This window comes from Paenibacillus sp. 2TAB26 (assembly GCF_052115145.1).
Classification (GTDB): Bacteria; Bacillota; Bacilli; order Paenibacillales; family Paenibacillaceae; genus Pristimantibacillus.
Window position 1 is genome coordinate 288,357 of record NZ_JBFRGC010000003.1, and the last position, 57,671, is coordinate 346,027.

General features: G+C 45.6%; 37 protein-coding genes and 1 riboswitch (2 of these 38 cut by a window edge). Of the genes, 35 read left to right on the forward strand and 2 right to left on the reverse strand.

What is annotated here, in order from left to right; all coding sequences use genetic code 11:
* Window positions 1-1,426, forward strand: partial view of a glycoside hydrolase family 95 protein gene (locus tag AB4Z50_RS04275; RefSeq protein ID WP_441876085.1) — the 3' portion only. It extends 884 nt beyond the left edge of the window; 1,426 of the gene's 2,310 nt are visible here — the last part of the coding sequence; its start codon lies beyond the left edge, outside the window; it ends in the stop codon at window positions 1,424-1,426.
* Window positions 1,427-1,513: 87 nt separating this feature from the next.
* Here the strand turns inward: AB4Z50_RS04275 and pdxR are convergent, their stop codons facing one another.
* Entirely contained in the window at window positions 1,514-2,887 is a 1,374-nt protein-coding gene (gene pdxR / locus AB4Z50_RS04280) for a MocR-like pyridoxine biosynthesis transcription factor PdxR (protein ID WP_441876088.1), read from the reverse strand.
* Between the two features lie 116 nt (window positions 2,888-3,003).
* Between pdxR and AB4Z50_RS04285 the strand changes: the two genes are divergently transcribed.
* From AB4Z50_RS04285 to AB4Z50_RS04300, 4 genes are all read left to right on the forward strand, one after another.
* A complete protein-coding gene (locus tag AB4Z50_RS04285) occupies window positions 3,004-3,948 on the forward strand; it encodes a DMT family transporter (RefSeq protein ID WP_441876091.1) in 945 nt (314 codons plus the stop codon).
* A gap of 103 nt (window positions 3,949-4,051) precedes the next feature.
* A complete protein-coding gene (locus tag AB4Z50_RS04290) occupies window positions 4,052-5,332 on the forward strand; it encodes a DUF445 domain-containing protein (protein WP_441876094.1) in 1,281 nt (426 codons plus the stop codon).
* Window positions 5,333-6,667, forward strand: coding sequence for a DUF445 domain-containing protein (locus tag AB4Z50_RS04295; RefSeq protein ID WP_441876097.1), 1,335 nt, complete (start codon window positions 5,333-5,335; stop codon window positions 6,665-6,667).
* A 241-nt stretch (window positions 6,668-6,908) separates the two neighbouring features.
* On the forward strand, window positions 6,909-8,558 hold the full coding sequence (locus AB4Z50_RS04300; protein WP_441876099.1) for a response regulator transcription factor: 1,650 nt from the start codon (window positions 6,909-6,911) through the stop codon (window positions 8,556-8,558).
* A gap of 114 nt (window positions 8,559-8,672) precedes the next feature.
* Here AB4Z50_RS04300 and AB4Z50_RS04305 read toward each other — a convergent pair whose 3' ends face one another.
* Window positions 8,673-11,408 (reverse strand): alpha-mannosidase, encoded by a 2,736-nt coding sequence (locus tag AB4Z50_RS04305; protein WP_441876102.1) that lies wholly within the window; start codon window positions 11,406-11,408, stop codon window positions 8,673-8,675.
* Window positions 11,409-11,661: 253 nt separating this feature from the next.
* Between AB4Z50_RS04305 and AB4Z50_RS04310 the strand changes: the two genes are divergently transcribed.
* The 30 genes from AB4Z50_RS04310 to AB4Z50_RS04455 all read left to right on the forward strand — a co-directional run.
* Entirely contained in the window at window positions 11,662-13,467 is a 1,806-nt protein-coding gene (locus tag AB4Z50_RS04310) for a cache domain-containing sensor histidine kinase (RefSeq protein WP_441876105.1), read from the forward strand.
* Between the two features lie 27 nt (window positions 13,468-13,494).
* Window positions 13,495-14,859 carry an ABC transporter substrate-binding protein gene (locus AB4Z50_RS04315; RefSeq protein WP_441876108.1) on the forward strand — a complete coding sequence of 455 codons (1,365 nt, stop codon included), beginning with the start codon at window positions 13,495-13,497 and terminating at the stop codon, window positions 14,857-14,859.
* Between the two features lie 25 nt (window positions 14,860-14,884).
* Window positions 14,885-15,463: a signal peptidase I gene (lepB, locus tag AB4Z50_RS04320; protein ID WP_441876111.1), complete on the forward strand. Its 579-nt coding sequence runs from the start codon at window positions 14,885-14,887 to the stop codon at window positions 15,461-15,463.
* Between the two features lie 1,186 nt (window positions 15,464-16,649).
* Window positions 16,650-17,576: an ABC transporter permease gene (locus tag AB4Z50_RS04325; RefSeq protein WP_076269604.1), complete on the forward strand. Its 927-nt coding sequence runs from the start codon at window positions 16,650-16,652 to the stop codon at window positions 17,574-17,576.
* Window positions 17,577-17,610: 34 nt separating this feature from the next.
* A complete protein-coding gene (locus AB4Z50_RS04330; protein ID WP_441876114.1) occupies window positions 17,611-18,495 on the forward strand; it encodes a carbohydrate ABC transporter permease in 885 nt (294 codons plus the stop codon).
* 56 nt (window positions 18,496-18,551) lie between these two features.
* Window positions 18,552-20,108, forward strand: a complete 1,557-nt coding sequence (locus AB4Z50_RS04335; RefSeq protein WP_076269438.1) for an extracellular solute-binding protein — start codon at window positions 18,552-18,554, stop codon at window positions 20,106-20,108.
* A gap of 272 nt (window positions 20,109-20,380) precedes the next feature.
* Window positions 20,381-22,552: a carbohydrate-binding protein gene (locus tag AB4Z50_RS04340; protein ID WP_441876118.1), complete on the forward strand. Its 2,172-nt coding sequence runs from the start codon at window positions 20,381-20,383 to the stop codon at window positions 22,550-22,552.
* A 95-nt stretch (window positions 22,553-22,647) separates the two neighbouring features.
* Entirely contained in the window at window positions 22,648-23,310 is a 663-nt protein-coding gene (locus tag AB4Z50_RS04345; protein ID WP_441876121.1) for an HAD family hydrolase, read from the forward strand.
* Window positions 23,311-23,502: 192 nt separating this feature from the next.
* Complete coding sequence (locus AB4Z50_RS04350; protein WP_441876124.1) at window positions 23,503-24,726, forward strand: enolase C-terminal domain-like protein; 1,224 nt, start codon at window positions 23,503-23,505, stop codon at window positions 24,724-24,726.
* Window positions 24,727-24,757: 31 nt separating this feature from the next.
* Window positions 24,758-25,594, forward strand: a complete 837-nt coding sequence (locus AB4Z50_RS04355; protein ID WP_441876127.1) for an NAD-dependent epimerase/dehydratase family protein — start codon at window positions 24,758-24,760, stop codon at window positions 25,592-25,594.
* Window positions 25,595-25,869: 275 nt separating this feature from the next.
* Complete coding sequence (locus AB4Z50_RS04360) at window positions 25,870-27,000, forward strand: ABC transporter ATP-binding protein (RefSeq protein ID WP_441876130.1); 1,131 nt, start codon at window positions 25,870-25,872, stop codon at window positions 26,998-27,000.
* The gene (locus tag AB4Z50_RS04365; protein WP_441876133.1) at window positions 26,997-29,948 is read left to right on the forward strand and encodes an extracellular solute-binding protein; all 2,952 of its coding nucleotides are present in this window, start codon (window positions 26,997-26,999) and stop codon (window positions 29,946-29,948) included. The genes AB4Z50_RS04360 and AB4Z50_RS04365 overlap by 4 nt, the downstream gene beginning before the upstream one ends.
* On the forward strand, window positions 29,945-30,916 hold the full coding sequence (locus AB4Z50_RS04370) for a carbohydrate ABC transporter permease (RefSeq protein ID WP_076269448.1): 972 nt from the start codon (window positions 29,945-29,947) through the stop codon (window positions 30,914-30,916). Before AB4Z50_RS04365 ends, AB4Z50_RS04370 begins: the two co-directional genes overlap by 4 nt.
* A gap of 4 nt (window positions 30,917-30,920) precedes the next feature.
* Window positions 30,921-31,778, forward strand: a complete 858-nt coding sequence (locus AB4Z50_RS04375) for a carbohydrate ABC transporter permease (protein WP_054027383.1) — start codon at window positions 30,921-30,923, stop codon at window positions 31,776-31,778.
* A 27-nt stretch (window positions 31,779-31,805) separates the two neighbouring features.
* Window positions 31,806-33,821: a YIP1 family protein gene (locus tag AB4Z50_RS04380; RefSeq protein WP_441876137.1), complete on the forward strand. Its 2,016-nt coding sequence runs from the start codon at window positions 31,806-31,808 to the stop codon at window positions 33,819-33,821.
* Window positions 33,814-36,042 carry a DUF5696 domain-containing protein gene (locus AB4Z50_RS04385; protein WP_441876140.1) on the forward strand — a complete coding sequence of 743 codons (2,229 nt, stop codon included), beginning with the start codon at window positions 33,814-33,816 and terminating at the stop codon, window positions 36,040-36,042. The genes AB4Z50_RS04380 and AB4Z50_RS04385 overlap by 8 nt, the downstream gene beginning before the upstream one ends.
* The gene (locus AB4Z50_RS04390; RefSeq protein ID WP_076269451.1) at window positions 36,042-36,935 is read left to right on the forward strand and encodes a carbohydrate ABC transporter permease; all 894 of its coding nucleotides are present in this window, start codon (window positions 36,042-36,044) and stop codon (window positions 36,933-36,935) included. The genes AB4Z50_RS04385 and AB4Z50_RS04390 overlap by 1 nt, the downstream gene beginning before the upstream one ends.
* A complete protein-coding gene (locus tag AB4Z50_RS04395) occupies window positions 36,932-37,915 on the forward strand; it encodes a carbohydrate ABC transporter permease (protein WP_076269452.1) in 984 nt (327 codons plus the stop codon). Before AB4Z50_RS04390 ends, AB4Z50_RS04395 begins: the two co-directional genes overlap by 4 nt.
* Window positions 37,916-38,215: 300 nt before the next feature.
* Window positions 38,216-39,583, forward strand: coding sequence for an ABC transporter substrate-binding protein (locus AB4Z50_RS04400; protein WP_441876145.1), 1,368 nt, complete (start codon window positions 38,216-38,218; stop codon window positions 39,581-39,583).
* 259 nt (window positions 39,584-39,842) lie between these two features.
* Window positions 39,843-41,828 carry a methyl-accepting chemotaxis protein gene (locus AB4Z50_RS04405; protein WP_441876148.1) on the forward strand — a complete coding sequence of 662 codons (1,986 nt, stop codon included), beginning with the start codon at window positions 39,843-39,845 and terminating at the stop codon, window positions 41,826-41,828.
* A 147-nt stretch (window positions 41,829-41,975) separates the two neighbouring features.
* Window positions 41,976-42,177, forward strand: a riboswitch (cobalamin riboswitch).
* Between the two features lie 170 nt (window positions 42,178-42,347).
* Window positions 42,348-46,070, forward strand: a complete 3,723-nt coding sequence (locus tag AB4Z50_RS04410; RefSeq protein WP_441876151.1) for a DUF4430 domain-containing protein — start codon at window positions 42,348-42,350, stop codon at window positions 46,068-46,070.
* Between the two features lie 76 nt (window positions 46,071-46,146).
* Window positions 46,147-47,667, forward strand: a complete 1,521-nt coding sequence (locus tag AB4Z50_RS04415) for an S-layer homology domain-containing protein (RefSeq protein WP_441876154.1) — start codon at window positions 46,147-46,149, stop codon at window positions 47,665-47,667.
* Window positions 47,668-47,887: 220 nt separating this feature from the next.
* Entirely contained in the window at window positions 47,888-50,017 is a 2,130-nt protein-coding gene (locus AB4Z50_RS04420; protein WP_441876157.1) for a right-handed parallel beta-helix repeat-containing protein, read from the forward strand.
* 186 nt (window positions 50,018-50,203) lie between these two features.
* Complete coding sequence (locus AB4Z50_RS04425) at window positions 50,204-51,982, forward strand: glycerophosphoryl diester phosphodiesterase membrane domain-containing protein (protein WP_441876160.1); 1,779 nt, start codon at window positions 50,204-50,206, stop codon at window positions 51,980-51,982.
* A gap of 33 nt (window positions 51,983-52,015) precedes the next feature.
* Window positions 52,016-52,741 carry a uracil-DNA glycosylase family protein gene (locus tag AB4Z50_RS04430; RefSeq protein ID WP_441876163.1) on the forward strand — a complete coding sequence of 242 codons (726 nt, stop codon included), beginning with the start codon at window positions 52,016-52,018 and terminating at the stop codon, window positions 52,739-52,741.
* A 38-nt stretch (window positions 52,742-52,779) separates the two neighbouring features.
* Window positions 52,780-53,568: an SGNH/GDSL hydrolase family protein gene (locus AB4Z50_RS04435; protein WP_441876166.1), complete on the forward strand. Its 789-nt coding sequence runs from the start codon at window positions 52,780-52,782 to the stop codon at window positions 53,566-53,568.
* Complete coding sequence (locus AB4Z50_RS04440; RefSeq protein ID WP_441876169.1) at window positions 53,565-54,476, forward strand: ABC transporter ATP-binding protein; 912 nt, start codon at window positions 53,565-53,567, stop codon at window positions 54,474-54,476. The genes AB4Z50_RS04435 and AB4Z50_RS04440 overlap by 4 nt, the downstream gene beginning before the upstream one ends.
* The gene (locus AB4Z50_RS04445; protein ID WP_339208052.1) at window positions 54,469-55,440 is read left to right on the forward strand and encodes an ABC transporter permease; all 972 of its coding nucleotides are present in this window, start codon (window positions 54,469-54,471) and stop codon (window positions 55,438-55,440) included. The genes AB4Z50_RS04440 and AB4Z50_RS04445 overlap by 8 nt, the downstream gene beginning before the upstream one ends.
* A gap of 42 nt (window positions 55,441-55,482) precedes the next feature.
* Entirely contained in the window at window positions 55,483-55,866 is a 384-nt protein-coding gene (locus AB4Z50_RS04450) for a hypothetical protein (RefSeq protein WP_430063071.1), read from the forward strand.
* A gap of 1,136 nt (window positions 55,867-57,002) precedes the next feature.
* Window positions 57,003-57,671, forward strand: the 5' end (the start) of a protein-coding gene (locus tag AB4Z50_RS04455) for an outer membrane protein assembly factor BamB family protein (RefSeq protein ID WP_441876174.1). 1,821 nt of this gene lie beyond the right edge of the window; only the first 669 of its 2,490 coding nucleotides appear in the window; its start codon is at window positions 57,003-57,005; the stop codon falls past the right edge of the window.

Below are 57,671 nucleotides of genomic sequence, written 5' to 3' on the forward strand. Positions count from 1 at the left end.
TGCCGATGTACCTACAAATGAGCGCTTAAAGCTGGTTCAAGAAGGCAACGCCGATGCAGGATTAATGGCCTTATATTATCAGTTTGGCCGCTATTTGCTCATTTCAAGCAGTCGTCCGGGCTCGCTTCCTGCCAATTTGCAAGGCATCTGGAATGAGAAGATGCTGCCGCCATGGGACAGCAAATATACGATTAATATTAATACACAAATGAATTATTGGCCGGCAGAAGCGGGCAATTTAGCAGAATGCCATGAGCCATTATTTGATCTCATCGAGCGGATGCGTGAACCTGGCAGAATAACCGCAAGAGCAATGTACGATTGTGGAGGTTTTGTCGCTCATCATAATACCGATATTTGGGGCGATACCGCTCCGCAGGACATTTATTTGCCAGCCTCGTATTGGACGCTTGGCGCGGCTTGGCTTTGCCTGCATATGTGGGAGCATTATGAGTATGGCCTTAATGATGCTTTTCTTGAGCAAATATATCCAACCTTGAAGGAGTCGGCACAATTCTTTGTGGATTTCTTGACGGAAACAGAGGATGGCCTGCTCGTATTGAATCCTTCTGTATCTCCTGAGAATACCTATTTATTGCCAAATGGACAATCCGGTACGTTATGCATCGGTGCATCGATGGATAGTCAAATTTTATATGAATTGTTTACGGCTTGCGCAGAAGCGGCGAAGAAGCTTGGCATCGACTCATCGGAGCAGGAACTTTGGCACAGTATGAGAGCCCGTTTGCCGGAGCCCGCAATTGGCAAGCACGGGCAAATTCAAGAATGGATGGAGGATTACGAGGAAGCGGAGCCGGGACATCGCCATATCTCGCATTTGTTTGCACTGCATCCGGGCAAGCGCTTTACGGTTAGAGGGACACCTGAATGGGCAGTTGCTGCAAGAGTCACGCTGGACCGCAGGCTTGAAAGCGGCGGCGGTCACACTGGTTGGAGTAGAGCTTGGATTATTAATTTCTGGGCAAGGCTTGAGGATGGGGAGAAGGCGTATGCGAATGTGCAAGATCTGCTAGGTCATTCCACGCTGCCAAATCTGTTTGATAATCATCCTCCGTTTCAAATCGATGGCAACTTCGGAGGCGCTGCAGGCATAACGGAAATGCTGCTTCAATGCCATGCGGGCAGCCTGCATGTATTGCCTGCTTTGCCGGAAGCATGGCCGGATGGAGAAGTGACAGGTCTCCGTGCGAGGGGCGGCTTCGAGGTGGACATCCGCTGGTCGAGTGGCTTGCTTGTTGAGGCTCGCCTACGTGCTGCCGCAGCTAATAGCTGCGTCGTGCAAAGCAGCATTCCTCTCATCGTAAGGGAAGATGGTCATGAGGTGAAAGACGTTATCAGCAATGAGGGGCTCGTATCATGGATGGCGAGTGCTGGAAGTGAGTACGTGCTTTCTCCGAGCTTGTAGAGGTTTAACCCAAAGAAACCAGCTGTACCTGATAATCGGGTGCAGCTGGTTTCTTTAAGTTTGCCGGCTTTTCTCGGCTGGAGAGATTCAATTCTTGATGGCTTTGCCAATGCGACGGACGCCCTCATAAATTTGCTGATCGTCCAAATGCCCGTATCCAAGCAGCATCCGGTTATTCGGCAGCAAGGCCGCAAATACAGCCGCTGCTTCCAGCCGCTTCATTAAATCCTCCGGCAGCTGCGCTTCAAGCTGAGCGACCAGATGCAAACCAGCCGCTCGTCCACATATCTGGTAAGGCAAGGTAATTTGCTTATGTAAAGCATCAAGCAGGAGCTGGCGTCTCTTTTTGTACAATTTTTTCATTTTTAAAATGTGAGCATTAAGCGATCCGCTGTTCATGAAACGAATCAAAGCGAGCTGCTCAATCATAGGCGTTTGATAGTCTGACAGCCGCTTAAGCTGACGGCAGGGCTCGACTAGCGGTTCCGGGACAATCATATAGCCGATTCGCAGCGAAGGGAACATGACTTTGCTGAATGTTCCAATATAGACAACCTGCTTAGGACATAAGCTTTGGAGTGAATGAATAGGAGCGCCGTCATACCGGAATTCGCTGTCATAATCATCTTCGAGGATATAGCTGCCGCTTTGGCGGGCGTATTCAACTAATTCAATCCGCCTTTGTATCGGTAAAATGCCGCCAAGCGGGAATTGATGAGAGGGTGTGACATAAATGCATTTTGGCCGAAGGTTTACGGGAAGCTTGTGGGTTAATAGGCCGGAATCGTCAACGGGAACGCCATGTAGCGCGGCTCCTGTAGAGGTTAATATCGTCTTTAAATCTACATTGGACGGATCTTCGACTAAAACATCTTCTCCGTCTCTCAGCAGCAGCTTAACGATCAGCTGAAGCGCCTGTACCGCACCGTTTGTAATTATAATTTGTTCGGGATTGCTGATGACTCCTCTTGAAATCCACAGCTGTTTAGATAGCAGACGACGCAATTCCAAATCGCCAGACGGATCGCCATAACCTAATTCAGCAATAGAGGAATCCATGCATACACTTTGCAAAATAGAGCCCCATTTTTTCATCGGAAAAAGATTCAGTGCTGGCAGGCCTGTTCGAAACGAGATGAAATCAAGCTCTGATGTGTTCGTCGATTCTGCTAATGAAGCGGGTAATGGTAACGGTGACGCCTTACTGAAGCCAAGCATGCAGGCTCCTTGAGCTACATAAGTTCCTGCACCAGAGCGGCCTGTTATGTATCCTTCAGCCAATAAAAGCTCATAGGCTTCCAAAATCACGTTACGCGAGACATGAAGCTGCGAGGCAAGCTCTCTTGTGGATGGAAGCTTGTAGCCAGCAGGCAGCTCACCCGAGAGAATAGCAGCTTGGAATGAGTTGAAAACCTGGCGAAACATAGGCAAATTCGCTTGTCTATCGATGGACAGCCACAAAATATCCAGACTCCTTTTGAAGTGGTACTTTGAAAATGCCTGTTTAATGGCACTACAACCAGTTAACGACCCTTTGCTACAGTATACATGAAACAAAAGTAGAGGGGTTGCTGAATGTGAATCATTCTCGTATTATTGCGTATTTTGAGCTGACCATTGCCGCTATTCTCATCGGAAGCTCCATAGTAGCCGGCAAAATAACGACGATGCAGATGCCGGTTTTTTTGTCACAGGCGATTAGCCTAGTTATTGCTTTATTGCTGTTAATTCCGATTTTGATGCTAAGCCGCAAATCCTCGCTCCGAATCGGGAGAAAGGATTTTTTATTTTTACTGCTGCAAGCGTTTCTCGGGATGTTTTTATTCCGCGTATTCATGCTGTATGGCCTGCGGACCGCGCTCGCAACGGAAGCGGGTATTGTGACGAGCTTAACGCCGGCGGTCGTTGCTTTCCTTTCGTATATGATTTTAAAAGAAAAATTAACGAATCCGATTAAAATAGGCATCGTTTGCTCCATACTGGGTGTTGTTAGCATTCAGGTGCCAGGATGGCTGATTCCTTCCTCTGCACCTCCGTCACAAGCTTCGTATATTGGACTTTTGCTCATTTTAGGCGCAGTTGTTGGGGAATCCATGCTTACGATCCTGCGCAAAATGACCGCAAGCAATGTCTCTTCGCTGCTTGGGACAACCTATGTCACCTTGTTTTCATTCATCATGTTTTTGCCTATTGCGCTTGTTGAGGCTAAACAATACGATTTCAGCAGTGTAACTGTTGGCGATATCGGCCTGTTGTTTTATTACGGTATTTTCGTTACCGCCTTGGCTTATATATTATGGTTTCGCGGTGTTTCCAAAGTGAGTGCGGGAACAGCCGCTGTCTACACAAGCTGCATTCCGCTTAGCACGGTGCTTCTATCCTACGGCATTTTAAACGAGCCTTTCTCATGGTCTCATCTCGTAGGGGGAGCGTTTGTTTGCTTGGGCATTTGGCAAGTTTCTAAGAGCGATTCATTAGTGTCTCGGAAGCCCAAAAAAAGCCCTAAAAGCAGCAGCGCTTAATCCTTATAAAGATCAATTCTCAGATTATAGAAACTCCATTGTTTCACACCCTATACATATGGGATAATTAATGTGGAACGATCATCAGGAATGGAGCTTGTGTATGAACAAATTCAGTATTAAGAAAAAAGCGGATTTAGCGCTTCTTTTCTCAGCGATCGGAATATTGGCGGCTTTTCCCTTTCATGAAACATTTATTGGAGGCCTGTTATTTTCCTTATTTAGTGCTGCAACGATCGGCGGACTGGYGGATTCCTTTGCGGTTAGCGCATTGTTTGGAAATCCTTTGCAAATAAAGTGGCCGGTCTGGATGGGAACCAACATCATTTCTCGGAATCGTGAGCGCTTGATTGGCGAGCTTGTCCAAATGGTTCAAAATGAATTGTTAACCATCCCGAATATTAGGGAGAGGCTTGACGAATATAATATTGCAGACGTTTTAGTCACATATTTGAAGCAGCACGGCGGCGAACAGGGTGTGAATGACATTTTGCAGCAGCTGGCGGATGATGTAATTACGACCATTGATTTGCAGGAACTGGCCAAAACCGTTCAAACCTTCCTTCTCGAGCATGCCGATTCGATTCCTGTCGCAGACATTGCTGCAGACGCTGGCGATTGGACCATCAAAAATGGTTACGATGATCGGATTATCGAGTTTATCATTCCGGAGCTTATCAAAATTGTGAAATCAGCACCATTTGGCGCTGTTGTAGGCCAAATCGTCGATTCAGCCATTCGTTCCTACGAAGGCGATAAGTTTAGAAGGAAGCTGATCGATTTCTCCGCAGGGCTGGAAGCGGCAAATATTAGCGGACGATTGCAGGAGTGGCTGGTATCTTTTCTACAGAAATTTCATGCTGAAGACCACCCGCAGCGCAAGGAAATCAAAGCTTTTATTGCGCAATTTGTTGCAAGACTGCGTACGGATGAACAATTGCGCAGCCGGATAGAAGCGGGGAAAACAACGCTTTTGGCATCTGTTAAGGATGAGCTTAAGCTCGATGCGTTCATCCAGCGGGGATTGGAGTCCATTCGACTCGCTGCGGCTTCCAATGCGGAAGGCGAGCAGGTGCGCTATCCTTGGATCAAGGATAAAGTTGAAGAAGGAATAGCTTATGTAGTGGGAAATACAGAGCTGCTTACTCGACTGGATCAATACGTGAAGACGACGCTGCTGAAATGGGTGGAGCAGAAGCATTCTTTTATCGGCAAAATGGTAACTGACAAGCTGAACAGCTTCTCTGAAGAAGAGCTTATTGAGCTGGTTAAAGAGAAAGCGGGACGCGACTTGCAGTACATTCGGATTAACGGAATTGGTATCGGAGCGCTTATCGGCGTAGTCCTGCATCTAGCGACGTTTTGGATTGGAGGGCGAGCATAAATGGCTATGAGAAAAAAAGCAAACCGCAGCTTAATATTGCTTGCCGCCTTGTTCGTCATTGCGGCCTGCTGTTTATATGTCTTCCCAGACCAGTGGTGGGCACGGATGCTGCTCTACACGACCGAAGCGGGGCTCGTAGGGGCATTAGCTGATTTATTTGCTGTAACGGTATTGTTCCGCCACCCATTTGGGTGGAAATGGATTCCGCATACAGCGATCATTCCTAGAAATCGCGATAAGCTGATTGAAGGCGTCGCGAATATGGTCGAGCAGCAGTTGCTCAGCAAAGATTTGTTAAAGGAAAAGGTAAAGCAAATATCGCTTGTAGAGATCGGCATTTCATGGATCGATCGCCGACCAAACGGCATGCTCGCTGAGCAAGGCTGGACGCTGGTGGCTGGTCTGCTTGCCAAGCTGGACATTAAAGGTCTATCCGTCATTTTGGATGAGAAAGCACGAAAAAGCTTAGGCAAGATCAGCTTGTCGCCTTACGCGGGCAATGCGCTCAAATGGGTGATGGCTAAAGGCAATTTCCAAAGCTGGGTTAGCCAGATCGTTGAGTTTGCAGCGGCACGCGCAGCGGAAGAACAAACCAAGGTTGTCATTCGTGAGCTGCTTGGCAAGGAGAAGGAGAAGTTTGTAAATCAAGGCAGTATCTTCTCCAAATGGCTCAAAAAAATGGCAGTGGAGATTGCTGAATCAACGAATGCGCTGAATCTCGACGATGCTACAAATGTGCTGTATGACGATTTGCAGCTACTCATTAATGATTTGCGAAATCCAGAGCATGAGCTTCGTGTTTTACTGGAGGAAATGGTGCTTCAGCTTGCCGACAATTTGCAGCACCGCGAGGATGTTTCGGCTGCTGTAGATGAATGGAGAGATGAAGTGATTGAGAAGATCTCGTTGCTTCCTTCTATTGAAGCTTTGCTCGGCAACTTTAGACAGCTGCTGATCAGCGAACCGAAGCAGCAGCTAGCCTTGCCGCAGAAACATTCCGTCAATCCATCCGATATTAAGGAGCTGATTAATCAGTTCATTATGTCATACTGGGAGTGGTTCAAAGCGAACGAGGAAACGAAGGGCTGGCTGGAGCAATACGTGCAGAAATTCGTGCAGAAGATGATTGAAACCGAACATGCAATTATCGGAATCATCGTACGCAAGACGCTTGATAGCTTCACAGAGCAAAAGCTGGTGCATTTCATCGAGAGCAAGGTCGAGACCGATCTGCAGCGTATTCGTTTGAACGGAGCTTATATAGGCTCAGCGCTCGGAGCGGCATTTTATATTCTGCTGTACGGAGTATACGAGCCGATTTTGAACTTGTTATAACACGAGAAGCAGCTGTTTCCAGCAGGTTTTTGAGACCTATTGGGACAGCTGCTTTTATTTTTGAGTGAGCTTGTCTTTGGATGATCGTATGAAGGTGCGCAGGTACACTCGTTTATTTAATACTACACCATAAAGTTTGCAATTACCCCCGTGTAATCCGAAATACAGTCAGGTAGTATGTAGTTAGGTAATGGTTCCGTATTGAACATCTTTGAAAATGCATGAAGGGGAAGGTGAGAGGATGCTGCGTGCTTTAATAGTGGACGATGAATTCGAAATCCGCGAAGGTTTACGTAACCGCTTTCCATGGGAAACATTCGGAATTGATGAGGTATTGGTGGCTGATGATGGGGATACGGCGTTAATGCTCGCCCTAGATATGAGACCGGATCTTATCGTGACAGATATTAAAATGAATCGGATGTCGGGGCTGGAATTTCTTCGTTCGTTGACTACCGTTGAAAATTATAAACCGGAAGCGATTGTTGTAAGCGGGTATGATGATTTTGAGCTGGTGAAGCAGGCGATCCAAATCGGCGTTATGGACTATATCCTCAAGCCGATCAATTTGGACGAGCTGACCCAAATCGTTAGAAAAACGATGGATCATATCCACCGAAAGAGGATGGACCAGCATAATGAGCAGCAGCTTATTAATCAAGTGAGGTTCGCGATTCCAAAAATGCGCGAGGAGCTGCTCAGAGAAATGATTGAGCAGGACTATGATCCTTACCGTGAAGCACGGAGAAGACATCGCTTGCAGACATTGAATTTGGAGTGGATAGCGAATCAGCATATGACGCTTGTTGTTGTGGAAGCTGATGATCTGAAAGCAATCGAGAATCGCCATACGAAGGAAAAGGATTTAATATTGTTCGGAATCGGCAATGTGGTCAATCAAACGCTGGAGGAAGATTATCCTCACCCCTTTGCGCTTTGCATGGACAGCAGCAATCGATGGATTGTTATTTTCAGCTGCTCGCGGCCAGAGCATGCGGAGCTGAGCCGGGGCATGGCGCAGCTTTGCTTACAGCGAATCAACGATTTCGTTAAGGTGAAAGCAAGCGCTGGCATGCGAACAACACCATGCACATTTGAAAATCTTCATGAAATGTATGGGGAAGCGATAAATGTGCTGGAGCAAAAGGCTGTATACGGAGGCAATCGATTATTTACGGAGCAGGGTTTATTTTATGAGGGTGACGGGAGTGACTTGTCGCTTAGCGAGCCTGAAGAGGTGCTCGATCTCGTCAAGTATGGCACGGATGAGGAAATCACAGCAGCGATGGATCGATTTGTGGAGATGGTACAAGCCTGGCGTCTCAATCAATTGCGTGATATTCAGCAAAAAATATTTGAATGGCTGTTCGAGGTGTTTCGCAGAGCAGCAGCGGCAGGTGTTCCAAGCAAAAACTTGGGCAGCAATCCGATCGCGGTATGGGAGCTTTTAGAGCAATACGATACATTGCAGTCGCTGCGTGTGCAAACAGAGCTGTTCCTTCTTGCAATCGCAGCAGATTTCCGCAAGCTGTCCAATACGCCTAGCCAGATCGTTTATGAAGCGGAGAAAATATTGCAGAGGGATTATGCTGAAAGCTTAACGCTTCAGAGTGTTGCAATGGCTGTTCATGTGACGCCGGTATGGCTGAGCAAGCTCTTTAAGAAGGAGAAGCGGAAAACCTTTTTGGAATATTTGACAGAAATACGGATTGAGAAGGCGAAGGAAATGTTAGGCGACATCAAATACAAAGTGTATCAAATCTCATTTCAGGTGGGGTATAAGGACCCGGTGCATTTCTCGAAGCTGTTCAAAAAGCAGGTCGGCTGCACGCCGAAGGAATATAGACGACAAAGAGGCATTGCGGATGAAGAGCCAGCTGTGCCACACTAATGATATGAAAAATTACACTCAGCAAGAAGCATGAAGAGGCAGACTCCTAGGTGAAAATGGCATAACCTTGGGAGACTGCCTCTTTGCATTTTATCTTTTAATTTTTTGATTTGGTTATTTTGAAGCAGCGGCTAAACCAATCGTTACGATTTTGAAGCCTTCGACCTGAACGCTGCTTTTGATCTTATTAGCGCTATCGTTTTCCATAATGTCACTTACATAGGACGCAGAAGCAGCGCTTGGATGAATAGCTAAGCTGGTCGTGGATTCTGCTAAATTGTACCACCTTGCCATGCTGTCGCCACGCTCTTCGTTGATCTTCAGGCTGGAGAAAGCGAGCTGGTCACCATTCCATTTGAGGAAATCACAAGCGGGAGCAAGCTCGCCATCATGCAAACCAGCTGCGATTGCCGTAACGGGTATAGGGAAACGATAGGCTTCGCGATAAGCGGCAAAACGTTCTTCAGCGCTGCCGTAAGGAATGATCATCCATTCGGCTTCATTTGTACCTAAGCACTGCGCTTCAGGCGTATGAAATACACCCCAATCGCCAAGCTCTCCGACGGAGCGCAGAAGGGTTATAGCGATCGTATTTCTGCCATCTTGAAGCACTTCATATTCATTTAAGCCTTTGCCTGCAATCGTGAGGCCTCTATGCTCGCCGTGCACGTCAATGAACGTCTGCATATGCTGAGCATTGCTCGGATTTTGCCATTCCTTTGCAGGAACGTTTTGACGCTCAGCGACCTCGAAGATTGAATCTGCAAAATGTGTGGATGCAGCAATATCCGAAGGAAGGAGCACGCGCAGCCTGTGATCTTGCGATTGATTTTCAATGCGCGCATGAACTTGAACACCTTTGCCCTCACGTTCTAGGCTAACTAGTGTCACAATTTCTAGCGGCACAAGGGAAGTCGATCTGCCAGCCTTCCGCTGCCGGAATTCAACCATTGTGCGGATTTCTTCAGCCAGAAGATCATCTGCCCGCGCAGGTATAGCAAGGCGATGAGTGATTTCAATGGCTGCCCGGTAAGGCGAGTCTTCAACCACTCGAATTTCGGCTTTGCTGCCCTTAGTCGTTATAGGCAAGTCGCCGACTGGCTGCTTGAAAATATATTCATTGCCAATATCGCCCACATTCTCGTAATGGCCAAGATCCGAAAACAGCTGCTGGCTTTTCTTATCATAAACCGTAAAACTTCCGTCTTCCTCTATTGTCAATGTCAGACGAGCATTTTCCAGTGTTCGTTCACTAGTCACTAATGAATGGCGATTCTCGCCGGAAGTTTTAATCTCATTTTGACATGGTATCCAAGCAAAAGATTCATAACCCATCGAAGGCAATATGCCGGTCTCAAAGGTCAGACGCAGTGCGCGAGCCATATAGGGCTGCCGGAATTTATCATTTGGCAGTTCATAGCCAAAGCGAACGCCCAAATCATGAGCAGTAAAGTCGATGCGTTCACCGCTGCCGTTCACCAAGTACCCTTCGGCGTGCGTCCGATCTTGAACCTGCTTAGCAATGGCAACAGGATCTTCGCTTTGATCGAAGAAACGGTGCGACCATTCAATTTCGAATTGGTGGACTGAAGAGCCTTCATAGCCGCTTGAGTTAAAGACGATGAAGGGAGCAGCTGACTCACTGATATTGGTAAAATGACTTGTATTGACCTTAGCGCTAATAAATTTAACGCTCTCGGTCGTTAATGCTTTGCCAACTTCCATGCTTTTGGCAAAACGAGTTTTCATTTCTTGGTACACCTCATCGACACTGCAGCCGCAAATGCTGTCGTGCGGATGATTTTGCATTAGTGTCTTCCAAGCATATTGGAAGAGACCATGCGGATAAGGCTTGCCGAGCTGATGGGCGATGGCAGAGATCGGCTCGGCCACTTTCTCCAGCAGCGTCTGATTTTGTTGATTAAGCTGTTTGATGTAAACACGAGCAGACGCTGTATTCACTAACGAATACCAGCCGTCCGTTTGCTGGCCGCGCAGCTCTCCGCGCGTTAGGCTCAGGTTTGGAGGCTGCTGCGTTTGAACCGCCTTTACATAATCGTCAAAGTTGGAGTGGATGAACTCGTACGCAGGGAACAGCTCTCTCGCTACGCGGAGCGCTTCGGAGAGATTGGTCTGAATGGGCTGATGATCGCAGCCGTTCATAAGCAGCAGCTGCGTGGTTGAAGCATATTGTTCCGCTCGCGCAAGGCGATGCTCCCAGTAAGGCTTTGCTTTGAGGGGATCAACTGGAATCTCCATGCCGTTGTTATACCAATTGGCAAATAGGATGCCTAATACGCTTGAACCGTCGGGTGCCTGCCAGATGAGCTCGGAATAAGGGGATTCAAGGCCGGAGGAATCTTCCACCCGATTGTTGAAGCCAGTTGCTTTTACACCTCTTCCGAACACAGCGGTATCGATGCCTGCTTGTCTTAAAAGCTGAGCAGCCTGTCCCATATTGCCAAACGAATCTGGGAAATAACCAAGCTTCGAAATCGGTCCGTATTTTTTGGCATCCCGATGTCCGATTTGCAAGTTTCTTACGTTTGCTTCGCTGCTGGTTAGAAACTCATCCTGCAAAATATACCAAGGACCCAAAGAGAGCTTGCCTTCATCACACAGCTTTTGGATTTGGCTCTGCTTCTCGGGGTACACCTGCAGATAATCATCTAAAATTATCGTTTGACCATCGAGGTAAAAGCTGCGAAAATCAGGATCGGCCTCGAACGTTTCCAGCAGCGTGTCCATTGTCTCAATCAGCTTGACATGATGGGCTTCGTAAGGCATATACCATTCTCGATCCCAATGGGTATGCGAAATGACATGTACCACCCTTTTCGATGCAGTCATCGTTGTTCCTCTTTTCGTTGAAAGGTTAGGTATTACGCCATTAGTCTAAAGAATATGCAAGCTGCTCACAATGAGGGATATGCAAACTTTAAGGGGAATTATTATCGCTTTGCCAGGAATGTGGAATTATGTATATCGAAATGCTGTAACAAGCTTAAATTATTTATTGCAAAAGTAGCTCAATGGAGTATATTATCGAGGACAAGTCTACTCCAGTGATGGGGTTAGCATAGTGGAAGGCAGGTGTATACTTGTGAACAAAGTGTCCTTTCGGCTCGCTTCATCCTTTCGCAATCGGATGATTCTCATATTTTTTATGATCATTATCGTTCCGTTTCTGCTTTTTGCGTATTATGCGCATATTAAATCGATCGAGGGCATCTCCAATACGAATACGAAAATGTCCATGAGCTACCTTCTTCAAGCAAGAAAAAACTTCGAGATTTATCTGGGTAACTTAAATGATCAAGTTAACGATGTCATCGGAAATAAGGAACTTCAGGATTTATTGGAAACGGAACCATTAAACAAGGCAGAAGAGGAAGCGTTTACAGTCAATTTGTTGACTGTGCTGTATCACGCTACGTCTACGATTGATGCTTTTAGAGTCAAGGTGTACCCAATCAAGCCAACAGATTATCCATCCTATATGAGAACAATTGATGAATCGGTGCGTATCGGAGACCAGTATTGGTTTCAGCGCTCAAAAGCGACGGTTAGTCCGACGTGGTATCTGACCATGCCCATGCATGGGAAATACGCAAAACCGCTGCTCTCCTATGTGAAGCGATTCTCGGGCTTGTATGATCAAAAATTAAGAGGCATTATTGCGACCGACTTATCCGAGGACTATTTAAGAAGATATTTCTCGCCGTCCGATCAGCTAAAGGATCAGAAGCTGCTGCTCATTAATGAGAAAGGCATCGTGCATTATGATTCTACAGTTAATGAATGGACAGGCAAGGAATTTCCGTCAACAGCCTTAATCTCTTATATGAAATCGGGTGATGAAGGCTCTACGTCCATTACGATTGAAGGGGAAACCTACCTCGCCACGTATTTGAAGATGGCTAACCATCCATGGACTATCGTCAGCTTGACCCCTCTTCATGAGCTGACGGGTACGATTGATGAAATTAACCGCATGCTCGTTATTTTTTTGATCGGTTATCTTATTTGCTGCATTAGTGTCGTCTTTTATATCACAGCTTACTATACACAGCCTATTGCGCATTTGGTTCGTTTAATGAGGAGGCTGGAGGCGGAAAATCTTCATTACTTGCTGCCTTCGTCGTCTCGCAAGGATGAAGTTGGCTGGCTGTATAGAGGAGTAAGCAATCTTGTTCAGCGCATAGATGGATTGATTAAAGAGGCAGCGCGCTCCGAAAGGAACAAAAAAGCGCTGGAGTTTCAAGTGCTGAGTCACCAGATTAATCCTCATTTTCTATACAACACCTTGGAATCAATTAGGTGGAAGGCGGAAAATCATGGACGCAGCGACATAAGCGAGATGGTATCGGCACTTGGAAATCTGCTGCGGCTCAGTCTAAACCAAGGGAAAGAGATTACGACGCTGCGCCGCGAGATTGAGCAGGTAAAGGCTTATGTATCGATTGAACAAGCAAGAATGGGCAAGGTCGTTCGTATTTTGTATTCCTGTGAGACAGAGACGCTGGATATGCCGTTTCTAAGGTTATTGCTGCAGCCGCTTGTAGAAAATGCGATTCAGCATAGTGTGCGCGACGATTTTGATAAAGGGAAAATTATGATCGCAGCCAGAAAAATCGGAGAGGATATCGTAATCGATATTGTGGATAATGGTAAAGGCATTCCAGCGTCCGTGCTGGAACTGCTGGAGACGGAAGAAGAGCCTAGCGAAAAGTTCTCGCATACGCGCAGAGGCGTAGGGCTTCGCAATGTGAATGATCGTTTGAAGCTTTATTTTGGAGATCGTTACAAGCTTGAAATCAAGACGGGGCCCGAAATGGGAACAACGATAACGTTAAGGCATCCCATTTTGAAGGAAGACCAGAATATCGATTCAATTGGCAATGAGTGAAGCGTGAGTATCAAAGGAGGCATAATCTTGATAAACAAACGTAAACAAACATTTGTTATAAGTATACTCCTGATGTTTATGCTAGTTCTAACCTCTTGCACGTTTAAAGGCTGGGATGGCGAGAATGCGGCAGAGGGATCAAATAGTGGTCAAGAAGGGCAATATTCAGGCAAAATACCAGTTACGCTTAAGCTTCTGACCTGGGGAGGAGAGACGTATAAGGAGCTGTACGATAAATTCAATGCCAAATATCCATGGATTACAATTGAGCCTATTCAAATCGTGGGCGGCGATGACGAAATCATGAATCAAATTATTGCATTGGAGGCGGCAGGCACACCAGCTGATCTGACTTGGGTTGTTGGTGATTTGCTTCGTTATGAACAAAACGGCCTGCTCGAAAATTTAAAGCCGTACATGGATGAAGATGCTTCCTTCCAAGGCAAGGTGCTGCCCGATGGATACTTTGATACGATGGCCTTTAATGGCCGGAGGCTTGCTGTGCCGTTCGTCGATGTTCCAATGTGGATTATTGTAAATAAAGATTTATTGGCCAAGCATGGCATAGATATGCCTTCAAATGATTGGAGCTTTGATGATTTGCGTGATATTGCAAAACGTGTCACGGACCCTGCAGCTGGGGAATATGGCCTCACTACAAACAGTGATTTTGTGATGCGATTGCTGCCGATGAAAGCTGCAGCGGATGGGCATGCTCCTAATTTGGCTTACCTAAATGATCGATTGACCCAAAGCTTGCTAAGCACGCCGGATGTGATGGCGGATGTGCGCTGGCTGACTGAATTTGTCACCAAGGATGGGTCTATGCTCTCTTGGGCAGAATCCAAAGCACAAKGCGATGTGGTTAAGCAATTCATAAATGGAAAAACAGCGTTTGACATTGCCGGGGATTGGCTGCTTCCGACACTGCATAAGAAGGCTGATTTTAACTGGGATATACTTCCCTTTCCGAGAGGGCAGGTCAACCAATACTCCTTCCATATTTATGGTCCGCTTGCGATGCTGAGCGGCTCGAAGCATAAAGAAGAGGCATATAAATGGATTAGTTTTCAATTCGAGATGGAGGCGCAGAAATGGAAAATCGAGAAGGGAGCGAATGCTTCCGTTATTGATCCAGAGCTGACAGGCTATATTGATGAGGTTCCCTTATGGCAAGGGAAAAATATCGAAGCCGTGAAGATGACCAAGGATAACAGCCTCGTATTGCCCGGCGCCACGATACCCGGTTTTTCGGAGTACAACTGGATCAATGTTATTAATGATATCGTATTTCAAGGTGCCGACATTAACCGTATTATTCCAGAGACAGAGGCATGGAACAAAAAAACGCTGGAGCTGCGAGAGCATTGGAAGCGGAATCGTGATAAGTGACAGYAGGCAGCGGAGGGGATGTTTGATGAGGACGAGATGGAAGGTTATGTTTGTTGTTTTCACGGGCTTGATCTTGATCATGAGCGGCTGTAGTCATTCCATTACGGATACGGCTACAGAGAAGAGAATAGAGTTCATTCAAAACCCGGATTCCTCATTGACGAAGGTAAAAGTAGAAACGGATGGCATGCTGTCAGAGCTCGGTTATACGCATCTCCATCCATTTGCTTTAAACAATGAAGTGTTGGTTGATTTAAATTATTATAAGGAAAATCAAGTATCTCGCGGCGATATTGCCTTATTCCAAGTTGAAAAAGATAAAAAAGCGACGGATATAGCTAGAGTTGTTGGGCTTCCTGGTGAGGCGGTTCAGGTTAAAAAAGGGCAGGTTTATATTAATGGGAATAAACTGGATACCTTTTACGGGAGCGATCCTTCTTCCGATAAAAATGATTCTATGAATAAGTCATTGCAGTTAAAGGAGAATGAGTATTTTATATTGGCGGATGTACGTTGGCGAGGATTCCATGACAGCCAATCAGCGGGTGCTTTTGCCAAAGAGGAAATCGTAGGTAAAGTAGTCGGCTATGAGAACAAACGCTAGGCAGCAAAGGAGATTAGGAAGTAACCAAGAGTAATGGGGCTATGACGTTCTTGATGAACAAAGCTACATATGGATACAAAGCTTAATTGGTAAAAACGAAGGAAGAAGTCTATTACTTAGTTAGAATTCTGTGCATGTAGAGATCACCGGTTGTTTAGGTGGTCTTTTTTTGTTTGAACTCGTATGCATAAAGAATAGTTGCGGCGTCTCGGCGAGGTGGAAATGGAGCTGTAAGCACGTATGTATTATTACAGTGAGAGAATAGACTTAGTTTGTTGTCTGTAAGCGCAAATATGTGCTTATTGAGGTAGATGAGGCGTCTGGTTGAGGTTTAAGTGAAGCTGTAAGCACATATGTGTTCTTAACGCTTGGGAAAAGGGTTAGTTTGTTGTCTGTAAGCGCATATGTGCGCTTATTGAGTAGATGAGGCGTCTGATCGAGGTTGAAATGAAGCTATAAGCACGGATGTGTTCTTACAGCTTAAGAAAAGGGTTAGTTTGTTGTCTGTAAGCGCAAATATGCGCTTATTGAGTAGAAAAGCCGTCTGGTTAAGGTGGAAATGAAGCTGTAAGCACGTATGTGTTCTTACAGCACGAGAATAGCTTCAGTTTGTTGTCTGTAAGCGCAAATATGCGCTTATTGAGGTAGATGAGGCGTCTGACCGAGGTGGAAGTGAAGCTGTAAGCACGCATGTGTTCTTACAGCGAGAGAATAGTCTTAGTTTGTTGTCTGTAAGCGCATATGTGCGCTTATTGAGGTAGATGAGGCGTCTGATCGAGGTTGAAATGAAGCTGTAAGAATATATGCGCTTATAGAGTAGCGAAGCCATCTGGTTGAGGTGGAAGTGAAGCTGTAAGCACGCATGTGTTCTTACAACTCGAGAAAAGCTTTGGTTTGTTGTCGGTAAGCGCAAATATGCGCTTATTGAGTAGATGAGGCGTCTGATCGAGGTTGAAATGATGCTGTAAGCACGTATGTGTTCTTACAGCGCGAGAAAGGTCTTGGTTTGTTGTCGGTAAGCGCAAATATGCGCAGATAGAGTAGAGTCGGCGTTTGGGAGACGGGGAAAAGGAGCTATATGCATAGGAGGATAATCTTAAACCACAAAGTATAAGATTGGCTCATAGTAAGCCTAGGCGGGCTCCCTTAGAATAAAAGTATCACATCAATGGAAGGGAAATCGATTATGAAATCTAATGGAGTCATTCGGGAATTACTTAGAAATCGAACGCTGCTGCTCATGTTCCTGCCCGTCGCGACGCTCCTTTTTCTCTTTAACTACTTGCCGCTTGCAGGTCTAGTCATCGCCTTCAAAGACTTTGACTTTGCTAAAGGAATTTTCGGAAGCGATTGGATGCACCCGCTGCTGAATAACTTTGATTATTTGTTCTCTTCTCCGACCGCTTTTCGGGCGATGAGAAACACGATACTGTTAAACGCATTGTTTATTACAGTCGGGCTCATTTTTGAAGTAGGGTTTGCCTTGCTGCTCAATGAGATTAGAAACAAATATTTTAAAAGAGTTACGCAGTCGTTAACCTTTCTTCCTTTCTTTATTTCGTGGATCGTAGTCGGAGTGTTCGCTTACAACTTAATGAACTTTGAGAGTGGAGCGATTAATCGTGTGCTGGAGACGATAGGCTTGCAGCCGATTGATTTCTACAGCGAAGCCGGCTTATGGCCGCTCATTCTGACGATAGCGGTTCGCTGGAAGGTTACCGGATACGGCACAATTATTTATTTGGCGGCATTAACGTCCATCGACAATTCGTATTATGAAGCAGCGTCCATCGACGGTGCGACAAGATGGCAGCAAATCCGTTTTATCAGCATACCGATGCTGCGGCCAACGATCATTATCTTAACCTTGCTGGCTGTTGGTAGAATCATGAACGCCGATTTTGGAATGTTTTACGCAATGGTCGGCGATGCTTCTCTCTTATTTCCTACAACTGACGTTATTGATACGTTTGTTTATCGCAGCTTGCGCAAATCAGGAGATATCGGCATGGCATCTGCGGCGGGCTTCCTCCAGTCGTTCATCGCATTCGTGCTTATTATCGGCAGCAATTACGCGGCACGCAAAATAGACAAAGACTCGGCTATTTTCTAAAAACGTCCATTCACATCAAGGGAGGATCATCTGCATGCATCTGAAGAGATTTTCAATTTCACAATTTATTATCATTATAGCGATCTCCTTGTTCAGTCTGTCCTGCTTGTTTCCATTCATTATGGTCATTTCAGGCTCGTTAAGTACGGAGAAGGACATTATGGATTATGGATACACGCTATGGCCAAAGAGCATTACTTTCGATTCTTATCGCATTTTATTTCTAGGCTCTAATCGCATTATTGATGCGTATGGCGTAAGTCTTCTCGTTACGGTGGCAGGAACAATTCTATCCTTGCTCGTAACGAGCATGGGCGCATACGTAATGGCGAGACGGTCATTCAAGTATAGAAACATTTTGTCTATCTACGTCATCATTACAATGCTCTTTAATGGCGGATTAGTACCTTGGTACATCATTTGCGTGAGATATTTGGATCTAAAAGATACACTTTGGGCGCTTATTTTACCGATGCTCGCTAATGCATTCAATATGTTCCTCATTCGCAACTTTATGTTATCCATACCCGAGGATATGAATGAATCGGCCAAAATGGACGGCGCGGGCGACTTTAAAATCTTTTATCGCCTCATTGCACCGCTTTCCTTGCCTGTACTTGCAACCGTCGGTTTATTCGTAGCATTGAGCTACTGGAACGATTGGTTTCTAGGTCTCATGTTTGTTGATAAGCAGGAGCTCCAACCGCTGCAGCTGCTGCTGCGAACGCTCATCTCCAACGTGGAATTTCTGAAGAGCTCGAGCAATGCATCCGCTATGCAGCGAATATCAGCGCAAATTCCTTCGGAATCGATCAAGATGGCGCTTACGGTCGTTACCATTGGCCCTATCATTTTCTTGTATCCATTCATTCAACGTTTTTTTGTCAAAGGTTTGATGGTGGGCGCAGTAAAAGGATGACTATCTCGGCTTCAGCCGTGTAGTATATAAAACATAAGCTAAGGGGAGAGGTTCAGATGCAGAAAAGCATAACAAAAATGCCGCTATTTATTGCTGTCATTATGCTGCTAAGCGTTATTCTAGCAGCATGCAGCTCAAGCAACAGCAATACGCCAAGCAATAATGGGAAGGCGACTAATGCGCCAACTGGCGGAACCGAAGAAGTGAAGCAAGAGGATGAGGTTACGCTGAAGTTTTATTTTGGCGGTGATAAAAAAGCGGCTACGGATGAGGTTTGGTCCAAGGTTAGCGAATATGTGAAAGCGAAAGGTCTTAACGTGAAGTTCGATATTAACTTCATTCCGTTTGGCGACTTCAAAGAAAAGATGCTCGTTATGGCCGCATCCGGCGACAACTGGGATATGAACTTTGACGGCGACTGGCTTTCGTACAAGCAGATGGCTGCAAAAGGTTCATACATGGCATTAAACGATCTGCTGCCGGAATTTGCTCCTAACTTGCATAAGAAATATGAGGAGCAGGGTACACTTGCTGCTGCAACGGTAAACGGCAATATCGTAGGTCTTCCATGGACGATGAAAATGAATGAGCGTAAATTTACTGGCTGGCGCTCTGATCTTGTCGAGAAAGCGGGACTTGATATTCCAGCAGGCTCAATCAAAACGATTGAGGATGTCGACAGATTGCTGCGTGAATTGAAAAAAGCGTACCCGAACGAAAGAATTTCCCGGACGCCGCCGGTATCCCTCATTATGATTCGTGATGAGTGGGTAGATCTTAACTTCCACGGCCTTGGCTTCTATTTAAGCGATGATAAAATTACGATTAAAGCGGTTGAGCAGCAACCATTCTACCTAGAGGCTGCAAAGCTGGCTAAAGTTTGGTATGACGATAATTTGATTAACCGTGATGCGATGATCGATAAGTCAGACGAAGCAGCAGAGTGGAGAAATGGCAAGAAGCTGTTCACTGTAACATCGCATGAATGGGTAAGTGCTAATCCTGGTTTCTCTGATCCGTCATTCAAGATGGAATCGGCAGAGCTTTATCCTGACAAAAGATTCGTTAACCGTACGGCTCTTGCCAATGTCGTTGCTATTAACCGCAACTCCAAAAATCCAGAACGAGTGCTTCGTTTCTTGGATATGATGGAAACCGACAAAACGTTGTATGACCTTGTGCAATACGGTATTGAAGGCAAAACCTATGTATTGAACGGGGAAACGGCTGAATATCCGGAAGGCATGGAAACAACGACGAGCAACTATATGGAGTGGGGCGGRCAATGGGCATTCTGGAAGCCGCAATTCATGCGTCCGACGATGACATATGGAACGGATTTCTGGCTGAAGGAAGCTGAATTTGCAAGCAAGCCTAATAACGTCAACTCACCTATCGACGGCTTGTTTATCGCTGAAGACAATATGAAAAACGAGATTGCAAAACGTGATACAGCAAACGATGAGCTGAACAGACCGATAGAGTTTGGCGTGGTGAAGGATGTCGAGAAGGCAGTTGCTGCTTATATCGAAACGCAAAAGAAAAATGGACTTGATGTCATCATCGCTGAAACTCAAAGACAAATTGATGAGTTTCTTGCGAAGAAAAAATAAAGTGTGACGAATGAGAAGCCGACCTTATGTAGAGGAAGGCTTCTCCTTTGACAATGTTTGAAAGCGGATACATTGGATCAGTATGAAAGAAGCCGCTGCGAAACGGCAGTTCTCTTGTATCGCATTTACAACCAGCAGCCTTAAAACGCGAGCCTGGTCCCCCGGGGGATCAGGCTTTTTTCGATACCCCAGATGCGGCGAAGGAGGTGGTAGGATCGAATAAATAGGGATTGGAGCATCGCGGTATCATCCAATTTTTGAGGAGGGAATTTATGTTGGTTAAAGGAAGAAGACAGGTTTACGTCATCCTATTGCTTGTTCTGGTTCTTATCTCAACGCAGCTCTCGTTATCACCATCCAAGGTATCGGCAGCTGGCAATTTGGCGCTGAACAAAAGTGTAACGGAAAGCAACCATACTCAGAGCTATATAGCTTCAAACGCAACGGATGGCAATCAAGCAAGCTATTGGGAGGGAGCTGCAAGCAGCTATCCGAACTGGATTAGGGTCGATTTGGGCAGCAGCCAAGCCATCAATCAAGTAGTTCTTAAGCTGCCGCTTGCTTGGGGTGACCGTACGCAAACTTTATCTGTGCAGACTAGCAGTGATGATACAAACTACAACACCATTGTTGCTTCTGCGGCCTATACTTATCAATCCGGTACAAATGCGGTCACCATCAACTTTACAAGCACTAATGCGCGTTATGTCAAAATAAATGTGACGGCTAATACTGGAGCAACTGGCGGACAAATATCGGAGCTTGAGGTGTATGGACCGACCGTTGTAGCAACGCCAACGCCTTCACCGAGTGCGACGGCAGTTCCAACAGCTACACCTGCTCCAACAGCTGCGCCAGGCTCGATATCGGCTTTTGTTCAAACGGCAGCTTCCGCCTTTAACAGTCAATTTGGCACGCAATTGGAAAACTCCAGTGAAGGCGGTCAAAATGTCGCTTATGTGGACAACGGGGATTACCTTGTGTTTAACAATGTGAACTTCGGGAGCGGAGCCTCATCGGTTGCGCTGCGTGTGGCAAGCCAAACAACCGGCGGCAATGTTGAAATTAGACTGGACAGCTTGAATGGCACGCTGGCAGGTACCTGCGCGGTAACGACTACGGGCGGCTGGCAGTCATGGACAACCAAAAACTGCTCCATTAACACAATAAGCGGAGTCCATAATCTATATTTAAAATTTACTGGAGGAGCAGGTAATCTGTTTAATATCAATTGGTTCAAATTTGCTGCTGCCGCAATTGGCGGCGATGTAGTCGGAAAGGTGTTTGCGGGCTACCAGGGCTGGTTTACCGCTGGGGGTGACGGATCACCTCTAAATAACTGGACACATTGGTCCAAAAACAATAATAATCTGACAGCGAACTCCAACGTAAACTTCGAGATGTATCCAGATTTAAGAGAGTATACGAAGCTGTATCAAACAAACTTAGGCAATTTAGGCAACGGTCAGCCAGCTAAGCTGTTCTCCTCTTATGATCAAGAAACGGTGAACAAGCATTTTGAATGGATGCAGACGTACAACATTAGCGGCGCAGCGCTGCAAAGATTTGGGGCGGATGCAAACTATGCGCCGAATAATTGGAATCAGAACCGCGACAGCGTAGCTGTGAAGGTGAAAAATGCTGCAGAAACCTATAACCGCAAATTTTATGTGATGTACGACATTACGGATCTCAATCCAAGCCAGTGGGTCAATGCGGTCAAAAATGATTTTACGAACAATGTTGTTGGCACGATGAATTTAACCTCATCGACTGCCTATGCCAAGCAGGACGGTAAGCTGGTTATCTGTATTTGGGGGATCGGGTTTACCGATCGGCCGGGAACAGCAGCGGAATCCGCAGACTTAATCGCTTGGTTCAAAAACCAAGGCTATTATGTGATCGGCGGCGTTCCTACCCATTGGCGCAATGGGGATAACGATTCGAAGCCTGGTTTCCTCGATGTGTACAAATCGCTTGATATGCTATCGCCTTGGTTTGTCGGTCGGTTCAGCCAGCTAGCGGGCGCTGATCATTACAAGACGAATCAGTGGGCGCCGGATTTCGCATTTACTCAGCAGAATGGCATCGTATATCAGCCCGTGATTTGGCCGGGTTTTGCATGGAAAAACATGAAAAACGGTCCCGTCAACGAAATTCCTCGTCTGCATGGCGATTTCATGTGGCGACAGGCTTACAATTTAAAAAGTTTAGGCATCAATACAGGTTATATTGCGATGTTTGATGAATATGACGAGGCGACAGCGATTGCCAAAGCCGCAGAGAACAGCTCTATGATTCCGAACAATCAATATTTCCTTACGCTCGATGCAGACGGCGTAGCCGTATCCTCTGATTTCTATTTGCGGTTGACTGGCGATATTGCACGTCTCTTCAATAATGAAATTCCCTTAACCGTAAATCATCCGACTAGTCATCAGTAAACATTCGCAGCTTTAAACGAAAAAGGCGCTCCCCTAGCGGGATCGCTTTTTTCATGATTATAATAGAGAGAGATTGTAGGAGAGGAGAGATTGTTTTGAACAACATTAAACATATTATTTTTGACTTTGATGGTACACTTGCCGATACTTGGCCGGTGATGTATCAAGTGATTTCAGGTGTATTCCAGAGATATGATGGCAGGCAAGTGTTGATTGAGGATATGTACGCATTGGCAGGGCCGACGGAGCTTCAAATTATTGAACAGCATCTAAACAATCGCGAGCAAGTGGAAGCAGCCATAACCGAATATGTAGCTGAATACGAGCAGCGGCATGAGGAGCTCGTAGAGCGAAATACGGAAATCGCTGATTTGCTAGTCTCATTGCGGCAATCAGGCATCGGAATTGCCATGTTCACAGGCAAATCGCGGCGTACGCTCGATATTTCGCTGGACAAGCTGGGCTGGGAGGTTAGCTTCGACAAGATTGTAACGGGCGATGATGTGGAGAAGCGCAAGCCATCAGCGGAAGGGATCCATCTTATATTAAACGAGCTTGGCTGGGCAAAGGAAGAAACTATTTTTGTCGGCGACAGCAACGATGATATGATGGCAGGTCAAGAAGCCGGAATACGTACCTTTGCTGCCCAGTGGATGGCTGTCGTGCAGGATAAAGATTACCGGGTCCTGCCGGAGCGAATTTTTAACGAGGTGGAAGCGTTCAAGCAGTTTGTACTTGAGCAATTAGAGAAAGTCTAATTTTAAACAGGTAAAAAGAGAGTATCCCATATATTGGATGCTCTCTTTTTTTATATTGTAACTACTAAGGCAATAAGCATCATAGGATTAGGAAAGAGGCTAACAATAGGACAGAAAGTTTAAAAATGCCTCATGTGGAATGCCGTGTGATTGACTTAAACTAAACGAGACACGGAAAGGAAAGGTGAGGGCATGGCGAAAATAACGGGAATCAAATGTATTCGAACGCGTAAGAACGGAACTTGGACGATCGTAAAGGTGATGACCGATCAAGACGGGCTTTATGGACTCGGCTCGGCTTCGGATGTCTACAATCCGGAAGCCGTTGTACAAGTTATTGAGCAATTGCTGGCGCCGCTTCTGATCGGCAAAGATGCCGCTAACATAGAAGATTTGTGGCAGACGATGTATATGAGCGGCTATTGGAGAAACGGAGCTATTTTGCATACGGCAATCGGCGGTATTGATATGGCATTGTGGGATATAAAAGGGAAGGAAGCGGAATTGCCGGTCTATCAATTGCTCGGCGGGGCAAGCCGCGCGGCTGTTCCTTGTTATGGACATGCTGGGGGATCGGATATTTCCGAGCTCAAAGAGGATGTGCAGCGTTTTATGGAGGAGGGCTATACCGTCATCCGCGTGCAGATGGGCGGGTATGGGGGAGGCGGCTTCATTAATGCTGACAAAGCGAACCTGCCCGAGCGAGCTTGGACAAACGGTCCGGTGTTTGACGAGCAGGCTTATTTGAATGCCATTCCGAACATGTTCGAGCAATTGCGGACAGCGTTTGGCATGGGCATCCAGTTTACGCATGATGTACATGAGCATCTGTCGCCTATCAATGCGATTCAACTGGCGAAGCGGGTTGAGCCCTATGGTCTGTTCTTTCTTGAAGACGCGCTCGCACCAGAGCAAATTGGCTGGTATCGCCATCTTCGTCAGCAGAGCGCAACGCCGCAGGCGGTTGGCGAGCTGTTCGTGAATCCGCAGGAGTGGACGGAGCTAGTCAAGGAGAGGCTGATCGATTTCATTCGCGTTCGCGTCTCGAAAGCTGGGGGCATAACGCCATGCCGCAAAATAGCAGCGCTGTGCGAAGCGTTTGGCGTACGTACCGCGTGGCAGGAAGGCGGAGAGAATGATCCCGTTAACCAAGCGGCAGCGGTACATCTTGATATGGCGATATGGAATTTCGGCATTCAGGAAGTGAACCATTTTAGTGCGGAAGAGCTTGATGCCTTTGAGGGGCATATCGTTAGAAAGGGCGGTTATCTTTACCCTTCGAACAAGCCGGGTCTTGGCATTGAGCTGGATGAGCTAAAGGCGCAGCTGCTCGTTGGGGACAATTGGAATCGCTCCGCATATCACAATCCTTATCATCTGGATCGAAAGGCTGACGGTACGCTTGTGCGGCCATAATACAAAGTTGGAAATTGGAGGTGCTTCTTCTATGAAAACAATCGCAGTAACTGGCGGGAGCGGCAAGCTCGGGACACAGCTCATTGGGGCGCTTCAGCAGGATGGCTATCAGGTTGTTTCCTTGGACAACGAGCGGTCAAATCAGCTGCATTGCAAGCAAATTAAAGTAGATTTAAATGATTTTGGGCAAGTCGTTTCAGCGCTTCACGGTGCGGATGCCATCATACATATGGCTGCTATTCCTGCACCGCTTGGCCATTCGTACCCGTATATATTCGCGAACAATACGGTTGCAGCGTATCATATTTTGGAAGCCGCCTCGATTCTTGGTATTCGGAAGGTTGTTATGGGCTCAAGCGAGTCTTCTTACGGCTTTGCATGGGCACCGACGCCATTTGCACCGGATTATTTGCCGCTGGACGAGGACCATCCGCAGCAGCCGCAAGAGTGCTACGGTCTATCGAAGGTAGTGAATGAAGTGACAGCTGCGATGTTCGATCGAAGAAATGGCATGCAGGTCATTTCACTCCGTTTCTCTATGATTACTAAACCTGAGGATTACAAGCATCTTGCTGTTGATAAGCCGGAATCCTTTAAACATATTTTATGGAGCTATATTGATATACGAGATGCAGTCAGTGCATGTATCGCGTCCCTTCATGTGGAGGACCGCGGAGCGATTTGTCTCAATATTACGAGCAACGATACGCTTAGCGAATGGTCAACCGAGCGTTTGCTGCAGCAATTTTATCCGGGAGTCATCGATCTGCGCGCGCCTTTAACTGGGCGGACAGCTGTAGTCAGCAATCAAATGGCGAAGGATACGCTGGATTGGAGCCCTAAGTATTCTTGGGCTGACCATCGGTAAACAGCTGAATAAGTACAAATGAAAGAGGCCGACTCAACAGGTGCAAACCTAGCGAGGCGGTCTCTTTTTTTATTGGCAGTAGAAGAGGCTGATTATGGATTTGTTCCCATTATAGAAAACGCTTTCTAAGATTGGAGGGAAAATAGTGATTTTTAGCTGATAGAGGCTAATTTTTGACAACAAAAGAAAATATCACCTCATATTTGCCGGCGAATGTATGCGTTAACATTAATAGTAGCAAGAGGAAGACAATACGTCATGAGAGGTGAGCAAGGGTGGGAAGCATTACGTTTAGCCATGTATATAAGCACTATAAAGGGGAGTCGCGTCCGGCGGTCAACGATTTCCACCTTTCCATTGAGGAGGGGGAATTCCTGGTGCTCGTCGGTCCTTCCGGCTGCGGCAAATCAACAACGCTCCGGATGCTGGCTGGCCTAGAGGAAATCACCGAAGGAGATCTGTACATCGATGAGAAGTTCGTAAATTATGTCTCGCCCAAGGACAGAGATATTGCGATGGTATTTCAAAACTACGCCCTATACCCGAATCTAACCGTTTACGAAAATATCGCGCTAGGACTCAAGCTTCGCAAGACGGCAAAGCACGATATCGAGCTAAGGGTCAACCGTGTGGCGAAAATTTTGGAAATATCGCATCTGCTGGAGCGCAAGCCAAGCCAGCTGTCAGGCGGTCAGAAGCAGCGTGTCGCACTTGGCCGAGCGATAGCAAGGGAGCCGCAAGTGTTCCTCATGGATGAACCGCTTTCGAATCTCGATGCCAAGCTGCGTGCTCAAACAAGGGCGGAAATCATTAAGCTTCAGAGCGACCTCAAGCGGACGATGGTCTATGTGACACATGATCAAGTCGAAGCGATGACGATGGGAACGCGGATTGTCGTTATGAAGGATGGCGTTATTCAGCAGGTTGCCCCGCCTCGCCAGCTTTATGATGAACCGACGAATTTGTTTGTCGCCGGATTTATCGGCTCGCCCCAAATGAATTTTATGGAGGGGAGCCTAGTCTTGGAGGATGGTCTTTATTATTTCGTTAATAAGCGAATAAAGCTGCTCGTTCCAGAACGTCATTATGCGCATTTTGCGGTAAAAAGCGGATCGCTTCGCAACTGTGTGATGGGCATTCGCCCAGAGCATGTATGGCTGAAGCGGGAAGAAGCAAACGCCGAGGAGGATGATTTCTTTCGATGTGTAGTAGAGATGACGGAAGTAACGGGAGCCGATTCGTACGTGTACGTGAAGGTAGGAGAGAAAACTCTCATTGGCAGAACGGAGCCAGAGATCGTTTATCACAAAGAGGAGAAGCTTGTCGTTGGTTTCAACATGAGCAAGGTTCATTTCTTTGATGAGGAAACCGGCGTATCTTTGGCAGCTGGAGGAGAAGACAGATGAGGAGAATGAGGATGCTGGGCATCGCTCTTCGTCTCATTCTGGTACTGGCGCTGGTGTTCGGAGTCATCCGCTGGATTACGGCCAGCGAACCCGTTCTTCATGCAACCTCGGTGAGCACGGAGCAGCTGCTGTCCTATAAGAGCAAAACAGAGGAGCTGCCATACGCGAAGCTGATGTACCAATATCCGGAGGCAGCCAAAACCGACGAGAGTCTTCCGTCCATTCTGATTTCACCAACCGCATATCAAGCTGCTGCTGAAGAATCGGCGGTCAGGATTGATAAGGAGGAAGGTGAAGCTGCGCTTTATTGGGAAAACGAAAAGGGCTGGGTGGAATGGACCTTCGACGTGCCGAAGGGCGGCTGGTATGAGCTTCATTTTGATTACAAGCCTTTAGAAGGCGGCAACGCCTCCGTCGTACGCGGCGTTCAAATTGATGGCCGATATCCGTTTACGGAGTCGGAACGCATTGAACTGGAGCGACTTTGGAAGGATTCCAAATTTCCATATGATCGCAACGAGATCGGACAGCAAATTCGTCCTCCGCAAACCGAGCTAGCCGGTTGGAGCGCAAAAGCGGCAACGATATTCTCTGCTTCATCCGAGCCAGTACTCTACCGGTTGGAACAAGGCCAGCATAAGCTGCGGTTGGTTGGGGTGAGAGAGTCCGTCGCGCTCCGAGAAATAGCATTCAAGCCAAAGGAAGAAATTCCAGCTTACGAGTATTACAAAAACTTGCATCCGCCGGAAGAGGAGAAGCAGAGCTGGTTCAGCATGATCGAAGCGGAGCAGTTTCAGCGAAAATCAAGTCTCGCGATTCAGACCGATTTTTGGTCAGAGCCTTATATTTCACCTGACCCGAAAGGGCGAATTACTTATAACGTCTTAGGCGGTCAGCGCTGGCGCTTGCCGGGCGAGTGGGTGGAATGGGAGCTTTCTGTGCCAGAGTCCGGCTGGTATGAAATCGACCTGAAAACATTTCAAAACTATCGAAATGGCTTTGAGGCATACCGCACTATTTCGATTGACGGAAAAACACCTTTTAAGGAGCTGCTTCATTACGGTATTCCGACGAAGAAGGAATTCGACATTGGTACGCTTGCAGATTCAGAAGGGAAACCTTTCCTCTTTTATTTGGAAAAGGGCGCACATGTCCTGCGCATGACCGCTGACTCCTCACTCGTTCAGCCCGTTTATCTGGCTTTGAAGGAGACGCTGGATCAGCTTGCAATATTCGACCGACATATACGATTGCTTACAGGCAACTATAGCAAATCGGCTTTTGACGCCAACATCGATTCAACTCGAACGTGGAATATGAAGAAGCTTGATCCGGATGTCGAGCAGAAGATGACGGAATTTGTCGCTCAGTTAACGAATATTCGGAACTATATCAATGGTCTCAATAAAAAGGATTCTGATTTATCTGAAGCGATCAAAGGTTCCGTAGCGATACTCGAGAAGATGCTGGTGGATGTGAACGTCATACCGAATAAAATCAATGATTTCTCGACGATTCAGAACAATATTGGAACGTGGATGGCAACGCTGACTCAGCAGCCTCTACTTATGGATTATATCGTCGTACGGACGCCAAATACGGTTACGGATCTGAAAGTGCCGACGACGCTTTCAAGAGTGCCTTACTCGATTGCTGATTTTGGCCGCTCCTTCTATTTGGACTACGACACGCGCAAGCATAACAAGAAGGAAGCACTGACCATTTGGGTGCAGCGCGGTCGGGATTACGTCGAGCTGCTGCGTGAGATGGTGGATAATGATTTCACGCCACGGACGGGAATTGAAGTCAATATCAATCTGATGACTAACCCGAACATGCTCATACTTGGAAATGCAGCAGGAGACGTGCCTGATATTGCGCTTGGCGTTGGGGAGTCTACGCCAGCTGACTTCGCAATGCGGGATGCGGCCGCGGAGCTGTCCGACTTTCCAGGCTTCAAGGATGTGCTTGATCGATTTATTCCCGGAGTCAGCCGTTCGCTTAGCTACGACGGAAAAATTTATGGACTGCCAGAGGTGCAGAACTTCCAGATGATGTTCTACAGAACCGACATTCTAGAAGGCTTGAACCTGAAGGTTCCGGATACATGGGATGAAGTGTTCGATATTTTGCCAACGCTTCAGGAAAACGGAATGACAATGAATTATCCGAAAAGCGATTTCACTACACTTTTCTTCCAAAATGGTGCAGAGGTGTATTCGCAAGACGGTTTGAAGGGGGCGCTCTCGAGCGATGCCGGCCAGCAGGCATTCAAGCGCTGGACAGAGCTCTACAAGAAATACAATCTGCCGATTGACATTCCAGCATTTTTCCAGCATTTCCGCGATGGAGATATTCCTATAGGTGTGGCCGATTTCAACACCTATGTGCAGCTGCTCGTTGCTGCTCCGGAAATAACCGGACACTGGAAAATCGCACCGCTGCCGGGCATCGAGCAAGAGAACGGCGAGGTAGCAAGATGGTCGCCGCAGGCTATATCTGCCGCGATGATCATGAAGAAAAGTGAACGGAAAGACGATGCTTGGAAGTTTCTAGAGTGGTGGACCTCGGAGGAGGTGCAATCGCAATACGCCAAAGACGTCGAGTCCTTTTATGGCATTGAGTTCAGATGGAATACGGCGAATGTCAATGCGATGAAGTCGCTAACTTGGCCGAGCGATGACCTGAAGGCGCTTCAAGAGCAGGCGCGCTGGGCGAAAAACATGCCTTATGTACCGGGTTATTATTTCTTGAACAGAGAGATGGAGTTTGCGTGGAATCGGACGGTTCTCGAAGGCATACCTGCGCAGGAATCGCTTGAGGCTGCTCAGCTTTCCTTGCAGCGGGAAATGAATCGCAGACAAAATGATTTTGGCATATCGGCTAATGAGGATTTGAAAATTCCGCAAATTAAACAACCTTACGAATGGGAGGAACCGCAGAAATGAATACGCAGCTTTCTCCCAGCATTGCTAAGCCGAAGCAGAAATCCGCTTTGCGTGTGAAATGGAATCGCTTTTGGCGGGAAATGAGACGTGATGCTTTTTGTTATCTGTTTCTTGCGCCGTTTCTCATTTGCTTCCTAATGTTTATCGTCATTCCGGTTGTTATGGCAGCGACACTTGGATTTACGTCCTATGACGGCTTTGGATCGCTTCATTTTATCGGTGTACGAAATTACATCAGCTTGTTCACACAGGACATTATTTTTCTAACTAAAGCGATTCCAAATACGTTTTTGTTCGCGTTAATCGTAGGGCCGGGAGGTTATATTTTAGCTTTCCTGTTCGCTTGGCTCATTCATCAGCTGCCGATTCGCATTCGTGATTACTACACGCTTGCGTTTTATGCACCGTCTATGGCTGGCGGCGTCGCTTTATCCGTCGTTTGGATTGCGACGTTCAGCGGTGACCGCGTCGGTTATTTTAACAATTTTTTGCTTAAGATGGGCTGGATCGACAGTCCGACGATTTGGCTTCAGGACCCTAAATATTTGCTCAATATTATGATCATCGTATCGCTCTGGGTTAGCTTCAGCGTTGGTTTTCTCGCTATGCTGGCTGGTCTTCAGACAGTAAATCGGGAGCTGTACGAGGCTGGCCGCATAGACGGGATTTCCAGCCGCCTGCAGGAGGTTTTCTACATTACAATTCCGTCGATGAAGCCGCAAATGCTGTTCAGCGCGGTCATGTCGATCGTAGGAACGCTGAAGGCGGGAGGCATATCCACCCAGTTGACGGGGATGGCGATTACTCCTTCCTATTCAGGGCATTTGATTATTAATCATATTGACGATTACGCTTTTATCCGTTTCGAGCTCGGTTATGCATCTTCGGTCTCAGTCATGCTGCTGATCATCAGTTATTTTGCAATGAGATTTGCTTATCGGCTGTTCGGATCAAAGGAGGAGCTGTAAAACCATGATTCGAAAACTTCGCAGAGTGACGCCGTTTCAGATCATCCTTGTCACTGTTTTTACCGCGCTGGCCGCATTCATGTCGCTGCCGATCGTGTTTATTTTGAACCATGCCTTCAAGCCGCAAAATGAGCTCTTTCTTTTCCCACCGCGATTTTTGGTGCAAAACCCAACGCTGCGAAATTTTGAATCGCTTATATTGCATGCATCAAACGCAACGGTTCCGTTTACCCGTTATTTGTTCAACAGTTTAATTGTAGCGGGACTTACATTGTTTACGGTCATCATCGTCAGCACTATGGCAGGTTATGTGCTTGCGAAATACCAGTTTCATTTCAAGCAGCTGATCTTGTCTCTTATTACTTTATCGTTGATGTTCGCACCTGAGACCGTTGGGATTCCGAGGTACTTGATCATCAGCGGAATCGGCATCAACAATACGTATTTCGGACATATTTTGCCGGCATTAGCTTCTCCGATCGCCGTATTCATGCTGGTAGGCTTTATTTCGCAAATTCCGGGAGAACTGCTGGAAGCAGCCAAGATCGACGGGGCCAGCCACTTCGGTATTTTTACCAAAATGGTGCTTCCGCTCTCCGTTCCCGCCATTGCGACCATATCCATCTTCACATTCCAAGGCGTGTGGGGCGATGTGGAAACGTCAACCTTATTCATGCAAGAGGAAACGATGAGAACGTTAGCCTTCTATGTCAATAGTCTGCTTAGCGGACTGCAAAACAGCGTATCGGGACAAAACATGGCCGCCGCTGCCGGCTTGCTCATGTTCGTACCGAACCTAATTATCTTCTTGCTCTTCCAGCGAAGAGTGCTTGAGACGATGGTCCATTCCGGAATTAAGTAATTCAAACCAGCAAAGGAAGTCGTGACGATGAAGAGATTTCTAATATTCCTGCTTCTTGCGGCGACCTCCATGCTTGTCGCACCAGAAGCGATACACGCGGAGCTTCCCTATCGAACGGCCTACTATGACAGCAATCAATCGACTTGGCTGCGCATACAGCCGGTTTATTCACCAGCTGAAACGAAGGGAATTCGCTTTGTAGAGCCGATCGATCTGCAGGTGGGCGCAGACGATAAGGTTTATGTGGCTGACAAAGGAGCAAACCGAGTTATTGTGCTTGATAATGACGGAGCGCTGCTGCAGACGATTGGCGAAGAAGAGGGAGCCGGCATGCTCAGTGCGCCAGAAGGCTTATTCGTTACGCCGGAAGGGGTCGTTTATGTAGCCGATTCGGGCAATCAGCGCATTGCTGTCTTTCGTGCCGACGGTACGTTCGACCGTGAGTACAAGAAGCCCGCATCAACTTTTCTGGAGCAGGAGCATTTTGTTCCCGTAAAGCTTGTCGTTGATCGGCGTGGCGTTATGTATGTCAGCTTGAATTCCTCCTATCAGGGCTTGCTGCGCATGAATGATAAAGGGGAATTCATGGGTTTCTTTGGTGCCAATAAAGCGCAGCAAACGGTACTCAACTGGCTGAAGAAGCTCGTTCTCAACAAGGAGCAGCTGGATAAGGAGACGGCGAGCCTTCCCCGTCCAATCTCCAATGTTGCCATTGATAAAGATGGATTTATTTTTACAGCAACGGCAGCGGGATTTGGGCAGGGCGCTATTCGCAAGCTAAATGCGGGCGGTGTCGATGCCTTTAAGAATAAGACGCTCGTGAACGGCCATGGCATCGTTGATGTTGCAAGCGATTCAAAAGGGTTCTTATACAACATTGATATGGAATCGGCAAACATTAATATTTATGATCAAAATGGCGAAGCATTGTTTGCTTTCGGGTTCATTGATAACGCAACACAGCAATATGGTGTTCTTGGATTTCCGACGAGCATTGGCGTAGATTCCAAATTCGGCGTCTGGATTTCTGACAGCCGAACAGGTACGATTCACAAATTTGTTCGCACGGAATTCGGAAGCGACGTTATGAATGCGTTAGGGCTCTATTTGGAAGGCAAATATGAAGAGAGTAAGCCTTATTGGGATCGCGTTTATGCCCGCAATGATATGTACAACGGTACTTTTCAAGGACTCGGCAAGGTGTATTTGCATGAGAATAACAACGAGGATGCGCTGTCCTTCTTGAAAACAGCGTTTGATACGAAGGGTTATTCCAAAGCGTTCTGGCAAATCAGACTAGAGTTTTTGCAGCAGCATTTCATATGGATCGTTTTAGGCTTGGCAGCTTTGTTTCTCTTGCTTAGGTATAGCCGAATGCTACTTAAAAAGCAGCTACAGCGCCGCCCTTTGCCTGAATCATGGCAGCGCCCGCTTGGCGATTTGCGCAACCTTTGGTACGTCATGCTCCATCCTTATCATGGTTTTTACAAGCTGAAGGAAGCTAGAGTTGCACCTTGGATTATTATTTTTATTTTAGTTTCGGTTGTAGCGGTGAAGATCGTAACGATTTATTACACCGGGTTTTTGTTCCATCCCGTGGAGCTCTCGCAGGTCAATTTATTTGGAAGTTTGGGTTTATTCGTAGTTCCTTGGGTAACGTGGATCATCGCGAACTATCTCGTATGCAGCGTGAAAGACGGGGAAGGGAAATTCAGAGAGGTCATTCAAGGCAGCACCTATGCGCTTGCACCGTATCTGTTCTTTTCCATTCCAACATTACTGCTGTCCAATATCGTGACGCTTGATGAGCGAGTGATCGTGGACTCATTAAACACGGTTATGTTCCTCTGGATGGGTGTCATGCTGATCGTTATGACGCAGGTCATTCACAATTTCGATTTTGTGGAGACGCTCAAAAATATCGCCATCACGATATTTACCATTGGCACGATTTGGCTGTTTGCCTTTCTCGTCTTCGGATTGTCCTACAATTTATACGATTTCTTCTATCAGCTTTACAAGGAGGTGACCTTCTATGGTTGAGTTCATCAAGCGTACTTCCCTTCGAGTAAAGCTTGCAGCAATCGCATTTTGCGCGTTACTTATTATCATTTTGGTTGTTATCCTGCAAGGAGATGAGCTCTCGCCGGCACAAGCTCTTGCCTACACAGGGATTAAGGAGAGAGTAGTGAGCAAGGCTCCTCTCTATGAAGGCGAGGCTTGGAAACCGCAAGCGGGAGCTGATGGTTTCGCAGAAGCACTAGCGAGCGAGAACTTCGCGCTTTATATTCAGCCCACAAGCACACAAATTGCTTTGGTTGATAAACGTACTGGCTACAGGTGGAGCAGCAATCCTTCAGAAGCTCAGCTAAGCAGCGAAACGGTTAAAGGTGTGCTGCTTGCCAATTTGAAATCGCCCTTTGTTCTCACTTATGTCAGGACACAAGGGAAGGATCAGACGATCAGGGAAGTGCTGAACGCGAATGATCCGAAATTGCAAACAACGCTGATCAAAACGGCAGAGGGACTTCAGGTCTCCTATGTTTTCCCGGAAAAACAGCTGGGCTTTACGATCCAATACGAGCTTACGTCAAAGGGGCTTAAGGTACGTATTCCAACAGAGGGAATTAAGGAGGACGGAGAATATGCCGTCTTTACGGTAGACTTGCTTCCCTACTTTGGCGCGGCTTCCTCAGAGGAGGATGGATATATTTTTGTTCCAGATGGACCAGGCGGCTTGATCCGATTTGACAAAGAGCGGGCTGGCGTGTCTAGAGGATATATCCATCAGGTATACGGCCTTGAACTAACCAATACCGGAAATTGGACGCGTTCAGGTGAAAGACGTGAGAATATTGCTTACCCGGTGTTCGGTATGAAACGAGGCAGCAATGCCTTTATGGCGGTGCTAACGGAGGGCGGTGATTCGGCGAATATTGCTGCGATGCCGCCAGGTCTTAAATCCAATATGTATAACGTATTTTCCAATCAGATTTACCGTGAGGAATATTTGTACAGAATGAGCCGGCTTGCCGCACCGCTTAAAGCGGTACAGAAACAGCGATTGGATACGGATAGAGAGGTTGAATATCGCTTTCTTAATGGAGATGACGCTGGTTATGTCGGAATGGCGAAGGCTTATCGAGATTATATGACGGAAACCGGTAAGCTGAACGAGCCGTTAAAGCCTGTTGAACACACCCCTCTGTATTTGAAAATTATGGGGGGCAACTATACGGAAGCCTTCAGCAAAATCAAATATATTACGGCAACGACCTTTCCGCAGGCAACGAATATCGTAAATGGGCTGCTAGAGAAGGGTGTCGCTAATCTGAAGGTCATTTATTACGGCTGGCAAAATCAAGGCGACTATGACCTTTATGACCGTTTTCCAATTGAGGAGTCGCTAGGCGGCGAGACGGCTGCCAAGGCTTTTGTTTCCAATATGACAAAGCATGGCATTGACGTCATGTTCGAGGATGATTTTGTCTGGATCGATTCGGACAATTCCGATTTATCTGGCAAAACGAACGGTATTCGCGGCATTGATGAAACGGTATTTGTTGATGAGGGATGGTTTATCAGCAAGCCGTCACGTACCGTTGCCATGGCCTATCAAACGATTGAGAAGCTGAAGGAGATTGGCATATCCGGCATTTTGTACAACTGGATGGGTGAAATGGTATTCCATGACTATGATCCGACAGGCATAGAAACTCGTTCGGACACAATTGCTGTTTACGATGGCTTACTCGAATACACGCAGAAGACGCTTGGCACGGCTGGCGTATATCGCGGGAATGACTACGCAGTTGGCCAAAGCGATTTTATTGCTAATTTGCCGCATGAATCCAGCTATGATTTCATGGTCGACGAGACGGTTCCTTTTTATCCGATCGCGCTTCATGGTTATGTATCGTATTCGTTTGGAGATGGCAATCTTCGTAATGATGTAGAAACTGAATTTTTAAAAGCGATTGAATACGGAGCTGTTCCTTCTTTCTTCCTCACACATGAGGATTCACGGAAGCTCAAGTACACGGCTGCGAGTTTCTTATTCAGCAGTCAATATGAGAAGTGGACAGACCGCATTTTAAAGGAATACGAGGCTTTTGATTCGCTGGCAGGTTTGTATTCCCAAACGATTAAAAATCACGAAAAGCTGTCTGAAAATCGGTTTGCTACCGTTTATGAGGACGGCACACGGGTGATCGTCGATTACAACAGCAAGACTTTCGTCGTAGAGAAGGGAGCGGGCGCCTAATGCAAGCAAAAGCTAGAGTCCGTGCAGCGCGCCTTCATCTCTGGAAGCGCTACGGAATGGGACTGCTGTTCATGCTGCCATGGATTATTGGGTTTGCGATGTTCGTCATTATCCCGATTAGCTGGTCGTTATTTATGTCCTTTAACAAGGTGCAAGTAGCGGTCGGAGGATTTAAATATGAATGGGTCGGATTGCGCAATTTTCGGGATGCTTTTTTGAAAGATAACATTTTCCCAATTGAACTTATCACTTATTTCCAAGAAATGCTGCTGATGGTTCCGATCATCGTTATTTTTGCCCTGCTGATCTCACTAATGCTGAATCAGAAATTTCCTGGACGATTTATTTTCCGCGCGCTGTTTTTTCTTCCAGTTATTTTTGCAACAGGGCAAGTGCTCTCGGAGCTGTTCTTGCAAGGAGCGGGAGATATTCCATTCCTGGAGCAGTACAATTTGCTTCCGATAGTTGAGGAATATGTTGGCAAGCAATTTGCAGAGACCGTAATGGCAGTTTTGGGCAAAGCGATTCTAATTTTATGGTATTCCGGTGTGCAGATTCTTATCTTTATTGCGGGTTTCCAGACGATTTCACCAACGATTTATGAGGCTGTGCGGATCGATGGCGCCTCCCCTTGGGACAGCTTCTGGAAAATAACGCTGCCAGCTTGTGTGCCATTCATCAGCTTGAATGTGCTCTACACGATTATCGACCTGTTCACATTCCCGCTTAATCCTGTGCTGAAGCATATCAAAGACAACATGTTTAAGGTCGATACCGGTTACGGCTACGCCAGTGCGCTCGCTTGGATTTATTTTGGACTCATCTTCGCGCTGATCGCCCTCGTATTATGGCTGTTTAACCGGAGCCTCAAGACAAGGAGGGTACATTCATGATTACTGCGATGAAGTCTGAGTTCGAGAAGGTTAGCCGCAGCGTAAGGGGAGTTCTATGGGGCCGCAAAGCCCAGAAAACAAAAATGCTGGTGCTCGGACGAAGCTTGTCTGACGGATTGCTGGCGAAGCTCATCATTTATTTGCTGCTCTCGATTGTCGCTTACCTTTATTTACAGCCGATTCTTTATATGGTCAGCACGATGTTTAAGAACATGAGTGATCTCCTTGATCCGACGGTAAAGTGGATTCCGCGCGAGATTACTTGGGAAAATGTGACGAAAGCGCTGAAGGGTCTGCAATACCCGGAAGCGCTCAGAAACACTGCCCTCATATCGGTGACATGCTCGCTCGTACAGGTCATTATTTGTGCGATGACCGGCTATGCGCTTGCTAGGCTGGAGCTGCCATTCAAGGGACTTTTTACGGCGCTAATCATATTGACTTTCTTGATTCCGCCGCAGGTTATCATCATTCCGCTTTACGTTATATTCAGCAAGCTCGGCTTGTTGAATTCGATTTTTGTGTTTCTCATACCGGCTATATTCGGGCAAGGCCTTAAGGGAGCATTATTTATTCTCATTTTCCGGCAGTTTTTCAAAGCGCAGCCGCCAAGCTTGGAGGAAGCAGCGAAGCTGGACGGAGCTTCTACAGCGAGGCTGTTTTTCGGAATTATGCTGCCCCTTGCAAGGTCAGCATGCTTAGTCGTGTTTCTTTTCTCATTTATTTGGTACTGGAACATGTATTATGAGCCATCGATGTTTCTTACCAAAGGCTTCACGCCGCTGTCGATCCGCCTAGATATGCTGGAGGATGTGCTGAATCCGTCCTTACTCGGAAATACGCGAACCATCGTTAATCCGATTACGGAGAGCACCAAAATGGCCGCAGCCTTCCTTATCATTTTACCGCCGATCATCGTATTTATGTTCCTTCAGCGCTGGTTCGTTAGCGGCATTGAAAGAACGGGAATTGTTGAATAGTTCTTTGTCTGTGCTAAGGCGCAGCAGCTCTTTGGGGGGGTGATGTTTCGGCAAACAGCTGCTGGAACGGTTTCAACGTTATAAAGAATGCTAAACCGCAAAAAACGAGGGGAAGGCTTACGAAACTAAGCTTATGCTTACGAAGCCAGTTTTGCTCTACAAAACTAAGCCTATGCTTACGAAGCTAGTTTTGCTCTACAAAACTTAAAGCTTAAGCTTACGAAGCCAGTTTTGCTTCACAAAACTAAGCCTATGCTTACGAAGCTAGTTTTGCTCTACAAAACTTTAGGAGGCCAAAAAATGAAAAACAAAAGCGCTTTGACATGGATGTTGTGTATGGTCTTGTTATTTTCAGTCGTTCTCTCAGCTTGCTCCGGCAATGGAGAAAAGAAAACGACTAATACTCCTTCTAATAATACAGCGACAGATGCACCTACGGATGATGCAGCCAAACCGGCTACAGAGGAGAAGCATGAGCCTGTTACGATTAAACTCATTTCATGGTCCGATTCCTACACGGAATTATACAAAATGTTTAACGAAAAATATCCTTGGATCACAATTGAACAGGTTCCTGTAAACGGCAAACCAATTATGGAGATCATCGCTACTTTGGAAGCGGCAGGAACGCCAGCCGATTTAACTTGGATCGACAGTGATTTGATCTCGTTTGACCAAGCTGGCTTGGTTGAGGATTTGACTCCTTATATCGAGAAGGATATGACATTCCAAGATATTCAGCTGCCTCAAGGATTTTTTGATACGATGACGTATAAAGACAAAAAATTGGCTGTGCCATTCGTTGACGTACCGATGTGGATACTCGTCAATAAAGATTTGCTTGCTAAGCATGGTGTTGAAATGCCAGCAAATGATTGGACTTACGATGATTTCCGCGATGTAGCCAAAAAAATTACCGATCCAGAAGCAGGGGAATATGGCTTAACGACACAGCCAGAATTTCAAATGCGCGTTCTTAGCACAAAAGCAATTGCTGACGGACATGCTGCAAACATTCATTACTTAAATGAAGATTTGACACAAAGCTTGCTCAATACGCCAGATGTAATGAACGATGTTAGATGGCTTTCAGATTTTGTGTGGAAAGACGGCTCCATGCAGAGCAATGCGAAAGCTAAGGAACAAGGCGATGTATCGAGAGAATTTATTAACGGTAAAACGGGCTTTGCGATCGGCGGAGACTGGGTGCTTCCAGGCCTCAAAAAGGATGCAAAATTTGAATGGGATGTTTTGCCTTTCCCAAGAGGAAAAGTAAGCCAACCAGGTTATAGTATTTATGGTCCGCTTTCACTGCTCAGCGGTTCCAAGCATAAAGAAGAAGCTTTCCTATGGATCAGCTTCCAATTCTCCAAAGAAGCGCAAAAATGGAAGATTGACCAAGGAGCAAATGCTTCGGTCATCGATCCTGAATTGACCGCTTATTATGATGAAACGCCAATGTGGGAAGGCAAAAACAAGGAAGCTGTTAAAATTGCAAAGGAAAATGCAAAAATACAGCCGGGCGTAACCGTTCCTGCTTGGTCTGAATACAACTGGAACAATATTTTGAATGAAATTATTTTTGATGGAGCAGATATTAATAAACTGATTCCAGAAACGGAAAAATGGAATAAGCGGACGCTAGAGGTTCGTGAATCATTGAAATAATCGGAGTCTACCTTTAGTAGGCTAATCTCGAAATCACCCTATGTCGCTTAGTTTGCGGCAATAGGGTGATTTTTTTGTATTAATAAGGTATGTGGATAGCCTAAGTTTAGTAATTCATAAACTTAGTCATATAAAATAATTAATAATTTCAATATAAATATGTATTATTTAAGAAGTTTCAATCTAATTGGTTTAATTTACATAACATTTTAGTTAAACTGGTTTAATATAGATAAATTAACAGTGGGGGTTATCAAAAATGAAGATGGGATTACGCTCGTTGACGAATAAATTTATGCTAGTCATGGCCGCCGCATTAGTCATAATCGTTAGTGTGATTCTCATGTATGAATGGAAATCTACTCGTATAGCTGTCGAGCAGCAGCTTCTGGACAAGGGTCGCACGATGGTTTTATCGCTAGCTCGAACACTTGAGAATGTTACGGAGCAAGATTTTAAAACAGGTGTTGTGCTGGAGGATGGAACGAAATGGGACGGAAACAAGCTTAAAGAGGACTTTTTCAACGATACATTGACTGTAAATCCTGAAAGTGAGAAAGTGGCTGAAAAAAGGCTAAAAGACTCATCCTATGCGGGAAAAGAATCGGTTTTGTACAATGGAGAGTCTATTCCGCTATCTCAATATGAACTGAAATATGATAGTGCCTATGACCGCTATACGGATTACCGCTGGCAAGGCATAATGGATAGTTTTCTGACCGAGGAAAATGTTATTTTTGCTATTGCAGGCGCTTATTCAGAAAATCCGAATTTTGCGGGCTATATCCCAACACATAATAGCATTTACAGCCCTATGGGAGAAGAATCAAAAGATACTTGGGGAGACGAGGGACTTCTTAGTCAAAACTACCGGGCCAATCGGATTTTTAACGACAAAACAGGCTACAATGCCGCTACGAACACGAAGACGGATGATGTCCTCCTGCAAAAATATAATAGACTCATAGACGGGAAAACGGTAGAAACGTGGGATATTTCCTATCCCTTAATTATCGATGGCAAACATTGGGGGGGCGTACGTGTTGCATTGTCAAAAGAAAAGGCAGATGCGCTCATTGCTTCAGAAAGAACGATGGTTGTCATGCAATTTGGCGGCCTGATGGCTGTTGTTTTGGTTGTTTTGTTTCTGCTATCACAATTTATGGTAGGACGTAAGCTTCGTAATATTGTTCATGCAGCAATTAATCTTAATTCTAGCGAAGCGGATCTTACCTATCGTATAGAAAATAAAGGAAATGATGAAATTGCTCGCTTAGGCGAAGAAATCAATCATTTCATTGCCCATATGCAAGGCTTAATGCGGACGATTCGGAACAATGCCGCATCCGTATCGGATTTTGCAGGTCGATTGGGTGTAGGCTCGCAGCAAAGCCGAGAGCTCTCCTCACAGCTTGCTTCCTCTGTGAATGAGATGGCAGTTGGCGCGGAAAATCAAGCGGACGGGGCAGTTGAGGCAGCAAGGTCTATGGAGGAAATGGCGACGAGCGTAGGAAGGATTGCTCATTCCTCGAGCCAAATGTCGGAAGCGTCGAACGATATGCTGCAAGCAGCGGAGCTGGGCCATGAAAAATCGGATCATGCGGTTGGTCAAATGGAGCGGCTTGGCGCGGCAACGGCTTCAATATCAAGAGTGATCGGGCAGCTTAATGAGCGCTCATCCGAAATCCAAGAGATGGCAGGCACGATTGCTGCTATTGCAAATCAGACGAATTTACTCGCTCTAAACGCTGCTATAGAAGCGGCACATGCAGGAGAGTATGGCCGTGGATTTGCAGTAGTATCAAGTGAAGTGAGAAAGCTGGCTGAACAGGCTTCGGCTCATGCGGGCCATATCGAAGAAACGATTAATGAGGTGCTAGCCTTGACTGCCGATGCTGTTGGCGCGGTCACTGCAGGAGAGCAAGAAATGGAACAAGGATTACTCATCGTTCAGGAGCTGAAGGTATCTTTTGACACGATATGGAAGGAATCCCGACTTGTAGCCTCACAAATTGAAGACGTATCTGCTTCAACGGAGGAGATGGCAGCAGGCAGCGAGGAAGTGAGCGCTTCCGTTGAATCGATGGCGCAAGTCGCCAAGGATACTTCAACTCATGCTGCGCAATCGGCAGCAGACACTGAGCGGCAAAATCAGCTCGCAGCTGAAACGCAGCAGCTTGCTTCATCTGTAAATGAGCTTTCGGAGGAGCTTCAGCGCTCGATTAAGAGATTCAAAATTGAGTAATTTGTAACTGAAGTAGATTTATGATGAAATACGAGTCATAGTCACAATAAATTGAATAGAGAATTGTACAAGTTGAAAAAAAACGGTCAGAACCTTTGTCTAATCCTTTCAAATTTGATACAATTCACAAAACAAGCACTTACAATTTCATAGAATAGCTAATATGGTGCTGCCGTGAATCTATCATTCACAAGCAGCTTAATAGGGAAGTTCGGTCAAAATCCGACGCGGTCCCGCCACTGTATCGCGGAGCAGACGATCATGTTGTCCACTGTCATATCATGACGGGAAGGAGATCGTCTAAGCAATGAAGCGAAGCCAGGAGACCTGCCATAGGAGCGCTCTATATTTCTCACGAGGATGGGAGGGAGATGTTTATTCGTGCTTTTGCAATAGGTGGATTCCTATGCTTCCATGCGCACGTGTTTATCCAAACATCTTTCCACAAACGGAAAGATGTTTTTTTGTTGCCAAAAATGATTAAAGGGAGAGAAAACATTGCTTAATTTAAAAAGATTTATGAAAAAGAGTTTACCTGCAATTTTAAGTTTTGTATTGGTGTTTACTTTATTTGCACCACAAGTAGGTAAAGCAGCAGATCATTCTGCGAATGCTTCATTGAATGAGATGATTGATAAGACGGTTGAGTATTATAAAAACAAGAAAAAGCCTTTGACATCGTGGGTGGAAATTGTAGCGCTTTGGGGCGCTGGCGTAAATTTGAACGACGGCGACTGGCAGCTTCCAAGCTGGGAGAAACAGGAGCCTACAAATCCGGTACTAAAACCGGATAATGGAGGAACTGAGCATATCCGTTACATATTCGGACTGCTTGCTATGGGCGAAGATCCTGCTCATGCGTGGGAAACAGATCGTAATCTGTATGCCGAGCTGGCATCGCAGCAAGATGCAGCCACAGGAGCAATTGGTTCAACAAACAAACATATGTGGGCAATGCTTGCCCTTGATACTGGCGAAAAGCTAGGCAGCAACGTTGGAAAATGGGATGCAGCTGCTAAGAAAAAAGCAGTAGATTTTTTACTAAGCAAGCAACTGGCTGATGGCGGCTTTGCTTACTTCGGAACGAAGTCTGATCCAGATATGTCAGGGATGGGCCTGTTAGCACTTGGAAATTATCAGGATGACAGCGCTGTTCAAGCGGCAATTGAAAGAGTGAAAAGTTATTTACAAACGATAAAGCTAAACCAAGAACATATTATGTTTAGCGACAATAACTCGAATAGTCTATCCACTGTAGTGACCGGAATAACGGCTATTGGCGAGGATATTTTGTCTGATGTCTGGACAGCGAATGGTAAAACGGTACTTGATTCTTTCTCTTTATTCCAGCTTCAGGATGGATCATTTAAATACCTTCTTAGCGGCGGATCTAATGGAATGGCGACTGAGCAGGCGCTAATTGCCCTGCTTGATATTAAATATCAGAAAACGGTATGGCATCGATTAGAGGAAATTAAACAACCTATTTCTGTTAATATGAGTGTTGATGGCGTTACGGGTTCTGTTTATGGCAAGCAACCGGTAAACTTCACTCAAATTAAAAGGCCAACAGTGTTGGATGCGTTTAAGACTGCTTTGGATAATGCCTCACCAGCAATTTCCTACAATATTGTAGACAGCAGTTATGGCCCTTATATTAAAGGGGTTGCAGGACAAAATGCGGGCACCTTTGGCGGCTGGGATGGCTGGGTGTATACAGTCAACGGTATAGCTCCGAACGTAGGTGCAGGCTCTTACAAGCTTAAAGCTAACGACGAGGTTCGTTTCTTCTATAGCCGTTATGCAGATATTACAACTGGAACAACGCTTGTAAATGGCGCAACTAATCCATCAGTTGATGTAAAGCTTGTTGGAGATGAGTTCAACAGCAACGCGCTAGTGAAGAACAATTGGAAAATTAACTCTGACGTATCGGGACTGACGATTGAGTCGATCGTGAAAGAAAGCGATCAAAAGATTAAAATTCAATTGTCAGGCAAAGCTACAGAAAAAGCAGTTACCATCCAAGCACTGGGAGCAGCTTTAGTTGGTAAAAAAGACAGCACTACAATTACGCTGCGGGTTCCTGTAACCGCTAAGCTGCAGGTAGATGGCCGTTCCAGTTCGATTTATAGCAAACAAGCAGTGACGGTGAAAAACACGGTTAAGCCAGTCACTGCATTGGAAGTGCTAAAACAAGCACTCAATCAAGCAGATCCTAAAATTAGCTATAAAATTGATGACAGCAGCTACGGACAGTATGTTTCTGCCATAAACGGAGAAGCAGCGGGTACATTTGGCGGTTATGATGGCTGGATGTATGAAGTGAATGGCATTGCTCCAATGGTTGGAGCAGGTGAATACGAGCTTAAAGAAAACGATGAGGTTCGTTTCTATTACAGCAGATGGCCGGCTATTTCTTCGGGTTCGAAGATTGCCAATGGTGCTGTAGATCCATCGATTGAAGTAAAACTTGTAGGCGATGAGTTCACTAATCAAGCAACGGACATTAAAAACTGGTCAATTGATCCAGGAAATACAGGTCTTCAAGTTAATACCTTTACGCGAGATGGAAATAAAATAACGATTTCGTTAACTGGAACTGCAACTGGCGGCGCGATTACGATTAAAGCACTTGGGGCTGCTTTTGTTGGCGGACAAGATAGTGAAGATCTAATCTCAATTGCCGTACCACGTGTTGTTGGGGATACAACGGATCAAAGCTTTGCCATCAACAAGAACGAGAAAGAGGTTGTAGTTGGCGCAGCAAGCGGTGGTCAAGTAACAAACAATGTAACCCTTACATTTGAAACAACAGCATTGCCAAAAGTAACAGCGACACGCGGTACTACAGTACTTGAAATTCCAGCTGCTACAGTGGTGACAACAACGACATGGGATAAAGCACTAGCTCTCCCAAAAAATCTAAGCATCGATGAAAGTGGTCTGGCTTCCAAGCTGGATACCGTACTATCAGCTGACAGCAAGAAAGTGGAATCCATAGCCGTTCGCATTCAAGTTGGCGGTTCTGCAAAAATTCAATTTAATCAGCATGTATCCATCACGCTGAAGGGTCAAGGCGACAAGGAAGCTGGTTTCATTGATCAAGCAGGTGTATTCACGCCAATTAAGAAATACGCAGATTCATCCGTTCGTACGGATGAGGTTTATGCTTACAAAAAAAATAACGATTTAGTTATTCAAACGAAACATTTTACACAATTTCTTGCTTACAAAACTGCTGCTGTAACCAATCCTGGCGGTAGCGATGGCGGTACTGCTCCAATTGTTCAGAAGGTTACACTGTCCGTTGAGAAACGTTCGATAAACGAAGGCGATTTCGTTGCACCAATTACGGTAACTATACAAGATGGAGATACTGCTTTTACTGCACTGAAACGTGCACTTGAAGATAAAAGTATAGCAATTGATTACTCTGGTTCAGGCTCAAGCACTTATGTAAAATCGATTGGCGGTCTTGCTGAATTCGATAAAGGCAAGGAAAGCGGCTGGATGTACTCCGTTAACGGCGTTTTCCCTAAAATTAGTGCGGGTTCCTATACTTTGAAAAATGGAGACGTGCTGCGCTGGCAGTATACGAAGGATCTAGGTAAAGATCTTGGCGCTCCAACAGAGCCAGGTGAATCAGGTGGAATAGGCGGAGTAGGCGGTGGCGATAAGCCAGAGCAGCCTAATGCGACGAAATACTCAGATGAATCAAAAATTGCAAGCTGGGCTTTGGAAGCAGTAAACAAAGCAACTGCACTAGGCTTCATGCAAGGAACAAGTACGAGCAATGCAACATTCGAGCCTAAACGTAATTTGACACGTGCTGAATTTGCAGCGCTAATGGTTAAGTACTCCGGAGCTGACCCTATTATGGAGGATTCCGGCTTTAAGGATGTTAACAGTGGGGCATGGTATTATGGTTATGTTAAAGCAGCCAAAGAAAAAGGATTGATGTCAGGTGTAACTGAAACTTCTTTTGCACCGAACCAACCGATTACAAGACAAGAAATGGCTGCCGTTTTAGTTAGACTTAAAGGTCTTGCTGATGAGAATGCGCCACAAGCAGCAATTAAGGACCGTGACGCTGTTGCAGCGTGGGCTGTTCCTTATGTAAATGTAGCGTACCAAAAAGGTCTGATGACAGGAGATAACGGCAAGTTTAATCCACAAGCTCTTGTTACACGTGAGATGGCAGCTGTTACGATCATCCGACTTCATGAATTGAAATCATAATTTACTAAGCTGTCTCGTAGGCTATTGCAATAGCTGCGGGACAGCTATTTTCTTGAAAGGAGAGTGTGGATTCAGGATGAACAAAAAATCCGTATCACTTAAATCGTTATTATTGTTGGTTATATACGCATTAATGCTTTCTTGCGTCAGTACGGCTCTGCTGCCTATGCAGCGCGCGGCAGCGGCAGAAACGATGGCGGTAGAGAATGAAATGACATCAGCTGCGAAACAAATCTTAAGCAGCGGTACCATTAGCGATTGGGAAGCGATTGCCTTATATCGTTCTGGTCATGCGGTGCCAGCAAGCTATTTGAGCGGGCTGACTTCTTATTTAAAAGAGAACAAAGGTGAATTCCGCAAAGTAACTGACCTTGAAAGAATGGCTATTGCGATTAGAGCGGCAGGTGAAGATGCAGCCTCCTTCGCTGGCTACAATCTCATTCAAAGCATCTACAATCATTCGAGAATGACGAATCAAGGCACAAATGGCGTGATTTTTGCATTGATTGCTTTGGATAGCGGCAATTATGAGGTGCCAGCAAGTGCCTTATGGACACGTGCGAAGTTAATAGACTGGCTGCTCAGCCAGCAAAATACTAGTGGAGCATTCCCACTATCGGAGAAATCCGAGGATAATTTAGATATAACCGCCATGGCGATTAGCGCACTCGCTCCTTACCAAGAACAAGTAAAAGTGAAAAGTGCAATCGACAAAGCTGTAAAATGGCTGTCTTCTGAACAGCAAGTAAATGGCGGCTTTAACGCGTTTGGAGACGACAACAGTGAGAGTGTAGCTCAAGCTATTATTGCTTTGGCAGCTGTAGGAATTAGTCCAATGGAATCCAGCTTTATGAAAAAGAACGGGAATCTCCTAACGAGCTTATTAAGGTTCCAGCTTGCGGATGGTAGTTTTGCACATGCACTCGGTCAGCCATCAAATGAGATGGCAACGGAGCAAGCGTTGATGGCGTTAGCCGCGTACAACCGCTATAGCAAGCAAAAGCCGGCGTTGTTCAACATTTCGGCGGATACAGAATTGACGGGCAGCAAGCCGCAATTTGTAGACAATAACCTCATTTCCGTATGGGCCTATGATGCTGTTTATAGCGTGTTCGAAGCCAAAGTTATGGTAGGGGTAAGCGGTTCGGAGCTTCGCTTTGATCCGAAGAAGCAGATGACAAGAGCTGAATTCGCAACCTTGCTCATCAATCTATTGGAGGAAGCCCCTGCTAATGAAGCAGCAAAAGTGTTCAAGGATATTCAGCCTGGCGCATGGTATTACGGAACCATTATGCGTGCCAAGGAACTGGGCATCATTCAAGGGATTACAATAGACTCGTTCAAACCGAACCAAGCGGTAACAAGACAAGAAATGGCGATCATGATTGCCAAAGCTTTCAAGCTTAAGGGCAGCACAGATTCACTTCCTTTCAAAGACGAGAGCAGCATTCATGAAAGTGCAAAAGCATACGTCAATGCCGTATATGTGAATGGCTTGATGCAGGGCTCGAACGGCAGCTTTAATCCAAAAGCGGTCGTTACGAGAGAAATGGCAGCCGTAGTAGCAGATAAACTGCTGGAATTGCCGGCAGCCTAAATTCAGAAGAAGCGAAATGAAAGAGCAAGCTGCTCTTTTGTTTCGCTTCTTTTTTTGCATCTTACTACATAGGAAGGAAGCCCCTTTTTTCACTAAACGAACCAAATTCAGGATTTTGTTCTTTATAAAGAATATTGGTAGTGGTATATTTAAGAGGTTGAAAGGAGGAGCACTTATTTCTTGCAATCAGATGATTTGAACCGCAAATAGGAGGCTTAAAGTGAATATATTAAAGCTAGTCATGTCACTAATGCTCGGATTACAGCTATTGCTAATACCTAATCAGGCTTCGGCAGAAGCGTCGGATTCCAAAGACTATTATCTAATTGAACTTTCTAAGTTTGGCATTTATAACGATGGCACACATCCTATTGAGACAACAAAGGGCATTAACAATGCACTGCAATGGGCGGTTAAAAATGGGAAAACGACGACGTCACTGCCGCCGGGTACCTATTTAATCGATAAAGCTAACCGGATTAATATGGTCAGCAATATGGTGTTTGATCTCCCGATGGATGCGGTGCTCCAGAAGGAAACAAATGATAAAGAGTCGTATCAACTCATGTATTTGGGATATGGCGTTCATAACGTCACGCTGAGAGGCGGGACCTATGCAGGTGACAGGGAAACACATAACTATTCTAAAAAAGACAATAAGCACAGCTCAGGCACACATGAAGCTGGTTATGGCATTTTTACACAAGGAGCTTATGATATTACCATTGACGGTGTGAAATCGATTAATTTTACAGGCGATGGTCTCATACTAGGCGGTTATGGCACGATGGTAAAGGATTTGTATGAAGATCATTTTGTATTAGGCGCATTCGATGATAAAGGAAAAAATGTCGCGAATGCCAAAAAGCTTCGAACGAAGCAGCCGCTTAATTTTACAAACACGATTTTTAAAACGGAGAAGCAATTTGAACTGTCGAATGCGATTAAGCTGCCGTATAAATTTGATATCTTCTTCTATAAAGCGAACGGAGCTTTTATTAAGAAGCTGGCAAATGTGAAGGTGCGCGAGCTCATCGACATACCTGAAGGAGCGACGCAGTTCCATCTTGTATTTGAACAAGCGACCAAAAAAGGCGCCTATGTTGAATTTTGGAACAAAAGTGTAACGAAAAACGTGGTTGTGAAAAATTCTGAATTTGCTTATAACCGTAGGCAAGGGATTACGGTCGGCGGTGCTGATCAAGTACTTATTGAGAACAACGTTCTTCATCATATCAAGGGGACAATGCCGCAGTCGGGAATGGATGTAGAAGGCGGTTTTGGAGAGAACGGACATCGCAACAGCAATATTACGATCAAAAGCAATAAATTTCACGATAATGCTTCGTACGATGTCATTCTTTATGATGGAAAAGACGCAATCGTAGAAGACAATCATTTGGCATCAAAAGGTGCGATTGGGCTAGCCATCTCCGATCCGTTTAAAGGGGCTATGATTAAAGGCAATCACTTTGACGGCTCGCGCATTGCCGCGGCTCATGATGCCACATTTATCGATAACAAGATGAATGATTCCTATACGTCGTTTRCGGGTCCTAATATCAAAATAGATGGAATGACCTTTACGGACTCTATGTTTTTAATTAGTGCGAAGGATGCTTTTGGAGTGAGTGCATCGAACATCGTTATGAATAACAACAAAAAGAGTGATTCTGGTCTATCGCTTTGGGGAAAACCGATTCGATTGAAAAACATAACGATTAACGGCGAGGGCAAGCTTAGGGTTGTAACGGGCGGTATAACCGAGGGCTCGATCATCGATAACTTAAAGGTAACCGGCTTTAATACCGATTCCGGGTTAACGCTGCCTCCTGCCACATATAACAACTGCGAATTTATCGGAGCCGCGGGAACGGGTAAATTTGGATCGATTGCGATTTCACAAGCCGGCAAATATGTGTTCGATGGCTGTACCTTTCAATCACCGCCAGCGCTTAGCACATTAGTGATTGCTGAACATCCGAAGCTTGATTTGACGATCAAAAATTCGACATTCGAGCTATTAGGCAACTCTCAAGCCATTAGTGTACAATCGGCGAAAAACCTGCTGCTGGAGAATAATACGATTACAGCGGAAAAACTAACCTCCGATAAAACAGAGATTGTGCGCATCAACGATTATTGGAAACGGAATAATCCGCATGACGTTCTGAAGGCCGTAATTAGAGGGAATACGATTACAACCAATTTAGCTGCGATCGGCATCACCACGTTATATGCGGGAACAGGAGCACCAGCCTATCTCATTGAAAACAACACCTTATACACAGCTAAGCTGGTTCAAAAGAAAAACGATATTTTGAAAAATAATTCGATTAAGAAACAATAGGCTGGCAAACGTTAGCTTTTATAAAAATGAGCATCCGTTTTCTTCAATTGAAGAGAACGGATTTTTTATTGTATTTTTCCGATTCGACGCGGGGGTAGGTAAATAGCTATAATAAGGAAATGAAGTTGCTTAGCAATTCCATTTCTTGCTTTATTGATTACCATACAATGAATAGGATGAATGTTCATGCTCAAGCGGCTTGGTAGAAGTATCCGTGACTTTCGTGAAACGTATAAGCAACATTTGTTGTTTGAATATTTATTTATGCTCCTAACGAGCTTTATCATCATTCCGATTATTTCCTTTATTTTTAACCGTATGCTTCGTGTACTTGGATCGGGCTCTGTATTGAATGGCGATGTTTACAAAATTGGTCTGAGCTACACGGGCGTTGCTGGATTAATCGCGATTTGTTTAGTAGCTGTACTTGTGCTTTTTATCGAGTTTGGCGTGGTCATTACGATTTCTCAGCAGCATTATTTTGGCAAACAGGTATTGATCTCTGATGCCGTGCTGACGACGCTGAGACAGACGCCTAAACTATTTGGATTCGGCTTGATTCAGCTGTTGTTTTTCCTATTGTTTCTTGTGCCGTTTATTGAATCGCCGCTGTCAACTTCCCTTTTTGCACAATTTAACGTCCCGATATTTTTTAACAGCCGCGTCTTGAGCTCGTCTATGATGATGCTTTCTTTATACGGCTTGTTGCTTTTGGCGGGCGTGTACACCATCTTGAGATGGATTTTTGTTTTGCATTTCATTATGATCGAAGACAAATCCATTCGAGTAGCAATTAGAAGCAGTCTCTTATTGACGAAGGGAAAGCGGTTATCGATCTTTGTTAATCTGTTTTTGCTAAATGTGTTCGTATTCGCGCTTGGTTTTGTCGTCATCTCGTCTGTTGCATATTTGCCAGCGTGGCTGGACATCAATGTGCTTAAAGCGGTATCAAATCATTATTCATTAACGCTGACAACGGTGCTAACTTATATGTTCACATTGCTGCTCGTGCCGATTAATATTATCTTTTTGACAAGGCTCTTCTATCACTTTAAACGTACACGAGGCGTAATGCCGCGAGATCAGCTCCGTTTATTCAAAAATGGCTGGGTTGGCCCGCTTGAGCAGCGTCTTATGACTTTTCTAAAAGGCAGAACGAGGAAACGAGTGCTCTACAGCTCTATATTGGCTGCTTATTTAGCGCTTGCGCTGTTTGTCAGCTATGCTGCTAATGATCAATTGGTTTATGTAAAATGGAGCGTGCTCTTGTCTGCTCATCGCGGCGATACGCTCGTTGCACCGGAAAACTCGCTGGAGGCGATTCGCAGCTCAGTGTCGCAAAGCATTGATGCCGTTGAAATTGATGTACAGATGACAAAGGACGGCGTAGTTGTACTGAACCATGATTATAATTTACAGCGTATGGCGGGTGTGCCGAAGCGGGTGAGCGAGTTGGATTATGACGAAATTGCGAGGCTGAACATTGCCAAAGCTGGCGGTGAACCCGATGAAATTGTGCGAATCCCCATGTTATCCGAGGTGCTTGGAGAAGTGCTGGGGAAGTCGAAGCTGATCATTGATCTTAAGCCATACGGTTCAGGCGAACAATTGGCTGAGCATGTTGTTGCATTAATTGAACAATTCGATATGGTGCAGGACTGTTATATTCAATCATTTGATCGGTCTACGCTTCAGCATATTCGGTCACTGAACCCTGAAATTAAAATTGGCCAAATTTTATATTTTGCACTTGGTGATCTTTCGCTTCTTGATGTTGATTTCTATACCATTGAACAGATTATGTTGACAGAGCAGCTCGTGGAGCGTGCGCATAAAAAAGGCCGTGAGGTATGGGTGTGGACAGTTAATAGCGAGCGAAATTTAAAAGAGGTGCTTAAATTCGAAATCGACGGGATCATTACCGATTATCCTGCGCGTGCACACAATATGGTTGAGCTGAAGTAAGAACATACAGATTGAGCGGAGGGGCGGTTAACGGTGACACAAATTGAAAAATATAAACCTTTTATTGAGTCGCTCCCGCCCGGCAGCTTGTCCAAGGAGCAGCTGTTCGTGAAACAATTGCTTCTTCACGAAGAGCAGGACATGTCGATTTATTACGTGCCTTACGAATATGTGAATACCGCTGCTAAAGTGATGATTATCGGCATTACGCCAGGCTTTACCCAAATGGAGGTAGCCATACGCAGTGCGCGGGAGGATCTTGTAAACGGGGTGTCTTATGACCTCATTGATCAACGCGCGAAGAAGCTTGCCAGCTTTGCAGGCTCTATGAGAAAAAATTTGATCGACATGCTTGATCAAATTGGATTGGCAGCAGCACTTGGCATAAAGAGCAGCGAGCTGTTATTTTATGAGCTTAGAGATTTACTGCATACAACTTCAGCAATAAGGTATCCCGTGTTTATAAAGGGTAAAAATTACACCGGGCACAGCCCTGTTATTTTGAAATCAGAGACGCTTTATCACTATGCTGAGAGTATCTTTCTTCCAGAATTGCTGGCGGTAAAAGATGCGCTTGTCATCCCGCTTGGCAAGTCGGTATCCGATGTAGTCAAGCATTTTGCTGACAAGGGATGGATAGATAAAGAAAGATGCTTATTCGAAATGCCGCATCCCTCAGGAGCAAATGGTCACAGAAAAAGCCAGTTTGAGCAGAATAAAGCACAGATGCAGCAGCAAGTGATTACATGGTTCAGCTAACTATATAACAGCTACAGAAATGGAAAGGCGTGACGGGGATGCATAGTAAAAAAGTTCGTATGATTACCTCTTTTGCGTTTCTAGCCAGTCTTTTATGGATATTTGCTTTAGGCTGGTCGATAAAGGATTATTTATTCGGAACAGCGAGCCAATCATCTGTATCGCAAGATACGGAACAACCAGCAGAATCAACAAGCGGATTAAAGATTATTGCATTAGGGGATTCGTTAACGAGAGGAACAGGCGACATTGAAGGAAAAGGGTATGTGGGTTATGTCAGCGATCAACTGAAGCAGTCCGGTACAGATGTTTCCTTAATTAACTTAGGCATTAAGGGACTTACCTCTTCAGAGCTAGTGGAGCAGATGAAACAAAAGGAAATCGAGCGGCAAATTGGACAAGCAGACATTATTCTGATGACCATTGGCGGCAACGACTTATTTCTCGGTGGTCAATCGCTTTCGGATCTGTCTGAGGCAAGCATTTCGGGATTAGAAGAAGCGTACTTGAATCATCTAAAAACGATTTTGACGAGCATTCGTGCCGTTAATACAGAAGCGACCGTTTATTTGCTTGGATTGTACAATCCGTTCAGCGAGTTCCAAAATGGTGAGTTAATGTCGACTGTGGTTAGGAACTGGAATAGTAAAACTGCGGAGACAATGGCGCAGCATTCGAAAGCCGTTCTGGTTCCGACCTATGATTTGTTTCAGCTGAATGCAGAGAAACTGTTATTTACGGATCATTTTCACCCGAATGAGATAGGGTATCGCTTAATGGCTGAGCGGGTAGCCGCGTTAATTGCTGATGCAGGAGGACGATCATGAGCGACATTACATTAGCAGTTCAGGGGTTACGGAAGGTGATAGGCAAGCGGACGATCATCAAGGACTTAAGCTTTGAGCTGAAGCGCGGCGAAGTGTTTGGTTTTCTAGGCCCTAACGGAGCAGGAAAAACGACGACGATTCGGATGCTGGTCGGCTTAATTAAACCAACCTCCGGCACCATCCATATATGCGGCTTGGATATTGCGAAACATTTTACAAAAGCGATGCGGCATTTAGGATGTATCGTAGAAAACCCAGAGCTGTACCCGTTCCTCAGCGGAATGGACAATCTTCGCCACTTTGCCGTTATGATTAATGGAATTACGCAGGAGCGGATCAATGAGGTTGTTGCGCTTGTTGGCATGCAGGATCGAGTGAATGATAAAGTAAGCACCTATTCACTTGGGATGAGGCAGCGACTTGGGATCGCTCAAGCACTGCTTGGCAAGCCTGATGTCCTCATATTGGACGAGCCAACGAATGGGCTTGATCCATCGGGCATCAGAGAAATGCGTGCTTTTATAAGGTTTCTAGCCGAGGAAGAAGGATTGACCGTGCTCGTATCGAGCCATTTGCTGCATGAAATTCAATTGATGTGTGACCGGGTTGCGATTATTTCCAAAGGCGAGATCATTCGAGTGGATTCGGTTAAGCAGCTGCTGTCCAGCGAAGAACGTCTAGTATGGCGGCTGCAGCCGCAAGCGCTGGGACGATCGATACTTGGCGATGTTACGGCTGTACTGGATGAGACAACGGATACGGTTACGACRGCTTACGTTGAACATGCAGTTGGCGAGTGGAATCGCAAGCTTGTTGAGGCTGGGGTAAGTGTGCTGGAGATGAATCGGAAGCTTCCCGCGCTTGAAGATCTATTTCTTGAGCTGACAGGAGGCGAGTCGATTGATTAATCTCGTTCAAAATGAAATGACGAAGCTGGTCGGCAAACGACGTTTTATCGTCATCTCGATTATTATTATCGTTCTTCTCTCGATGTTTACTTATGCGCAGGCGAAACAGGCGGAATCCATAAAGGAGCGGCTGGGTGATGTGGATTGGCGCACCGAATTGCAGCAGCAAATTGTGGATATGCAAAATCGGTTGAGCAGCGCAGGACAATGGCGAGAGCAAATTCAAATTCAAATCAAACAATCCGAATATTATTTGAACAATAATGTGAATCCCTCTGAGCCGGGAGCGCCAACCTTCATTAGAGGTTTTGTTCAAAACTCGGCGGAGCTGTTTCTCCCGTTGCTCATCATGATTATTGCGGTAGATATCGTCTCCTCAGAGCGGAGCATGGGAACGATTAAGCTGCTGCTTACCCGCCCTGTGAGCAGGTTTAAAATATTGCTCAGCAAATATATCGCGCTGATATTGTCCGTTTCCTTAGTTATTTTCATTTTCGGTTTGTTGTCTTACCTCATCTCTGCCGTTATGTTTGGCAATCAGGGCTGGTCGGCTCCCGTATTAACCGGCTTCTCCACACAAGGCGGCGAGCTTGACATATCAGGCGTCCGCCTGGTGTCACAATGGCAGTTTATCATTCAACAGTTTGGACTTGCATGGTTTATCTCGCTTGTAGTGGGAACGTTATCGTTCATGCTGTCTATTCTGATGAGAAGCAGCGCAGCCGGGATGGGAACGATGCTCGCATGCTTAATCGCAGGTGCTATTCTTAGCAACATGGTATCCTCATGGGATTCGGCCAAATATTTGTTCATGGTCAATCTTGGTTTGATGGACTATGTCAGTGGATCTGCTCCTCCAATCGAAGGCATGACACTTGGCTTCTCGCTTGCCGTGCTGGCCGCTTGGATGGTCGGTTCGCTGCTCGTTTCGTTTACGGTGTTTATGAGAAAAGACATTTATTGATCGTGCTGCAGGTTGTCTAACTCATCCTAAAATGCTTCTTCTATGCATAAGCATGTAATAGAGAGGAGCGTGATAAGGTTGGACAAAACGGTACGCAGATATTACCAGCAAAAACAAAAGCAAAAAGAAATAGAGCAGGAGCTGACAGAACTCAGGCAGACCATTATGAGCTACTTGGCTGAGCAGGAAGCAAATGAGCTGGAGATTGGGAGCCATAAAGTAAAAGTGGTTGTGCAGGAGCGTAAGGAATACGACGACAACAAACTTTATGAGGCGCTGCCAGATCCGGAGCTATGGCGAATGTTATCGAAGCCGGATGGCTCAAAAATTGCAAGCCTGGTCAAGCTGAACGTCATTAATGAGGAAAAGCTGAAGGATACTTTTTCTACAAAGACGGTTAAGCTGCTTCAGGTGGATAAGAAGTAAATTTATGAAAGGACGATTCGATCAAACGAATCGTTCTTTTTTTTGTGCGCGGCATTTGAAGCTCGCAGGGGGAAACGGATTGTTAACATCGACGAGGTCATTCCGCCGAATTGCCTCTAAGGCGCGGATTTTGAACAAATAGAACTAGAAATTAACTCTATTTTGCTCAAACTGACCAAAATCGGATAAATAGAACTAAAAACTATACTTATTACTGCGCATCCTCAGCCGAATGGCCTCTAAAGCGCGAACTACACAGAAATAGATCTATAAACTAGCTCTATTTCGCTCAAACTGACCAAAACGGGACAAATAGATCTAGAAATTAGTCTTATTACTGCGTACCTCCCGCCGAATTGCCTCAAAAGCGTCAAACACACAGAAATAGATCTAGAAATTAGCTCTATTTCGCTCAAACTGGCCAAAAACCGCTCAAATAGATCTATAAACTAGTCTTATTACTGCGTGGATCCCGCCGAATTGCCTCTAAATGCGCGAACTACACAGAAATAGATCTAGAAGTTAGCTCTATTTCGCTCAAACTGACCAAAACCGCACAAATAGAACTAAAAACTAGTCTTATTTTTGTTTGCCTCCCGCCGAATTTCCTCAAAAGCGTCAAACACGCAGAAATAGATCTAGAAATTAGCTCTATTTCGCTCAAACTGACCAAAAACGCTCAAATAGAACTAAAAACTAGACTTATTACTGCGTGGATCCCACCGAATTGCATCTAAATGCGCGAACTACACAGAAATAGATCTAGAAATTAGCTCTATTTCGCTCAAACTGACCAAAATCGCTCAAATAGATATAGAAACTAGTCTTATTACTGCGTGCATAAAGCAACTAAATCGCCATCCTGCTAGGTCAAGAAGGAGGTAATGCAACAACAAGCTTCTAAAGTTCTCACTAATCGACGTTTCTCAGTGAATCAGAGAGCTGATACTTCATATAGACTCTCAAAAAAGTCGTATCAATTCTTAAATGGTCAGAACTCTCTGAATCAACTTATAGACAACATGTAACTGTCATCCTAAACGCAACTTTTTCTTCACTCTAGTCGTCATACTTACCAAATAAAGCCAAACTACGGGTGCATTAAATTTTTAGTGTGCAATGGAGGCCTTGTATTTATGATTATCAAAAAATATCAAACGACAGCAATCGTTGTGCTGCTCGCCTTGCTCGTTGGATGTGAGGGCAATGCCATTAACGACATGCCATCAAATCAAGTATCCGCTAAGGAAACACCCGCGAATGCTGTGCAGCTCGTCCAAAAAGAAGAAATTGCAACTCCTATACCGATTACGATCGACACGATTAAGAGTGAAATAAAAGATGATTTAACCCAAGATCAGGTTCATACGCTTTTTGGAATACCAGCATCATCTGGAGAGAATTACATCATGATGAACGGTAAAATGAGTGTCATTGATCAATACATATATGAAGAGGGCCACTCAAAACTCGTCATTCAATGGTCCAAGGAAGGGCAGCTGCTATACGCAGTGTTCTACGATATGGATGCTTCAGGGAAACGCAGGAGCTTCCTGTCTGCTATTAAGGGGCTGTCGTCATCCTCATCAGAAAATAATCTTGTAGCTAGAGAGAATGCGATAGAGCTGGATAAGCCAGTTACATTATATATGAACACGAATGCCTATGAGTGGTGGGGAGGAACACGAGCTGTTAAGTTCATCTCTGTAGATGCACGGGCAAAATATAAAGTCGTTACATTGTCGGATGATTTTGCCGAAATTCAGGACGAATCGGGATACGGTGGGTTTGTACCCGTGTGGTAT

Bases quoted from the DNA above. Each gene is read 5' to 3' on its own strand.
- AB4Z50_RS04295 (WP_441876097.1), top strand. From the start codon at position 5,333: ATGGCTATGAGAAAAAAAGCAAACCGCAGCTTAATATTGCTTGCCGCC.
- AB4Z50_RS04300 (WP_441876099.1), top strand. From the start codon at position 6,909: ATGCTGCGTGCTTTAATAGTGGACGATGAATTCGAAATCCGCGAAGGT.
- AB4Z50_RS04305 (WP_441876102.1), bottom strand. From the start codon at position 11,408: ATGACTGCATCGAAAAGGGTGGTACATGTCATTTCGCATACCCATTGG.
- lepB (WP_441876111.1), top strand. From the start codon at position 14,885: ATGAGGACGAGATGGAAGGTTATGTTTGTTGTTTTCACGGGCTTGATC.
- AB4Z50_RS04325 (WP_076269604.1), top strand. From the start codon at position 16,650: ATGAAATCTAATGGAGTCATTCGGGAATTACTTAGAAATCGAACGCTG.
- AB4Z50_RS04330 (WP_441876114.1), top strand. From the start codon at position 17,611: ATGCATCTGAAGAGATTTTCAATTTCACAATTTATTATCATTATAGCG.
- AB4Z50_RS04340 (WP_441876118.1), top strand. From the start codon at position 20,381: ATGTTGGTTAAAGGAAGAAGACAGGTTTACGTCATCCTATTGCTTGTT.
- AB4Z50_RS04350 (WP_441876124.1), top strand. From the start codon at position 23,503: ATGGCGAAAATAACGGGAATCAAATGTATTCGAACGCGTAAGAACGGA.
- AB4Z50_RS04355 (WP_441876127.1), top strand. From the start codon at position 24,758: ATGAAAACAATCGCAGTAACTGGCGGGAGCGGCAAGCTCGGGACACAG.
- AB4Z50_RS04365 (WP_441876133.1), top strand. From the start codon at position 26,997: ATGAGGAGAATGAGGATGCTGGGCATCGCTCTTCGTCTCATTCTGGTA.
- AB4Z50_RS04370 (WP_076269448.1), top strand. From the start codon at position 29,945: ATGAATACGCAGCTTTCTCCCAGCATTGCTAAGCCGAAGCAGAAATCC.
- AB4Z50_RS04375 (WP_054027383.1), top strand. From the start codon at position 30,921: ATGATTCGAAAACTTCGCAGAGTGACGCCGTTTCAGATCATCCTTGTC.
- AB4Z50_RS04380 (WP_441876137.1), top strand. From the start codon at position 31,806: ATGAAGAGATTTCTAATATTCCTGCTTCTTGCGGCGACCTCCATGCTT.
- AB4Z50_RS04385 (WP_441876140.1), top strand. From the start codon at position 33,814: ATGGTTGAGTTCATCAAGCGTACTTCCCTTCGAGTAAAGCTTGCAGCA.
- AB4Z50_RS04390 (WP_076269451.1), top strand. From the start codon at position 36,042: ATGCAAGCAAAAGCTAGAGTCCGTGCAGCGCGCCTTCATCTCTGGAAG.
- AB4Z50_RS04395 (WP_076269452.1), top strand. From the start codon at position 36,932: ATGATTACTGCGATGAAGTCTGAGTTCGAGAAGGTTAGCCGCAGCGTA.
- AB4Z50_RS04400 (WP_441876145.1), top strand. From the start codon at position 38,216: ATGAAAAACAAAAGCGCTTTGACATGGATGTTGTGTATGGTCTTGTTA.
- AB4Z50_RS04405 (WP_441876148.1), top strand. From the start codon at position 39,843: ATGAAGATGGGATTACGCTCGTTGACGAATAAATTTATGCTAGTCATG.
- AB4Z50_RS04410 (WP_441876151.1), top strand. From the start codon at position 42,348: ATGAAAAAGAGTTTACCTGCAATTTTAAGTTTTGTATTGGTGTTTACT.
- AB4Z50_RS04415 (WP_441876154.1), top strand. From the start codon at position 46,147: ATGAACAAAAAATCCGTATCACTTAAATCGTTATTATTGTTGGTTATA.
- AB4Z50_RS04425 (WP_441876160.1), top strand. From the start codon at position 50,204: ATGCTCAAGCGGCTTGGTAGAAGTATCCGTGACTTTCGTGAAACGTAT.
- AB4Z50_RS04435 (WP_441876166.1), top strand. From the start codon at position 52,780: ATGCATAGTAAAAAAGTTCGTATGATTACCTCTTTTGCGTTTCTAGCC.
- AB4Z50_RS04450 (WP_430063071.1), top strand. From the start codon at position 55,483: ATGCATAAGCATGTAATAGAGAGGAGCGTGATAAGGTTGGACAAAACG.